This window comes from Kitasatospora sp. NPDC101183 (assembly GCF_044767945.1).
Lineage (GTDB): Bacteria > Actinomycetota > Actinomycetes > Streptomycetales > Streptomycetaceae > Kitasatospora.
In genome coordinates, this window is record NZ_JBIWOW010000015.1 from 165,842 (window position 1) to 217,768 (window position 51,927).

Here is a 51,927-nt window from a genome sequence, read left to right on the forward strand (position 1 = left end):
CACAAGCCTTGGGAGGGTGAAACACCTCAGGCGCCGTCGGGATCAACTCCCAACGGCGCCCATCTAGTTAGCCGTCCCGCCGCACCTCGAACACGTGGCCCGGATCGGTGTATATCTCTCCGCCGTTCGTCGCGAAGACGGTGCAGCCTGCGCCGATCCACCACACGGAAGCTACCGTCCAGGCCCGTCCGTGGTGTTCGATCCGGTCCCCCTCCTCCAGGTCCCGCGCCTCCGCGAAGCGGTGGACGGGAAGCGTCGCCCCCGGGGCGCCGTCCCGCCATGCCCACTGCCGGCCGGGGTCGCCGACGGGGGCGGTCTCGTGGGTCGGGTCGTGCGGGTGCGGGGGCAGGACGCAGGGCATGGCGTCCGTGTTCGGCGGCGCGAAGGTGGCCGTGCAGTGCGGGAGGGCCTCCACCTCGTCGAGGCTCATGTCCACGGCTAGGCGGTAAACGGAGTCGTCCAGCATCACCCCGTAACGGGTAACTCGGGTCGGGTCGTTGTGGGCGTAGTCGACGCTGTCCACCGTGCCGAGCGAGCCGGCGGGGATGTCGGGCTGCTCGGGCGCCCAGTCGGCGGAGTCGAGGTCGATGAGGGTACGAACGCGGGTGCCGACTTCCAAGGCGGCTGCCTCTACGGCGGCACCGGAGGCGGTTTCGGACGGCGGGTTGTGCTTCATCTCTCTGCCTCTTCTCTGTGAAGGGCCGGACCCGCGTCCTCTACTCGCGGGTCCGGCAGATACTCAGGCGTTGGGGAGCGTCGCAACGTAGGCGGCCTTCGTGCGCCACACGTGACCGCACTGGGTGCACTGGATCTCGGAGTAGGCGCTCGCGGTGAGCCGGTAGCCGTTGAAGGCTGAGCGGTGGGCGTTCCGGAGCAGAACTCGCCAGTGCGGGCGGTGCTCCTTGTTGCGGCACGCGTTGCCCCCGCTCATGCGACTACCACCCAGTACTTGGAGCCGGTGCCGCCGAGGAACCGGGCGCGGTCGCTGCCGGGGCTGGTGACGTACCAGCCGCCGCGGATCTCGGCGATGGTGACGGTGGTCGGGGTGCCGGTGGGGCCCTTCTTGCCGCCGCGCTCCCAGAGGGTGAGGGTGTCGCCGATCTTGGCACCCTTAAGGGTGCGGTACTCCGTGGCCAGGGCGGTGGGCTGTGCTTTCGCACTCAGGGCCTCGATCTCCTCCGGCGTGGCCGGGCAGATGCTGACCTTGCGGCCGTCGAAGTACTCCAAACTGGCACTGGCACCCCTGGCGGACATCTGCCGGACGAGCTTCTTCGTCGGCCTCATCATTCCGGCGTTGATCTCATCCAGAGCGGCACGGGTGGTGACGAGGGCGGTGACGCCGTTCTCCGTGCGGATGTGGGTGAGAGCCGCAGCGTCCCGCCCTTCGCCGTCGGCGACGCAGGCGTGGTCGTCCGGCTGTGCCGCCGCTCGCAGCTCGGCGAGCACCTCCCGGCCCTTCTCGGTGAGGAGGTGGCGGCCGCCGGTCTCGCTGGTCGCCGCCGTGATCATCTGGCGGTCAATCAGGGCTACAAGCGTTCCGGTCCGGCCGTGGGCCCCATCAGCGCTCTCGCCAGACAGCAGGACGTCCACCATGCGCATGCTGAACCGGTACTTCTTCATGATGGGCGTCGCGGTCACGGGTTTCTCCTCTGCGTGAGTTCCTTGTGTAACTCCAGTAGAGCAGACTTGCGCCGTACGGCACAAGTCCCTAGCTCAACTCCGGCTGCGCCCACCCGTCACCCTTCACCGGCACCTGCCTCTCGACGTCTCGCGCGGCGTCGACCAGCCGGTGGGCGATCGACCGGGCCTGTGCGGGGGTCAGCTCGTCGCGCTCCGGGCCGGCCAGGACGATGGTGCCGAGGGCGCGGATGATGCGGTGGGGCATTGGGTCCTCCAAGCACAAAAGGGCCAGCCCCGCGTCCTCTACTCGCGGGGCCCCTTGGGGGTTGGCGCTACGCGGCTTTGCGCTGCACCTTCTCGCGGTGGCACACCGGGTGGTGGCATTCCTCCCCGGTGATGGAATCGAATCCGCGACAGGCTGTCAGCACCCTGTATGTCCGGTCACGGACGGCGCGCTCCTCGGGGTTGAGCTTGCCGTCTCGGGCTATCGCAGCCTCAGGCGTCCAGGCCATCCCAGACGCGGTGCAGCGCACCCCGTTCTCCGTCAAGTGGGGGGCCCAGATAGCCCGCCCTCCACCCTTCGACCGTCACGAACGCCGTCCGACGACATGAGCCGGGGCACTGTACGGGAAGCCCAAGCTCGGGCATGTGACGGCTGCCATTGATCACCGCTCTTCCCTCCAGATCGGAGCAGGCGACGAAACGTCGTCGCGCGTCAGCACCTGAATGACCACCCGCTCCGCGTTGACGATCTCTGCTGACGTGGCGCCGCACACCGTCATCAGCCGAATGCGTGCAGCCGCCTGGACCTGCGCCACGGACGGCCACCAGGAGGTGTAGGTGACGACGTCCGGCATGCCGGGCCAGTCCCTGCGGAGGACGAACGTGAACATCGCAGCCCCTCACATGGACATGCAGTTCAAGGCAAGGCGAAGGCCTCCCGCGTCCTCTACTCGCAGGAGGCCTTCGCCTTATTCGCTAGCTGACGCGAAACACCGTGTCGTCCTTGCCGATCCAGGCGGCGTGGCCGTCCTCGTAGCGGAGGAAGAACCGCGTCCGACCTCGCCAGCCGCCACGCTGGCTGTCGTAGACGCCGTCAGCCTCCACGGAGGTGACAACTCGCGTGGTGAGGACGTTGTCGACCGGGTTCCCCTGCCCGAACGGTGCGCGCGGGGGCCCGTAGAAGAACGCCAGCCGGGTGCCCTGCTCGACGTCCTGCGGGCGAATCTCGGTCAGATTCATCGGACATCCTCTCAGTTAGTGAAGGTCGCTCCGTGCGTCCCTCGCGTAGCTCAAGGATGACATACTTGTGCCGTACGGCACAAGTCCTAGTTCTCGCCGAGCAACCAGCCGGCCAGCCTCATGATGGCGTCCGGCGAGGCGCCGTACGAACCGGGCTCCACGCGCCCGGAGAGCAGCCCCTTCGCGGTGACGGCCGCGTGACGGCGGAGGAGGAAGGCCGCGTTGACGGCCGCTGAGGCGCCGTCCCCCTCGCCGGTCGACGGGTCCGCCTTCGCCTCCTCCGTCTCGACGAGGCGGACGGCGTGACACCACACCGCCTTGCCGTCGTCGAGGTCCACCAGGTACGGGTACCTGGTGTCGCCCGGGTCCGTTGAGTTGATCCGTCCCGCCTTGCCGTCGTCGGCACTGCTTCCGCCCGGGTCACCGGCCAGGATCACCACGCGGGCGCCGACGACGAGGCCGGCGGACGTCTCTCCGAGGATGCCGTTCAGCTCGTTGCGGAGCTGCCGGGCCTCCTCCGGCGTCAGGTGCGCATTGCCCGCGCCGATGCGGAGGTAGGCCCCGCCGTCCACGTGGTGTGACCCTTCCACCTCCATCCCCGGCGCGCTGCCGAACGCTCGGTACGACAGGCTGATGTCAGTCAAGGTCTCTCCTCTGGTCATGAGTCTTCGAGTACCGTGGGTCGACCCACGGTGCTACTGGAGCAGCTGCTCCACGGTGGTCCGGTGGTCGGCGTCGGTCAGCTCGTCCCACGCCTCCCGATCCTCGTCAGGCCAGGTGGCGGCCTCGTTGGCGCGGATGCCGGTCATGTCGTAGGCGTCCAGGCTGGGCAGTCGCATCGGGATCGTCTCCTCGGTTCGTTGGTAACTCACGCAGCTGCGGACAGGGCCGCGCGCGCCTGCTGGATTCCGTCCCACCGGATACGCCGGACACGCGCCGGCGCGACGCCGCCGAGATGTCCGCCGATCTCCGCGTCTTCCATCGGCGGCATGCCGACGCCGTACGAGGCACGCAGCACGAGTTCCCTGCGCGGTGTGACTGACGCGAGGGCCCTGACCGCCAGGTCCCGGCGTGCTGCCTGCTCGGCGAGGTCCTCGCCGTGGGTGTCGGGCAGGACTTCGGCGAGGGTGAGCGTCCTACCGTTGCCGCTGTTGACCTGCGCCTCTAGATCGATCGCGGGAGTGAGCGCCTCCAGCGCGGCCATGAAGCGCGAGCGGCTCACGCGACGATCGGCCGGCAGTTCGCTCAGGCGACGGGCCGCCACCTCCACGTCCCCCTCGGCCTCGCCCAGTGCCCGACGGACGCGAAGCGCGACCTCCGGTTCCGGGGTGACGGTCGAGCGGGCCGAGACCCACGCACGGGCCACGGCGCCGTGCACTTCCCGGTACGCCCTCGTCTGGAGGCTCGCCGGGCCCGTGGTGTCGTAGGCGTGCACCCGGGTGATCATCGCCGCGCGGGCCTCCTGGAGGAGGTCGTCCCGGTCGTTGGCGGACGCCTGACCACTGGTCACGGTGGCGATGATACGGAGCATCATCGGTTCCACGCCCGTGAGAATCTCCCACATCGCGTCGCTGTCGCCGGCCTGAGCGGACTGGATGGTCTCGGTGGTAATCATTGCGGCTCCCCTCGGTGTGCGGGAGTTACTGGGCGGACGGGGATCGCCGTTTGCCCTTGGAAATGTGACCTGCGCCACATAGCTAGGCGGACTGAGCCACCGTCACCGACACGTAGTGCACGTGGACAGCGCTGCACTCGGCCAGCACCACGTCACAGCGGGCTTCCGGGCACTCGTCGCTCCCCGGAAGCACAATCAGCGTGTCTGCGTCCCACACCCACTCGCACTCGCGATCCGCGACCGGCACGTGCATCTGTGCCGCGCACCGCGCGAGATCACGCCGCTGCGCCAGGGTCGCCATCGGTCCCGTCAGATAGGCACGCCGGATCGCCAGGATCTCCCGCGTCGTGACCGTCTGCACTCGCTGCCCCCTCGGTGTACGGCTCCCCCTCCCACCCGGAGAGGGCCCGGTCCAGCGCCGCCCGTACTCCCGCGACGTACGCGGCGGCATTGATCATGTGGTGCACGGCGGTGCGCAGCTCGTCAGTGATGAGGAGGCGAGCGTCATCCAACGCCGTGTCTTCGGTGGGGCGTCCGGGGCCGGCGGAAGCCCGCCGACCAGTTCCGTCGGGGTCGGCTGGAGGGCGCCGGCCTCTCATGTCGCTTACGGCAGCACACAGTTCAGCGAGGCGAGGGATTTCGGCCAGGTCGCGCGTCAGTGTCGCCGCCAGACCCTCCACCCTCTGAGCTGGAGTGACGTGACAGGGACTGTAGGTCATGGTCGCCTTTCGGACAACGAGGTAGTTCGAGATTGAAGCGTCCGACTTGCGCGCTTTGTCTGGTAAACGATCGACCAAGGAGACACCAAGCTTGTGCCGTACGGCACATGACCAGGGAGTTTGGCGCGCACACGACGTAATACGATCGTGACCAAATATGCCATCCGGACTGGGCAGCTCCGGCGTGTCACGCTCTCAAACCCCCTGGTCACGCGCAGAAACGCGGCGCACTCGACGCCCCTCAGTGCCACACGTGTGTCCACGGCGTGAAGAGCACGGCGGCACCGTCACCCTTAGCCCCGTTGCAGCCGGGGCATGCCGGGACGAGGTTCGCCGGGCCGTCCAGCCCGCCCATGGACATCGGGACGACGTGGTCCACCTCCACCGGCCCGTGCCCGTCGCAGTAGAAGCAGCCGTACCACCCCAACTCCTCCCAGCGCGCAAGAAGTTGGGACCACGGAACAGCGGGGAGTCGGCGTGGTCGACGGTTGGCTACGGAAACGACGACCGGCCGGCGTCGGGCAACACGTTCGAACGTGCGTTCCCTTTGTCGGTGCGTAGCGGTACCGTCGATGCATGGACGACGACGAACCGTGCTCATGCCCGCGCCAGCTCCGCCGCCCGCGCGGCTTCGGGGTTCGCGGCGTACCACGCGTCGTTCTCGGTCATGGTCGCGGCCTTCTTCATGTAGAGGGAGCCCCAGCTCCGGCCGCCCACCTCGGGGTCGGTGTCCAGCGGAACACCGATGAAGTCCATGGCCATCACCTTGCCGATCTCCCGCGCCACCTCTTCGGCCTCCGACTCAGGCGCCTGCGCTACGACTTCGTCGTGCACGGGGAGGAGGAGGTGGTCCGCCCACCCTGCGTCCTGAAGATCCAGGAGTGCCTGACAGAGGACGTCACGCGCAGTGCTCTGCACCACGTAGTTCGTGGCGCTGTAGACCCGATCGCGGTCCAGGGGAAGCCGTCGGCCCGACGGGGTCCAGACGGCGTAGCCGTCGGCTCGTGCCTCCCGCTGGAGCTGCCGAGAGTACCGCTTGATTCCGGGGTACACCCGGTCGTAGGCGGCAATCGCGTTCTTAACCTCTGCAAGCGGCGCGCCTGTCTGACGGCTCAGCGTCAGTGCCCCACCCCCGTAGACCTTGCCGAAACCCACGCCTTTGCCCACCTTCCGGTGGTGCTTCGTGAAGTCGGGGCCCCAGATCAGTTCGGCGGTGAAGTCGTGGAGGTCCCTTCCTTCGGAGATGGCGCGCTTCATGGTGGTCTCGTCCGCCAGCGCGGCCAGGACGCGCATCTCCACTGCGGAGTAGTCCACGGAGACGATGCGGTGGCCCGCGTCGGCCATGAGCGCTCGACGGATCGCCCAGTCCCCCGACGGCAGTTGCTGAAGCGGCGGGCTGGAGATGGACATCCGGGCTGTCCTGGCCTGGAGGCTGTTCACCTTGCAGTGGATTCGGCCGTTGACGTCCAGGCCGTCGCGGAGGGCGACCCCGTAGGAGGTGCCCCACTTCCCCGCCCGCTTGCTGCGGATCACCGCGTCCGCCAAGGGGTTGGGCGTGCGGGTCTCGCGCGGCTGCCACTGGCCGTCAAGGTCGGCCAGGTCGAGCAGGATGGCCTTGTCCACCTTCCAGGCCCCCGACGGCGTCCGCTCCGTCAGCTGCTCACCCATCCCGAGGAGGGCGGCCGAGACCTGAGCCGTTGCGTTGACGGACGTCACGCCGTACTTGCTCGCGCGCTTCGCGTGGAGCGACGCCTCCTCCTCCAGCCGGCCCACGAGTCTGCGGACGTAGTCGACATCCACCCGCATGCCGCGCCGCTCCATTCGAGCGCAGAGCAGCATGACGCGGTGTTCGAAGTCGGCCAGGCGCCGCGAGACGCCCAGCTTCGCCACTTCGTGCCGCAGCACCGGAAGTAGCCGGCTGCCGAGAATGACGTCCAGGCCTGCGTAGAGGAGGTAGACGTCCGTCCAGAGGTTGATCCTTCCCCAGCCCGTCGCCTTCGTCAGCCCTTGCGCGTGGAACTCCGCTGTCAGGCCCTCCTGTGTGTCCGGCGAGTTGCAGTCGACGAAGGCGGCGGATAGCGGCTTCAGGCCGAGCCCGATACCACCTTCCTGCTGCTGACGGGGGTCCCGGAGATGGGCGTAGATGCGGGAGTCCGTCACCTTGGGGCCCAGTTCTTCGAGCGGGACACCAGCGTGGCGGTCGATCACGAGGAGGTCGAACGGGGCGTTGTGGATCGTGAGCGACGGCAGCAGTCGTAGCGCCCAGCGAGCCGCCTCCAGCATCTCCCTGCTGATCTCCACCGGCAGCACCCACGCCGCCACGGCGTTGCCGAACTGCACGGTGCGCAGGCGGTACGTCGGGGAGAACGTGTCGAGCCCGGAGGTCTCGGTGTCGACGGCGACGATGCCGCCCCGGGCTACCTGGTCGTGGACCCAGAGACGAAATGCGTCCAGGTCCCGGGAGTCCTCCGGAACCTGGACACTGACCTCGTCTCCCGCCACTCTGTGACGGAAGTTCCTCACGCAGCTTCCTCCCGTGTCTGTCCGAAGATGTCCGTACCCCCGTTACTGGGCGGGGCGGAGAGATCGTTTGCCCCGTCCTGGCGCCGCTCGGTGTCGGTGGCGAGCCGGATGCCGTCGAACCCCCATTTCCCGCTGGACTTCCGCTTCCGGAACCCGCGCGACTCCATCTCCACGCCGAGTGCCCACCCGCTGAGGACTTCCTTCCGACTCAGACCGGCGTCCTCTGCCCAGTCGGCGTACGCGCGACGGAGCTGCATCGGTGCGACGCGGGCTCCCTGCTCCACGACGAGGCTCGCCGCGATGAACTCAGCGAGGCGATCCTCCGACTCCCGATAGTCCGTTGTGGCGGCCTGGACGGTGGACGGTTCCTCCAGGCCGTGCGCGTACCACTCGGCCGCACCGTCGACCGCCCACGCGAGGATGCCCTCCGCCTCCGCCTTCAGCTTGACGGGAAGCGCCGTGTCCGCCTTCGAGCCGCGGAACTCGGCCTCCCACGGGATCAACTTCACCCGACGCCAAATGCCGTAGTCCTGGCTCAGGATGGCCGGCTTGTAGTTGCCGGCCACCTGGAGGAGGAAGGACGGCACGTAGGTGAAGGGGTTCTGATGCAGGAAGCGCACCGTGACCGCGTCTCCGCCCGTCAGCTGCTTGATCAACGCTTCGGCGAGACGGCTGTACTTCTCCGTCTCCGACGCTGTCACCAGCCGAGCACCACGTAGACGAGCCAGCTCCGGGTTCGCCTGCCCGACGGCCGTCCGCTGCTCGAACGTCGTGAACTCGGTCGCTTGGACGATCCCCCGGAAGGTGTGCGAGAGGACGTCCAGGTAGACGCTCTTGCCGTTCTTCCCGCCCCCGTGGTGGAACGCGAAGCACTGCTCTGACACAGACCCTGTGATGCCGTAGCCGACGAGTCGGCGCAGGTAAGAGGGCATCTCCGGGTGGTTGGGGAAGACCTCCCCGAGGAACAGCGTCCAACGCGGCGCCGAAGCGGCCGGGACGTACCGGACAGCGAGCCGCCGCGTGATCATGTCGGCCGGGTCGTGCGGACGCAGCGTCTTCGTCGGCAGATGGACCGTACCGTTGGCCACGCAGAGCAGTTCCGGGTCCGCGTCGAAATCCGCCGCGTCCGCCGGTACGCCGGGCACGCTCGGTAGCTCCGCGAGGATGCCGGTGATGTGCCGGTTGGTCAGCGCCTTCAGAGCAAGCCGGCGCTCCGCGTCGCCGCCTTCCGCGATCATCTCGGCGCCCATGCGGTGCAGCGCGCGGCGGACGGCGTCGTGGCCCTGAACCCACACGGTCCCGTCCCAGACGAGGTACCCCAGCCCGGAGGCATAGCGCACACCTCCACCCGTCGCGCGCATGTAGTCGCGGAGGCGGACGGCCAGGCCTACGTCCGTCGCATCGAACGCCTCCCGTGCGCTTCCGCGAAGGATGGGAAGGTCTGCCTCGTCCTCCACCTCGACGGGTGCTGTCGGGGGCGCCGGCTCGTCCAGGTCGACGGGCTTCGCCAGCCGAACGGCGCGGTGGAGCTCGGCGGGGAACGCTTCCGGGTCGCGCTCGCGCCAGTCGGTCAGATCGTCGCCGTCGTGGGGCACTTCCAGCCGTCGACCGTGCACGCCTTCGGCTGCCAGGGCGCGCGCCAGGGAGGAGTTGAACCCCCGGCCGGCCCGGTCCGCGTCTCCGGCGAAGACGACGTCACGGCCGCGCAGGACAGCTGCCAACTCCCGGACGACCTCCGGGGATTGGGCAAGTCCGGCGCCCCGGATCACCACGGCGTCGTAGCCGCACGCGACCGACGTCAGGCCGTCCCCCGGCCCCTCCGTGACGAGCACGGTGTCATAGCCGGCGCCAGCGCTGAGCAGCCCCCACTTCGCCCACACCTTGCCGTCCACGTTGGCCAGCGACACCCACCGGGCCGGGCACTGCCCGGAGAGGTCCCGGCCCTGGAGTCCGCGCACGACGCCGTCAGCGCCGGCCAGCGGGACCGTGATCCGCGGATAGCGGTTGAGCGCGCGGGACAGCCACTTCTGCGGGCGGTCGACGGACGCGGCGTAGCCAAGCCCCAGGTCCTCCGCGAGGTCCAAGCTGACGCCAAACCGCTTCTCCAGGTAAGCAACGGCCTCCGGCGACGACGCCAGCGCGGCAGCCGTCTCGTCCACGAAGAGGCGCAGCCCGGCTATCTCACCGGGGCCGATCGACTCGGGCGGCGCGGCGGAGACGGTGCGGGTCGCCGTGCCCGGGACGACGTCGAAGAGATCCGTCACCTGAAGCCGAAGCGCCTCCAGGATCTCGTCCTTCGGGCAGCCGGCACGGCAGACGATCAGCAGCCGGCCGTCATCCTTCAGGGTCAGTTTCAGGCTCGGCGTCCGCCTGTCCGCGTGGGCGGGGCAGAGCGCCAGGTAGCCGTCATGGTCATCCGTCACACCAGTCAGCCGGTCCAGCAGATCCGACAGCCGCACGAGGTTTCCTCTCCTCCGAAATGCAGTAAAGGGGCGCCCTCCGAAGAGGACGCCCCGTGAGCAACTTGCGTGGCTAGTCGGAGAACTCCGTGTCCCAAGCCTCGCGCGGGATCTCCACGTAGACGCGGCCCGCCGGCGTGTGCTCCAGGCCGAAGATCGTCAGGTGGTTCCGGCCCTGGTCCCATTCGATTGCCCGGCGGACGCCCTTGATCGACGGGTGTGCCCTCCACGTGTCCCGTCGGTGTGCCGAGTGGCTGATGTAGTTGTCCATGCCGCTCACTCCTCCTCTTCGACGTCCGCGTACTCCACCGACGTCACGACGGCGCCATACGCGGAATAGCCGCTCGCGTGCTTGTCACCCCGAGCGAGAGCGTGAGAGATCCAGCCCCGGAGATCGTCGGGCGACATGTCTTCGCCGTCCCACTCATCGCCATCCGCCCAGACGTCGAGCGTGGCCGTGAACGTGATCCGTGCTTCCCGCATCAGTGCCCCTCTCCGTGCCGCTGGATGTGGTCCGCGTAGACCGTCGGCGCGACGGCCTGGAGGGTCTCCTCCGCGTCCCTGAGCCGGTTGATCAGCCGGACGTCCGTCGCCAGGTCCCGCACGACGTAGCCGGCCGCCACGCTCGCCCGGCGCCGCTTCACGACGGCGCAGCCGTAGGGCTGGCCGGCGTTGACCGCTTCCCGGTTGGCCTGCGCGATGTAGTCGGCGAGCGTGATGCGCTGCTCGTCCTTGCACTCCGCCGCGTGGAGGTAGTAACCGTCCAGGTCCCCGACGTCCTTCGCGCCCATCTGGACGTTGCGGCGCGCGTCGGGGTTGTGGTGCTCCTGGAGGTAGGCGCGGACAGCGGACTCCCAGTCGGTGCCGCGCTTCTTCGATGGGTTAGCCATCGACGCCCCCCCGAGCGATTCGCGACGCGTCGTCGTAGCAGTCGCGCTCCTCGCGGCTGAGCGGCCACTCCTCGTGGTCGCGGAGCCGCTGGCCCTCGGCCGCGATCTCGTCCGCGATGTGTCGGCGGAGGGCCGCCTCCAGTTCCTCTACGAAGTCGGCTTTCCGGTACGCCTTGTCGCCGTACCACTCAGCGAAGGCCTCCCACACGTCCGGCGTGATGGCGCGCTCTTCGCCGTCGCCGTCGATGACGATCACTCGGCCACCTTCCTCGGCCTGATCTCTCCGCTTAGGACACCGTTCGCAACACGGATCGCGGCGTCGTGGAGACCGTCGTACGCAGCCTCCTCTGCCGGGTAGCGCGCAGCCCTGTGTGCCGTGTATGCGGCCTCCGCCAGGTCTTCGAACGCGGCAGCCACAAGGGCTCGGACGACGTCCTGGAGCGGCTCCGGAGTCAGCGGGGAGCCGTCCTCCGTGCAGGGGACGAGGGGGCCCCACCGTCGCGTCACTTCGTCGCGGTGCTCGGGTTCGGAGTACCCAACAACATCGCCGGCGTACCTGTGGTTTGTCAGCCACACTCCGTCCACCCGCCAGACGTCGCCGTCCTTGTCCTTCTGGTACTCGCTCACTCCACGTCCTCCCACGTCGTCCGGGCGCGCTGGATGGTGACCGAGAGAACGTCCTCCCGAAGGACGGACTGTCGCGCCTTGTGGTCGAACCGGTAGGCAAGCGCCTTCGCCTGTCCAGCGGCTCCACCACGGGACTTGTAGGGGCCTGCGTACGTCGTCACCGTGTCGCCGGAGTAGAGCCGGCGCGGAACGTCGGGGTTCCGGAAGCAGTGGTACTCCGGGTTGTTCCGCCACTCTCGGCTGACGATCTTGACTCGGAAGACGTCGCTGTCTTCCGGCATGGTGCGCCCCATCAGCCGCCCCATCCCTTCTCCGGGCACCGCTGGTCGACCACTTCCCACGCCAGCGGTGCCCGCTCGATCTCGACCGAGACAACTTGCCGCGTCAGGATGGTGTCCCCCGGCCGGAGCGTCTGCCGTGCTGACTCCGCAGCCAGGGCGAGCGCCGTGCGGCCGGCCATGCGTCGCGCCGTGCCGGGGTCGTTGTAGGGCCCGCAGACATCGGCCCGGACTTCGTCCTCCCACTCCTCCAGGTAGCTGGGGAGGACGGGGTCCAGCCTGTACCGACCGACCGTCTCCGGGTTCCGCATGCGGTGCCGGTACCGAACGACGGAGCGCCAGACCTCCGGGGTTTCGAGGAGCACGTTCACCGCCATCAGCGACCCTCCCCGCGCTCGACGAGCCAGCCGACGAACCGCACGAGGCCGACGGCCAGGAGCGCCACGAGGGCCAGGCAACCGGCAGCCCACAGGCCGCCGATGATGTAGATGAGCAGGGTGTTCATGAAGCCTCCTCGTCCGCGTGGATCAGCCGTGCGCCCCGGGTGACCGCGACGCCGACGGCGTCCATGTAGCGCGGCCAGTCAGGGCGTTCACGGGAGCCGGTCGCGATGATGATCAGGTCCCGCTCCCCCAGAGCCCGGACGTCGCCCAGAGCGGGGGCGGCGTCCGGGTAGATGATGGAGACGGCCATCAGTCGGTGACCCGCGTCAGGGGGCCGTACTGGTTGACCACGCCAGCGAGCGACGACCCGTGCGGGTGGAACCCGCTGACCCTCAGTGCTGCCAGCGGGCTGCCGTTGGGGTGCCGCTCGTCGACGCTCAGGCGCCACACATCGCCGTCCTGGTCGCGGTAGGCGGCCGTGAGGTCGTAGACGACGCCCCGGTAGGTGTAGGTCTCCGGGGCGTCGCCGACGCGCTCCACACGGCGGGCGAGGATGAAGCCCCCTCCGTCCAGCGCAACGCGGTAGGGGTGTACCTCACCGTTGTGGGGCGTCCACGCCGCGTCGGTGTCGGTGATGCGTCCGAGCTTCCCGTGCTGCTCTTCCGCGTGCATCGCCTCCAGCACCCGCACCCTGTCGCCGACCTTCACGGACGTGTCCACCGTCGGCGCGAGCGTCATGTGCCGCGCCGCCGACGTCTCGTGGCTGCCGTCCGGGTTCTCCACGACGTACCACGGGCGGTCGGCCTCGTAGCGGTCCCGGAACGGGCCGGCCGTCACCGTACAGCGCTCCCCGTCGACCAAGACGGTCGCGCCATGCTCGAAGTCGGGGCGGAGGGTGAGGTCCGCAGCACGGCAGTGGCCCACGCGACCCGCCAGCGAGCCGGTCGTGATCTCCACCGTGTATCCGGGGTCTGTCCCGGCGAACACCGACGAGTACGGACCGAGCCGCACCTCCCCGTCGCCGAAGATCCGGTGCGTCACCTTGTCGCCGACCTTGAACTCCTGCGTCATCTCTCCTCTTTCAAGTACGAAGAAGCCCCCGCGTCGTCGTTGCGCGGGGGCTGGGGCGGTGACGGTCAGCACGTGTCGTCTACGTGGCCCGTCACGGCGAAGTGCTCGGCGGCGACGCTGACGACCGTCAGCGTCTTGCGCTGGATGTGTCCGGAGTCGCGGCCGGTCGGCTGGACGAGCAACTCCGGGTGGCTGCGTCCCTTGGTGTCGCGGACGCTGCGGATCTGCTTGACGACCGCCTCCGAGTTCCGCACCGTGTTGCCCTGGCGAGACGGGTAGACCCCGATGCTGCCCTCGGTGATGTCGGCGCCGGTGAAGTCAGTGAGCTTGCGGGCCATGGTCCCTCTCCTCTTCGTTCTGCTGCATCAGCCACCGGAAGGCCTCGTAGGCCTGCGCCGGCACGACGCCGTTTCCGATCTTGTGAAGCTGCTGCGTGCGGGTCAGGCCGGGGACATCGGTCACGTGACCGTCGGGCAGCCACATGAGCCACTCCGCGAAGTCGGCTGTCAGCCGGCGACCCCCCTTCGGGCCGACCTCCGTGGGAAGCGGTGCGGGCCGACCGGAGAAGGCCTCCTGCCGACGGATGGCGGGCTCGTACTCCGCCCAGTCCTGCACGCCGTCCTCGTCTGCCGGTAGCTCGTGCACGGCCGTGCGGAGGTTCAGGCCCCCGGTACGCCGGGGACTACTGCCGGGCCCGCCCGTTCCGTCGGAGGCGGTCGGGGTCGGCAGCGTCCTCACGACGGCATCCAGGGACATCCCGGACTGCCTGCCGTTCCCAGGCTGCCCACCTCGTCGGCCGTGGCCGTTGGGGCTCATGCCGGTATCAGGCGTCGGCAGGTACCGCGAGACAGAAAAAGCGGTCCCGGTGGTGGGCGGCGCCCACGGCGGACGCGCGAAGGCAGACCCACCGCGCGTCGTACCCGATCGCGGCCAGGTCGGCGAGCACTCGGCCGAGTCCCCTCGACCGGATGGCGCTGACGTTCTCCACGAAGAGCATTCGCGGTCGAAGTACGCGAACGGCGTCCGCGACATTCCGCCAGATCCCCGACCGCTCGCCATCAATTCCAGCCCCTTGCCCCGCAGTTGAGATGTCCTGGCAGGGGAACCCCGCCGTGATGATGTCCACGTGGCCGATGAGCTTCCGCCAGTCGTACGCGGTGATGTCCCCGACGTTCGACACCCCGGGGAAACGCTCGGCCAGAACGGCGGAGGCGGCCGGGTCGGACTCCGCGACGAACGCGACGTGGTCCCCGGTCAGCTGCTCTACCGCCATCCCCAGTCCGCCGTAGCCGGCGCACAGTTCCAGAATCGGCATGCTCTCCTCTTCTGCTTCTTCGCTACGATGGACAGCGCCCGGCCCTGCGGTCCTCTACTCCGCAGGACCGGGCGCAGCTGTGTGTCAGGCGGCCTTCGCCAGGTCCGCCGATGCGGCAGCCGAGACGGCGCCGAGGATCTTGACGACTGGCTTGTTGTAGGAGACGTTGGTCCCCTTCTTCGGGCCGTTCTTGATCGTGAAGTTGACCTCTTCGATGCTGAGCCGCGCGCGGGCCGGACCGCCCACCTCGTCCAGGGCCTCCAGCACCTCGTGAAGGACCTTGGCCAGGTCCCAGGAGCCCGTCCTGAACCTGAAGTGGCCCAGCTCCGGCGCCTCCTCCAGCTTGAAGACGAGGCTGATGTTCGGCTTCGGACCCCGTCCGCTCTTCGCGAGTGCCTTGCGGTCAACGAGCAACTCAGGGCACCCGCACGGCTGCCCCTTGTTGTCGTCGTCCAGGAACTCGACGCCGTCACACCAGTGGATCGGCTCGCCGCCGAACTGCCCGTACAGGCGCATGTCCGACTGCACCGACGAGGCGCCGTCGATGACAATGTCGACGCTCGGAGTGGAGGTCAGGATCTCGGTGTTATCCTCAGCCTCCGTCTCCCACGCGGCCGGCTCACCGCCGAGCATCTCGGCGATTCGGTCGGCCACCGTGGGGTCACCGGTCGTGACGCGCCACTCGCTCAGGCTCTCCGGCTGACGGCCGGTCATGCGCCCGGCGCGGAAGCGACCCACGATGTCGTCGGCGAAGGACCGCGGACGCGGCTTGGCGTCGGGGTCGGTCTCGTAGATTCGCAGTCCTGCCATGTTGTTGCTGCCTCTCGTCGGCTACAGGTTCGTTGTCGCCGGGCTCTCCCCCGGCGACGTAGTTACTGGGCGTCGGAGCGGGTCTGTTTGCCCGCACCGTGGGTCGACCCACGGTGCTTAGCTGCGCTCGTTCAGGCCCCGATACGGCCGGCCCGCGTGCTCGGAGTCCCACAGCTCGTACAGCGCCGACCAGACACGCCCGAGCCGTTCGCGATGCTGGTCAGGCTCGCCCGTGAACGCCCAGCCGTTGAGCTCCCTCACCTCGTCGACGAAGGCGCGGAGGCGGGCTAGCTCAGGTGACTTGTAGGCGGCACAGAACTCCGCGTCGGACGCCGCTGCGTCACGCTGGCCGCGCATCAAGCTCAGCCCCCGGCGGAGCGCGCGAACCTTCTCCCGCTCCTGACTCATCTCCCAGCGCCGACGGTCCACGAGCCACAGATACCGATCAGTCCCCTCGCAGGACCGGCACGCGGCCGCCCGGCCATGCCACGGCATCTCACGGAAGTCAGTTCGCGTGCGGCGTCGCCGACAACTCATGCACTTCAGTGCGGTCAGGTCGTCCCGCGCGTGCCGCTCCAGGTACTCAGCGAAGGTGACCATCAGTTCTCTCGCTCCTCGAAGAAGTCGCCGACACTGGCGGTCGACAGTTCCACGTACGAGCCGACGGCCCGAAACGCACGGGCTTGGAGTCGCGCCTCCTGCTCGTCGGTGTAGTAGTGGCATTGCACGCGCTGATCCGATGCCCAGACCTTCACGCGGTACAGCCAGTCGGGGCCGTTCACTCTCCGGGCTCCAGGTCCTCCCGTAGTCGCTCAGCGGGCTCCCAGTCGTCCGGGTCACCGAAGTTGTGGACGAGGCCCAACGCCCGGCGAACGAGCGCCAGTTCTGCCGGTGTCAGCTCCACGTTCACCGTCGCTGGCGGCATCAGCTTGGCCATCAGTTCCCTCCCCTGCTGTTGTAGTCCCCCGCGCAGTCGGCAGTGCGAGCGAACATGCTGCGCCGGTTCAGCGCAGCTATCCGACGGTCGTTTGCGGTCGTGCAGCCCTGCAACAGAACGTCGGCCACGGTTCGATGCGTTGACGGATCAACGTGAACTTCTGAGCCCTGGACGAGTCGTGAGCCGAATCGGCGGCGCTCCCGGATCTCGAACTCAACCCACCCGAGTTCGTGCGCACGGATGCGGTAGAACAGGCCCTCAGGCAGCGCGGGCGCGCCAAGAGCAGAGAGGTCGAGCTTCATCCGCTGCCTCCCATCAACATGGCTGTCCCCTAACTCTCTTCGCCCGCCAGGAAGCGGGCCACGGCCATGACGTCTCCGGGCTCGTAGCCGTCCGGCCACGGGTGTTCCGCGACGAACCGGCGCGCTGTTCGGAGGACGAACAGCCGGTCCGCCACGAGGTCGGCAATCAGGTCGTCCGGGTCCCAGTCGGTGGGGCCCACGTCGGACGCCGTCACGGCTGCTCCGGGTCGATGATCTTGGCGTAGTATGCCGCGCGCAGTCGACGGACGGCCCCCCAGATCAGGCCGGGGTACCGACGGGCTTCCGTCTCGCGCACCCGACAAGCGGCGTCCCGGAGAACTTCGCGACGGAAGTCTTCGATCAGGTCGATCTGTTCCCTGTGCTCCAGGTGCCCGTGAGCCGCAACAGCAGCCGCGAGCCATGCCTCCGCCGCCTCCAGCGGAGACAGAGGCCCGATGAAGTAGCCGCTCATCCCGCTGCCTCCGGGTCGATGAAGTCGGCAGCGACATTGGCGTACAGGCAGGGGTCGACGGTGTCCGCGTACCCCCGGATCTTCTCCGCCAACTCGTGCGCGTGGGCGTGGAGGAGGTCGTCCAGCATCTCCTTCAGCCGGTCGTACTCCTCACCCCACCAGCGATCCAGATCCTCGTGGATCTCGGCGCGGACGGCTTCGACGGATCGCTTCACCGAGCACCCCTCTCCCACAGCGCCCGCGCCTCCGCCTGGCAGCTCACACCGAGCCGACGCAGCGTCGCCTGTGCGCGAGGAACCCACGTGGACGGCCAGTCGCCGATGTCGGCGTAGGCCTGGACTTCGCCCACGCCGACACCGACGAGCCAGGCCACGAAGGCGTAGCTCGTCGGTGGGCGCTGACGTCGGACGGTGGGCGGCCTCACGCCTTCACCTCCATCAGTGCCGCGTTCAGGTCGTCCACGGACGCCGTACGCTTCCCGTCCAGGGCAGAACGGAGCCGCCCGAACAGTGCCCGGATGCGCGCCTGTTCCGTATCCAGTGCGGAGCGCCACCCGCGTTCGCGGGACTCCGCGGCCTCCCGGTTGAACCTCTGGAGCCTGATCTCCGCAACGAGTTCGCCGTGCGTCCATGAGGCGTAGGTGCCTGCGAACGCCTCCTCCGCCTTGCGCTCACGCTCCAACGACTCCTGACGCCTGCGCTCCAGGGCCTCCCAGACGTCGGCACCACTGCCTGTGGCGCCTACTGGTGTCGCCGCTCCTTGGCCCGGGCGCGGAGCGCCGTCCACAAAACCCGCCCACCCATCGGCGATCCACTTGCTCAACGTCCCGTGGAGTTCCTCCACCTCGTCGCGGGTCAGGAGGAACGATCGGCCGCCTCCCGTTGTCGGGTGGAAGACGCGCACCAGCACGGTGTCACTGATCGGTTGCTTGTGGGACGCGCCCACGGTGATGGCGCTCCGTCCCGACGCCGCCATGTTCTCGTTCAGGGTGTGCGTTCGGCTGAACAGGTAAACCACAGCCGCTCCTCTCTGTGCTCCTACGCCGAAAGCCCCCGGCGCCGAAGCGGCCGGGGGCTTTGGGGCTCGCAGATCAGACGGACGGGGGCGGGACGTCGACCGAGATCCACGTCTCGTACGTCCCGTTGCCGACCTCGTTCAGCTCCAGCCGGCGGATCGGGTTGCTGCTCCCGTCGTCCAGCTCGAAGCCGTCAGCGTGGGCGGCCCTGATCGCAGCCTCGATCGCGCGGGCATGCTCCACCAGCGTCACTTCGCGCTCACCTTCACGCCGCGCAGCATCGCCCACCCGAGCAGCACGAGCAGCGTCGTCCCGAAGCCAGGTGCCGGGACGGCCGGGACGGTGCCGTGGAGGGCGCCGACCCCGACCATCACGAGCCACGCCCGCAGCGGGAGGAACGCCAGGCCGAAGACGAACAGCCCGGCAACCAACCCGAACGTCTCAGCGCCGGCCGAGGGCGCCGCCGGCGGCGTCTGCATCGGCGGCGTCTGCATCGACGTACGACGCAGTTCCGTGACCAGCCTCTCGAAGTCGCTCACGCGGTCGCCTCCCACTTTCCATGGTCGTTGTTGTCCAGAGTGACCTTGTAGACGGTCCGGCTCTGCGAGTGGTACACGCAGATACCCTCGGGGTTCATGAAGCCGGGGACGGCGAACGAGCCAGCACGCCGCAGCTCTGCCATCGCGAAGACGATCATCTCCTCGCAGAACCGGCCCCGGTAGAGCACCGGGACGACGTCCAGCACGCCGCACAGAGACGACTGCTTGGTCCGGGAGGCCATCGACTCGCCGTCGACTTCCGACGTCCAACGGTCGACGTTGAACAGCGAGAAGCGGCGCTCGTCCAGCCCGTACCGGCGCTGGATGCCTTGCCCCCACCACTCGCCGAAGTGCAGCCCGGGTCCGAGGACCCTCGCCAGCTCGGCGGCGTTGGCCTCCACCCACCGGGCGAAACCGTAGTTGTCCTCGTCCGGGGTCAGCAGCCGCTTCCGCGACTGCGCGACCACCTGACCGTCGTCGGAGATGTGGATGCCGGCGTTGGTGCCGTCGATCTTCTCCGTGTAGATGGCATCGCGGAACAGCCGGGCCGTCTTCGGCCAGGCGGTGAACTCCGGTGCGAACGTGGTCACTTGCTCTCCCCCAGTTCCTTGACGCTGATGTCGAACCCGTAGGCGTAGTAGAACGGGTTCCCGCTGCTCCACCCCACCGACAGTTCGAGTACGTCACCCATGTCCGCGTAGATGTGCCACGTGGTGTACCCGTCCGTCGTGCCCACTCCGGTGATGATGTGATCGACCAGTTCCGGGCGGAGCAGGAAACTCTTCAGTTCCGTGTACGCGCAGCAGTCACCGGTGTCGCGGAGTTCGACGCGCTTCCCGTTGTCCAGGGTGATGATCAACTGGGCGGAACCGCTCCCGCCCCACTTGTCCCGGTCACCCTCGCCGGGCGCGGCCTTGACGATGCGGTGACCGACCACGGCGTCCCGAAGCTCCTCGACGTTCCCCGGCATCGTGCCGTCGTCCTCGTCTTCGCCCAACTCCTCAGCGAGGTACAGGCTCACTGGGCGCTCCCCTTCTCCAGCTCAGTGATCCTGAGCGCCTGACGGACGATGGTCTCCCGGAGCGGGCCCTCCGCGGAGAGCGCCTTCGCTGCTTCCACCACGCGCAGCATGTGGTCCATGTCCCAGCAGCTCCCGGGGCCGGCGTCGATGTCCACCCCGAGCGCACGAGCGACCTGCGCGACGACCTCCCGGGCCTCCCCGCCCTTGCGGTTCTCCGCCTCCACCGCTTCCCAGTTGGCCTCTGCCGCCTCGTCACGGATGTGCTGCGTGAGGCTGGTCCACGCCTCTCGGGTCAGCCTGAGACCCACCCTCGTGCGTACTTCGGGAGCGGAGAAGACCCCCCGTCCGGGGTGGTCACGGTACTCCACGACCATCCCAGCGTTGGCGATGATCCGGACGTCGCCGTCCACGTAGTCGACCAGCTTTGCCGACGTACCCGCCACGCTGCTAGGACCGCGACCGCTCATGCCGCCCGCCTCTCCGTGCCGGTCTCCGCCGCGCCCGTCGACCAGACGGGCCGGCCGACCACGTTCTTCTTCCGGACGGTGTCCCACTGGAAGACGGTGAGCAGCGCCGTGAAGACGTCGAAGAGGTCGTCCGAGCAGTCCACCGGGACGAGCTTCGCGCCCTCAGGACGGACATGGAGGACGGCAGCAGCGTCCACGGCCGGCACCGGGATGGACTCGCCGGTGGCCGCGAGGATCATGCGGTCCGCTCGGGCGTAGGCCTTCAACTGGAGCGCTACGTCCTCGTGGACGCCGCTCCGGGTGGTCTTCCAGTCCAGGATGACCGTCTCGTCGCCAAGCTTGGCGATCGCGTCGAAGCTGCCGGCGTACCCGTGCTGGTCGCTCCAGATCGTTTCCTCCAGGTGGAGGAACTCCGGCTGCTGCTCGTCCAGGAAGGCCGCGAAGTGCCGCGCGTACTGCGCCATGTCCGGGTGCACGCGCCCGACCCGCTCTCCTCGGGCCAGCCGCTCGAAGAGGTCGTGCGCCGCGCTGCCCGTGTCGGCAGCCTTCGCCGTCGTCCGGGTCGGCGACCGCTTCAGGTAGTCGACAGCTGCCGCCGGATCGCGGAGCGCGATGTTCACCACGGCGCCCAGATCGTTGACGGCCGTCTCCGCGACTTCCTTCGCGGCCCAGAAGGTCAGAAACCCCTTGGGGAGCATCGACAGCACCGATGTCACCCCGGGGACCTTCTTCTCCCCGTCCGCCGGGTCCACGTAGAAGCGCGCGCCGGAGCGCTTGATCGTCTGTATCGTCATCCCCTGCCCTCTCTCTCGGGTGCAGGGGAGTTACTGGGCGGCCCGGCGGGTCTGTTTGCCTCGTCGACCAACGAGTTTGTTCAGGGTCCAAAGGGTCCGAACAACCGCCCTTTTCCTATCTCTCTTAACACGTGTTAGAGAGAATAGAAATAAGGGGTTAGAACGGCACTTTGGACCCTGCGGAGGAGGACGCGAGCGACGTCAGCCCGCCGACGACGCATCCTCGGCGGTCAGGATCAGATCCTCAGCCAGGTCGACCACCTCACGGAGGCGCTGGATGAGCACCTCGCGTTGACCGTTGGTCATCTGCTCCACGATGACGTGTGGCTGCATCCGCGTCAGAATCTGGCCCACCGACTCAGCGAGCCGCAGATGGTCGGCCGTGGCGCGGCCGGCAGGCACTGCGGGTGTCTCTGGTTCGGCAGTGGTCTTCCGACGTGCGGTGCGCTTCTTCGGTGCCGTCTTCACGCCCGGCGGCGTCAGCGCGCTCAGCGTCTCTCCTGCGCGCTGTGCCGCCACGAGTGCCGTGGTCATGGATCGCGTCTGGGCCTTACGTCCGGCTGGGCCTTCTTCCAGGAGCCCCAGATCACGGACCTCCTCAGGCGTGAAGACGGTGCGCACCAAGTTTCCGATATGCCATCTGACGTTGCTCTGGATGTTGCTCTGATTCGCCTTCGGAATTCCCGCGTCGAGGTAGATCTGTGCCGCCCGGACCCGATAATCGTGCGACCGGCCCATCGGGTCGTCCATCTGAATTCGGAGTGCGATTAGCACGGCAGCAAGCGATTTCAGCACGGTCGTGCTGGCTTTCTCGACGTGCTGGTACGCCTTGGCGAGCTGCACCCCGCGCACATGCAGTTCGTCGACGCTGAGGTTGCGCACGTCGGCATAAAGGAGCGGCTCGGGGATGGCTGCGCGCTTCACAGGCAGCGGCGCGCGGCGCGCGGGGAGTCGGGCCTCCGTCATGGGGCCTCCTGACTATGTGAGGGGGCAGCGTACCAAGGGCATGCTAAGTAACCCGTGGCGGGGTGCACTACAGATCCGTAGAAGACACGAAAGGCATGTGGCAAACACCACAGGTGATCGGGCCGAGCGCGAGCACACTTCCAGCGACGCGAATCTTCCGGGCTGGCACACAGCTGCACTCCGCGAGCACACGATCTGCTGTCGGGGCTCGTCGGGCCACGGGCGGCGGGGCGAGCAGGCGCAGTGCGTCGTTGACAGCCTTCTGCATGGCCTCCAGGTCGACGGCCTCCGCGCTCTGCGCCGTCAGCATCATGTCGCCGAAGCCGCTACGCGGGTCGTAGCCATCGCGCGGCCATTCCAGCCCGACGAGTTCGCCAGCGGCGCGGAACTTCTTATTGTGGTAGACGCCCTTTCGCGAGCAGTCGTCCACACCCGCCGACCAGTTCAGTGCATGGGCGGCCTCGTGGCGAACGGCCGTGATGACCGCGATCGCCCCCGTGCGGTTGGGCAGAAGCGCCTGGCGGAGCAGGGCGGGGTCGATTGTGATGCCGTCCCACTGGCCAGTCAGCACGGCCCGGCTGAGTTCTACCGAAACGGCTGACTTGCCGTTCCAACGGGCAGGGCTGTGGTCCGGCGTGGGTGGTGCGGAGCTGAGCACGAAGTACGCAGGGGGCAGGGTCGGATGCGCAGACCGTAGCGCCTCCCACTCCGCCTCCAGCAGCGTCGTCAGCGCTGTAGCCGAGACAGGACGTGGCGGTGTCATGAGGCAGACCGTACAGGCGTTGTGACGTACAGACCAACAAAAGCTGGCAGCGATGGGTGGTGTTGGCTTAAAGCAACCTTTTGGGAAAACAAAAAAGCCCCGCCTTCCGTTAAGGAAGACGGGGCTTTTTAGCTGCTCAGTCCTTGTCTACCGGCGTCACCCGGGCTCGGATCTGCTCGCCCACGACGAGCTGAAGGACGAAGATCACGACGCCGGTCACCTGGCCCGCGACGTTGGCGTCTGCCAGCGCCGGCACGAAGACCGCGAGGGCGACGACGCCGGCCAGCACGCCCGCCCGTACGCGGGCGGGCTCGGTGACGAGCATCGTGCGCAGCATCGCGACGGCGTTCAGGACGACGGTCTGGGCGAGGATCTTGAGTCGCGCGAGGAACTTGCGCATGGGGCTCCTACTCGTGGGCCCGGCCGTAGTGCCGGGCGGACTCCGCGTCGTGGACGCGCTTGTGGAAGAGCTGGACGGCGGACTCCAGGTCGACGACGGACCCGGCGTTCATGATCGTGTAGTCCGCGTCCTCCGGTCCGAGAGCACCCTCCGACTCGTGGACGAGGTGGGGGACGCCGGGGCGGTCGACGTAGAGGAGGTGCCAGCCCCGGGCGCGGAGGGCAGCGGCCTCGTTGGCGTACCGGACGTCGGTGATCACGACGGGGCGGGCGGACTTCTCGTTCACTTCGTCGGCGAGGCACAGGGCGGCGCGGAGCCAGAACTCGGGGTCGATGGCACGGACGGCAGCACCGAGTTCCTGAAGGATGCGACGAACTTCCACCCAGTTGTTCTTCGCCTGCTCCCAGCCGTACCGATCGACCGAGTCAGCGAGACGGATCTCCGAACTGGAGCAGGGGTCCTCCCAGAGCAGCGGGTTCAGTTGCAGCGCTGCATCCTTCAGCGGGTCCGCGAAGGCCACCCGTTCGTAGCCGCGTTCCCGCACGAGCCAGGCGCCGGCGGTGTCCTTACCTACCCGCGCCCGGCCGATGATGCCGATGTTCATGTGCCGCCCTCCGTCGTGGTTGACGAGGGGGTTACTGGGCGCCGGAGAGGGCTCGTTTGCGTTAGGTCGCTCGAACTCCGCTGAACTCACAGCGGCGCCCCCGCCCGGCCGAAGCCGAACGGGGGCGCGGGCCGACGGTCCGAAGGTGGGCCATCGTTGAGCAATCCCCGCTACCGCGGGGCAACTGTAAGGACGCGGGGCATCACAGTCTCATACTCCAGGTCCATCCCTGCCAAGGCGGGGCGCGTCCAACCGGGTCACCCGGTTGGACGTCTGCGACTCTGCCACGGGCCACTGACAAGCCGCAAGCCTCCAGGTCGCCCGTCACCCCTCCGGGTGACGGCGTATCAGCAAGTGCTCCGCGTCGTGGGCTGCCTGCCACGCGCGGACGTCGGTCACGTGGTCGCGCAACTCCGCAACGTCGGAACGGAGCTCGTCGCGGACGCCGTCGATCCGCTCTGCCAGGGCAGCGCCCAGTACGGCGACGGACTCGCGGGTGGCCGCGCCCTCGTCCTCCGCCGCTCCACGGGCTCGGCGCAGCCCGAGAAGCGCCGGCACTGTGGCAGCGACGACTACGCCGCCGGCGGTGATGGTGGCGATGATGATCTCTGGGCTCATCGCATCAGCCTCCGCCAGGTCTCCGGGCCCGGGTAGCCGTTCGCGTCAGCGCCCCGCCAGCCCTGCGCCCGCTGAAACGCGGCCGTTGCCTGCCGGTCAGCCTCCGTCCACTGCGGGCCGGGGCCCTGCCGGTAGGCCGTCCCGTAGCCGTGACGGACGAGGGCCTGGCCCAGCTTGGTCACGTACGCGTTGCTGGCGCCGGCGTGGAAGTAGCGGTCACCCGGGAACGGCACGGCCGCTGGGGCGGACGTCGGCGTGGAGGCGGCTGGGATGTTGCGGCCCTGGCCCGACACGAGGTAGGTCCAGGTCGTCGGCCCCGGGATGCCGTCCGCGTCTCCCCCGCTCCACCCCTGCGCCTGCTGGAAGGCGGCGACGGCCTGGCGGTCGGCGTCGCTCCACCGTGGCCCGGCGCCGACGGAGTAGAAGCGTCCACCACCGCGCTTGATCAGCATCTCGCCGAGTCGGGTGACGTTCGCGTTGTTGGCGCCGGGGCCGAACTTGTCCGCCCCGGGGAAGGCGCTGGAGGAGTTGCCCGGGGTCGTCGGCTGCGGGGTCGTCGTCGGCGCGGGGACCGTCGGGGTTGGCGGCACCTGACCCGGGACGGCCGGCACGGTGATGGTGTCGCCGGGGTGGATGGTGTTCGGGTCCTTCACCTGCGGGTTGAGCCCGAGGATTACGGACAGGGCGACGCCGGCGGCAGCCGCGATGGCCCCGAGGGTCTGCCCTGCCCGGACGGTGACGCTCTTCGTCGCAGGCGCCGGAGTGGCGAAGCCGTCGATCACCCACTTCGCCTCCGCCGCCCGGCGCGGACCCTGCGCGAAGGCGGGGTGCCCGTAGCCGTAGACGTAGGCGTCCCGACGCCGCCACACCTTGCGGTAGACGCCGTCTCCCTCCGCGCTGCCGGTGTTGTTGGTGTTGCCCTCGACCGTGGTGATCGTGGTGTCGTCGAAGTCGATCACCAGGCCTGTGTGGGAGCCGCCACCCGATCCGAAGAAGACCTGCGCGCCGACGCTCGGAAGCGCCGAGAACCGGCCCTTCGCCCGGAACCAAGCAACGCCGACGGAGCACGACGCGGTGCGCGGATAGACGTCGGCGTTGCCGGACTTCAGCGCGAGCCAGGAAACGAAGGTTGCGCACCACGGCTCACCGTCGTCCGACACCCACGCCTGGCCTGGCACTTCGGCCGCGTACTTCTCCTTGTTGTTCCACCGGCCGTTGGCGTCTCGGCCTTCGTGGTAGCCGACTTCCGGCAGCGCGACCGCGATGATTGCAGCGGGCGACGTGGCCATGTGTTCCCCCTCCAGGGCATAAAGAAAGCCCCGGCCGATTGGCTCGGGGCTTGATTTCAGGTGTTCGTCAGGAGGCGCTTTCGTACTCAATCGACCACGAGAGTTCGACGCTGCTGGAGGCGTTAACCGGTAGGGTACCGCTGACGTTCGCTGTGTAATCCGAGCCGAGCTGCGACGTCACGAACCCCACGGCCGTGTCGTTAACTCCGAGGAGGGTAGATCCGAGGAAGTTGTTTGAACCGAGCATCACGTAACTGGCAATGCCGATGATGACCATGCCGGTAGACGCCGCAGGAACGGGCAGGCTCATATACCAGTAGCCGTCCCCGGAGGTCGACAGTGAGCCGTACTTCAGCTTCCCCCGCCACGTGACCCTGCGGTCCTGCTTGATCCAACGGCTGGTCAGGATGCCGTTGCCTAGCGTCGGCTGGACGCCGTTCCCGCCGCGTGACGTCCAGGTCGGGACGTAGGTCGTCCACGTTCCTGCCGGGCTGTACGTCCGCCAGGCAGTGCCGTCGTGGATATCCAGGCGCAACTCTGAGATGAGCCAGGACGTCATCCCCGCCACGGGGGACGGAACAGCAGCACTGCGGGCAGCGACATTGGCAAACCGCATTACGCCGCGTGGCACGATCTGGTCAACCATGGTCGACATGGCCGTTTCGATATTCGGCCCGTCGGAAAGCTTTGGGTACGGCACACTCTGGCCGTACGAATCAGATCCGGGCAATTTTCCCTCCGGTCAGAATTAGGCGAGAGCACCGACGACGAGCCATGAGCCCGCCGCATTGCGGGTCACCATGACCGTGTCGCCGACGGTGGGGGTGTAGCTCCGGAGACGGCGGACGTTCGGCACGGTGCCGGTCGCCGTGGAGATCGTTACTACGCCGGTCCCGGTGGCGGTCACGGTGGCGAGCAGCCACGAGGCTCCCTGCTCCCGGACCGCCCGCTCCGCAGCCGCCTGGACTGCGTCGGCGAGTACCGTCACGCCGGCACCTCCTTGCTCCCGCGCAGGGTGACTGCGAAGTCCGCGCTGATGGACAACGGCACGGTCAGCGCCTGGACGAGGACGTCCTCCACGCGACCGCCGGCGTACGACAACCGCAGGCAGTCGCCGGCCTCCAGCGCGGGGTTCGGGAGGCAGGAGATCGACGTCTCCACCGACGGCGCCAGGGCGTCGCGGAGCATGCTCGTCGCGACGGCAGCACACTGCGCGCTGGAGGTCAGAAGGCCCGAGGAGTAGAAGCGCGGCACTCTGCCGTACGGCCCGCCCCATCGTGTCGGGCTCGCCGGGTCGGTGTCGGTGACCGTCGCGGAGACGGGCGGGACCCCGGAGTAGGCGCTCTCGCCGCTGGCCACCACGGCGTTGTACACCCCTGCACGGGTAATCTTCCGTCCGGCGGTGATGAGCGTCCCGGTCGGCCCCTCCCCCACCGTCCATACCGGGGAGGACGTCGTCAGGTCGGGCACGTCAACGAGGACGAAGCGATCCAGAACGTCAACGAAAATCTCTGCGCGCATGCTGGTCGCCAGCTGCGTCACTGCCTCCCACCGGTCAGCCTGCGTGTCCCAGACCACGGTGGAGCACGCCTGATCCCGGGCGCCGGACGTCAGGTTGACGATCGTGGCCCCGGGGATCGTCTCCGTGATCAGGGCGGTGATCATGGAGACGGTGCTCGTCGCGCCGGACGTGGAGCGCGGCGCCGTGAACCGGTCGTCCTGGATGGCGACTTCCCGGCTCTTTCCGGTGACCGTGATCGGTCCGGAGTAGACGTCACCGCTGGGCTCGTCCACCCTGAACGTGCCCAGCGGACACATCTCCCGCGTGCCGTCCGGGAATTGGATGCCCCGGGAGACCACGAGCGTCTGTCCATAGACCGCCAGCGGGTCGGCAGGACGCCACGGCAGGAACGACGGGTCGGCCAACTCCAGGGTGAGCTGACGGCGGATTTTACTTCCGCGGTCGACCTTGACGGCCCCGCCCGTGATGGGCAGATCCGCCAGGGTCAGCGTGCCGTTGAAGTACGCGTCCACACGGTGCACCACTTGATGCGGAGTGGCGAGGGCGCGCAGGAACGAGGCGCTCACCGGGTACATCAGGTGCCCTCCACTCCGGTCAGGACTCCGAGCCACGTCGAGTACTTCGTGAGCAGGTTCGCCCACGTGGCGTTGCCGTCGCGGACGGTCTGCCAGGTGCGGCCGGCCGACCCGACGAGGCCGCCGATCGGGCGGTCCACTTCGGTGAGTTCCAGCGTCCAGCCACGATCGGGCTGGGGCGCGTACTCGCTCAGACGGTCCTCGCCCACGCTGCCCACCTGGAGGTAGGTGTCGTCCTCGCCCCACCCGGGCGGCCACTGGGCGAGCAGCGTGTGCCCGGACTCCAGGAGCCAGGTCAGCGCCTGGCGCTCCGTGTGGGTCGCGGTGCTCAGGACGACCGACCCGGTACGGGCAGACCGGACGTCGGTCAGCACCACCGGGCGTGGCCGGCCCCGGACTTGATGCACGGCCTGGCGTGCGGCCCGCTGCCACGACGGCATCGTGGTCACAACGACCGTCGTTGTCCGCGACGGGATTGACGGGTCCTTCAGCACCACGGACAGCGCGTCCGGGTGTGCCAGCGTGAGCCACGACGCCGTCGCGTCGATCCACGATCCCGGCGTCGCGGACGTCCAGACGCGCACGTAGTAGGCGACCGGCCGACCGAGCGGCGCTTCGTAGTCGTCGGTCACCGTCACGTCGCCCGTGGCCGTGACCCCGATCAGGTCTCCGCCGTAGCCCCGGACGGGCGTCTGGACGCCGTCCGGGGTCGTACGCCAGAGGCTCCACCGGTCCCGGCTGCCGGTGGTGAGCCCGGTCAGCGTGACCGTGGCCCCGTAGCCGCCCGTTGACGGGGCGGACGTGATCGTGAGTGCCATCAGCGCCTCCCCATCATCAGTGCGGTAGCGGTAGCGGACTCCGAGCGGGCGACCTCCACACGGACGATGTCCGTGATCTCGCGATCGCCGACGTACACCCGGGCTTCCAAGTGGACGTCTCCGACGCCACTGAGGCCGCCGGCCCGGATCGCATCCCACTGCCCCGTGGTGAACACCGGCTCGGGGCGGCCGGTGTGGTTGTAGACGAGGCTTGTCCCCACTGGCAGATATCCGCCATTGTCGTAGCCGCCGGGGCGGTTCAGTGCGGACAGCGACCCGTAGCGGTGGATCGCGTAATTCAGGCCGGCGAATGTGTTCGCCAGGGGGTCAGTCGACGTTCCTGCCACGAATGGGCCCGTGTTCGCGAATTGACCAGCGTATGCGCGGAATGTCGGGCCGATGACCTGCATCAGACCTACACTCGGAGTTCCAGCAAGCGCATTGGAGTCCCAGTTGTTGACGACGGTCGGATTGCCGCCGGACTCCTGGTTCATCCGTCGCAGGACGGTGTCCAGCCACGAAGCCGGCTGGCCCAGCATCGCGAGTGCCTGGAGGACAACCGGCGCCCACTGCTGGACACCCGAGCCGCCATTGCCGCTTCCGGATGGCGGCGGCTGCTTTCCTCCGCCGCCACTCACGAAATTAACGATCTTGTCCTTTAGGCCCGTGATGGCCTTCTCGGGAATTCCGACGAGCACCTTTCCGAAGGGCGAACTGTCGACCTTCGAGAACAGGTCGCGCACGGGCTTCGCAAGCTTGTCCCATATCTTGGATGGGTGGGCGAGGAGTTCCGCCCCGTCCTTTGTGGCGTCCCAGGCATCGGACGCCCACCCCTTGACCGTGCCTACCACAGACCCGAGAATTCCGCCGTTGGCCATGAGTTGCGTCCCCGCAGCCGCGTGCAGCGCAATGGCACGCTGCCGGTATCGCGGATCTGTCGGGATGACGTACTCCGGGTACGCCGGATTGCCCTCCCCGACAATCGCTGTGGGGCGGTTCACCACCATCGGGGCCGCCTCGCCCCAACCCGGCCCGACAGTTCCACCAGCCGCCAGCAGCTTCGGCGCGTCGGGCAGTTTGCCCAGCCCGACGAAGTCAGCGACCTTGTCCCAGACGGCCTTGATTCCGTCGGTGTAGACATTCTTAATGATGAAGTTGACGGGCGTCTTCGCTGTTTCTGCTATCGAATTCCAGGCTGCCGAAATGGCATCCTTGGCCTTGCTGAAGGCCGTCCCGACGGGTCCAAGCGCACTCTTGATCTTCTCAAACGCCGGACTCAGGTAATTGTCCCAGAGCGCGTTAGTGTTAGACCCGATCCAGTCGAGCACGGGCTTTACGGCGTTACGCCAGAGCCAGGTGAACCCTGCGCCGATGCCGTCGAGCGCCGGTGAAATTGCCGAGCGCCACAGCCAGGACGCCCCGTCGCCAACCTTCTGGAGCCCCACGGAAATGTATCCGCAAACGGGCTCCAGTACTTCCCGCCAGAGCCAGGAGGCGATAGCCGCGATGCCGTCGATGGACGGCTTGAAGGCGTCCTCCCACAGCCACATCGCAACGGCGCCAAGAATCTTCAGCGCGAACAGGATGGGCACGACAACCGCTGTGACGACAATCGCGAAGAGAATCCGTGCGGCGTCCCAGATAAAGCTGAATGCCGGGCCGATCGCGTTTTCCCACAGCCACATCGCGGCAACGCCGACGACCTGAAGCGCGTAGACTATTCCGTCGAATGTCGGCTTGAGAATGTAATTCCAGGTGAAAAGCGCTGCCACCTTGATTGCATTCCACGTCGCCAGGACGGCATCGCGAAACCAATCCCAGTGGTTGTACGCATAGATCACGCCGGCGACTAGCGCAGCCACCGCAAGGACGATCAGCTCGATCAGCGGCACGATGCCCGTCAACTGCATTGCCGTCGCAAGAGCGCCGGTCTCCGCTGTGGCAATAGCGGTGACGACGTTGTAGGCCGCCATTCCGGCTGCCGCACCGAAGGCAACTAGGCGAGCCACCTTGAAGGCGGCAATTCCGAGCCAGAGCGCTTGAACCAGCCACGGGTAGTCCCGCGCCAGCGTCGACACGAGGCCAGCGAACCACGCCAGTCCCTGGAGTACAGGGCCGGAGAGCGGTGCCAGCGCCTCGCTGATCGACAGCACCGCGCGCGCGACACCGCGCAGCACCTCCGCCAACTTCGGTCCGGAGGCCGACGCATAGGCGATGAACCGTTCGAACTCGGAGCTGCCCTTGAGCCCGGTGCCCCAGTTCGCGAACTTCCCACTTGCGTGAGTCATCCGCGCAGTAATGCCGTCGATGTGGGGCAGGAAGGCATCAACTATCCCCGCCATGCCCTTGAAGACGTTGCCGACGGTGACGCCGAGTCCGAGGATCGCGGGCTCGGCGGAAGCCTGGATGTCCGTCTTGAAGCCACGCCAGAACGGCGTCTTCAACTCCGCAGAGGCCCGGTCCTCCAACTGCCCGATCGCCCGCGCGGCTCCGAGCACCAACGGAGTCAGGCCGGGCAGCGCCCCCTTAGCTCCGTTGACGCCTCGCGTGAAGAGCGGCAGCACGTCGGGCGCGACGCTGTCCGCCCACGCCTTGAACGCCGCACTCAGCCCGCCCGGGCCCGCAACGGCGTCGAAGAGCTGCCGTGCCGACGGGCTCAACTTCTTGAGCACGGCCTCGTACTTGTCGGCAGCCGTCGTCGCCCCGCCGGCCGCCTTCGCAGAGGCCAACATCGCCTGCTGAACTCCACGCTGCGCGCTCGCAACCGAGTCCGCCGCCGACATCGCGGCCTGCGCAGCGGCACGCTGAGCGTCGGCCACCCGCTCCTGCGCATCCGCGACCGCGCGAGCAGACGAGACGGCCGTCTTTGCAGCAGCGGCTTGCGCATCTGCAACGGCCTGCGACGCGTCTGCCGTCGTCCGCTGCGCCCTGGCCAGGCGCTCCTGCGCGGAGACGACGACCTGAGCTCCGTCCACGCCGGCCACGGACGCAGCCTTGGCGTCCACTTGCAGCCGCGAATATGCGGTGTGCTGGTCTGTCGACGCCTGGAGCGCACGGTCATAGCCAAGCTGCGCCGCCGCGAGACGCTCGGGCGTGACCAGGTCCCCGGCCTCCTGCACCGCTTGCAACTCACGCTGCGCAGCCGTCAGCCGAGCGGTCGCCTCCCGCTCGTCCAGCGCCCCGTTGGCCAGGCGGGACTGATAGTCCTCCAGCTGCTGCGCAGCCGTCTTTCGCGCGCCGGTCAGATCCTCTTGCGCCTGCTGCTCGGAGTGCTGCGCGTCCGCGAGAGAGCGTTCCGCGTCCTGCACTCGACGAGCGGCTGACGCCTGCTCATCGGCAGCGCGAGCGACGGCGTCCGCGAGAGCCTGCTCCGCCCGCCCGATCTGGCGAGTCGCGCTCTCCGTCTGCTGCGCCGCGTTGCGACGTGCCGACGCAAGCGACTGCTGCGTCCCCGCGAGAGACAGCGCACGCTGCTGTGCGGAGGAGTCCGCGCCCGCACCGGAGTTGGTGGCGTTGGTGGCCTCGTCCTGCGCGGCCTTGCGCGCCTGGAGGGCCTCCGCTACGCCCTTGATCGCGGGGACGGCAGCGAGGCCTAGCGCGCCGGCGCCGGCGCCAGCCGCGACGAAGGCGGCTGCGAGGCCGCCAACACCGGCAGCCAGAACCGGGATTGCAGGAATCGCGGCAAGCGCGGCGATCTGGATGCCGAGCACCACGACGGCGGAGACTGCCCCCGAGGTGTCGACGTGGATCTCTGCCCGCTGAGCGTCCAGCGCCGCCACGGTGGCCGCCACGACCGCCAGTTGCGCTTCGGCCTGCGCGGCGTCCGCACGGATGTCGATCCGGGCAGAACTCGCGCTCAGCTCTGCCAGCTGGACGCGGAGTCGCGCGATGGTGGCCACCGCTTCGGCGTCAGTGAACCGGACGTCCGTCGCCAAGCGGTCTGGGATCGAAGCCATCTCGGCACGGAGCCGGGCAAGCTGCGACTCCGCGTCATCGGCGGACACGTCGACGACCACGGGCGGCAGGGCGGCCGTGGCGGCACGAACCTGCGTGAGTAGCCTCTCTCGGAACGCGCCCTGCGGACGGAGTTCGACCTCGTGAGGTGCGTCGGTGATCGCAGCGATCTCGGCGCGGACGTCCGCAAGCGCCGCACGGGCGGTGGCGGTGTCGATCCGGACCACCGGGTTCGGGTGCTGGCTGCCCAGCTGCCGGAGCTGCGCCTCCAGGTCGGCGACGCGCGCGGACGCTGTGGCGGCGTCGATGTCGATGCCGATGCGCTTGCCGGACAGCTCCCGCAGACGCTCGCGAACGCGGGCCAACTCGGCGTCCACCCCGGTAGCGTCGGCTGCGATGTCCAGCTCCGGCATCGCCCGGTAGGCGGCCGTCAGCTTGGCCTTCAGCGACCGGGCGAACGCGCCGCCGGTCTGCTCGCCCTCCCGGGCTGCCGATGCCGTCGCCCGCCGCCCGCCTGCCTGAACGGCGTCGGGCAGAGCGTCGGCTACGCGACGCTGCATCGCGGCGGCAATCTCGTCGCCGAGCACCCGCCCGACGCCCTGGCCCGCGCCGGCCAGGCCCGCGCGAAGGGAGTCCCCCATCCGCTCGCCGAGCACCCGCCCGGCCTCCAGGCCGACCCGGTCAGCGATCGGGAGGACGGCGTCTTGCAGCTTCCGGTGGAACGTCGGCACGATGGGGACGATGTCAACACCGGCACTGCCGACGATGTCCAGCTCTGCCATCACGCCTCCCGGGGCGGTTCGTGTCTCAGTCGCGGGTCAAGCGCGCGGCGTTGCTCGTCCGACAGGCGTCGGGAGGTGGTGGTCTTCGGCGGGATGCCGGGGCGCGGGGTCGGGTCCGGCATGGTGGGCGTCCCGCCGGCTGCCGCGATGGCGACGGCCGTCTGTGCGCGGATCGCGTCCAGGACGCTGGCGAGCAGTAGCTCCGCGCCGCTCCACGCGGCCAGATCCGGGCGGGCGCCATGCGACAGCCGCTCACGGTCCTCAGCCGTGAGCGCGTTGCGCATCGCCGTCTTCGTCGCCGAGTCGGGCGGCAGATGCTCGACCAGCACGCGCAGCCGGCGCAGCGAGAGCGTGCCCCGGTAGACGTCCAGGAGGTCAATGCCGTGCCAGGCGAGATCCGCCTCTAGCGCTTCCGCGTGGTCCTGGAGGACCGCGAGCGTGCCCCAGACTTTCCCGGGGCCTCCCCGGCGGCCTCCATCGCGCGGCTGGTGAAGGCGCCCAACTCATCCATCGTCGCGTCCAGCTCCAGGAACGTCGCGACGTCGTCCGGGTGCAGCGCGAGAGCCGCCCACGTGTCGAAGTCGGCGACGCGCAGGGCGCGGAGGAACGAGGGCCGCCACCGGCCGACGGGCAGAACGCGCAGGCTCTCGCCGGTCAGCTCCACGGCGACGTAGTCAGCCGTCGCCTCGATCTCCTGCGCGACGGCGGGGGTGGTCTCGGTCATGGTTCTCCTCAGGTGCTCAGGGGTTGGGTGACCACCGTGGGTCGACCCACGGTGGTCAGTTGACTGTGCGTCAGGCGAAAAAGCCCGAGACGTCCACGCCGCCGTAGTCGATCGTGCGGTGTACGGCCGGCGTCAGCGCGGCGCCCTTGTAGAAGGTGAACGTCATCTCCACCGGCCAGACGTCGTCCGTCTGTGCCTGCTCGTCGCCGCGCTCGGTCACCATGCCGTTCGGCATGTAGAAGCGGTTTCGCTTCAGCCCGTCCATGGTGTCGAAGACGAAGGCGTAGTGGAGATCGGCGGGCTTGTCCGGCAGGTTGTACGAGACGATGCCGGACGTCGGGTTCAGGGCGGAGAGCGGGACGTTGTCGTAGAGGGACCTGACGACCGGGTTCAAGGCCTCCTGGTAGACCGCCTTCATGGTCTTGGTGGAGCGGGTCATCAGGGTCCGGATCGGCTCCAGGCTGCCGGCGGCCTGGACGTCCTTCTTCTCGTCCGCGATTGCGAACGTGCCGCCAGCCGTGGTCACCCACCCCGCGCACTTCCAGGCGCCGGCCGGGTCGGCGAACCCGACGGGCGCGGCGGTGTCGCGTGGAGCGACGTAGGCGATGAAGTCGACTGCGCCGAACGTCAGATCGGCATTTCGGGTGTCACTCACGAGCCCTCCCCGGGCATGAGAACGGCCCCCAGCGGTGAACTGTGGGCCTATGTAGGTCAGTTGGTCAGTGGACTGCCGGGTGGAGGGCGACGGTCACCGTCAGCCCGACGCGCCGGAGCGCGGGGTTTGCGTACGGGCGCGGCGAAGGTCCGGCGTCTATCCGGGTGTCGCTCACGATGGCGCCGGGGGCTGCGGGCCCGCGCCAGGTCGTCAGTGCCCTCGTGATGCGCAGCGCGAGGCTTCGGGCGGCGGCGTAGTCTGCCGCGTACACGTCGATGTCGATCCGGGGCCAGCCGGCGAAGCGGGAGGCCGCTCCTCCGACGGTCGCGATCTGGACGACGGGTAGCACCGTCTCCACGGCCGGCGGCAGCTCAGTGCACGTCCGGACGGCGAAGGTCTCGCGAAGCCACCGCGCGAGCACCGCCTCCGCGTCCACCGGATCAGCCATCGTTCACCCTCGCGGCGTCGATGGCGGTCCTCAGGACGGCGTACCTCTGGACCTTGCCGTTGCCGTACTCCACTGCGCGGGCGTGGCCGGCGGTGTTCACGAGTCGGCTCCCTGCTCGCATCCTCGACTTGCCCCGGAACGGCACGTTCTTGATGATCGGCCGTACCTCGAACGACTCGCGGTACTGGCCCGGGTGCGGGTCCGCCGCCGGGTCGCCAACTGGGCTCAGGAAGCGCGCGATTCGCAGCATCCGCTGTGCCGCTTCGGCGGTCGCCTGCTGCACGCCCGGGCGCTGGAGCAGCTTGCCGATGCCGATGTAGCGGCCGGTGTAGGTGCTGCGGTACGTCGACATCAGCCACTCACCGCCTTCAAGTTGGCCGTCACGTGAGCGAGGGGGCCGGGGTACGGCGACGGCTCGCCGTGGACCTCGTACACGGTGCCGTCGTGGCGGATACGGTCCGTCGCCCGGAGGTCGGTGCCGGCGGGTGCGAAGAGCACCCGCAGCACGGTCACCTGATCTCGGGCCTGGAGCAGTTCCGCCGACGCCGCTGTCTGTCCGCCGGGAGGCAGGACGGCGCAGCCGGCGATGTCGACCTCCATCGTCGGGCCCGGGACGTCGTTGCCATACGGGTCCTGTGTGGGCGGGGCGGGCCGCAGCCGGGTGACGGTCTCGGTTGCGTAGAGCATGATCGTCCCCCCTAGCTGTAGACGTACCGTCGGGGTGGGTCGTCCGGCCCGATGTCCAGCGAGGACGCGCCACCCGCCAGGCCTACCGCCCGGCGTACCCGACGGACCTCCTGCGCGGTGAGTACGGCGCCCGTCAACGCGTCCGTGTAGGACTCGGACACACCGCCCGCCGCCGCCGACCTGAGCCCGCCCGGGTTCGTCAGGGATCGGGCCGCGACCGCCAGTGCCACGGACTTGACGCCGGGCTGGGGCGGGTCGGTGAGTCTGCCTGCCGTCTCCCCCGTGATCGCGTCCAGGGTGAGCATGTGGGCGGTGTCGTACTGCGCGGCGGGCACCGGCCGCTGAAGGTAGGCCGTCAGCTCACTCGGGCTGAACAGGACTGGCATTGGCGCCGGCCTTCCGTCGGGTCGCCCGGCGCGGCTTCGTCTCCGGCTCGGCAGGGGGCGCCGGCTCCGGCTCAGACTCCGGCTCAGACTCCGGTTCGGCCAGTGCCGGGGGCTCGTCCCACGCCGCCGGGTTGGTGATGAGCTGCGCGGCCCACTCCGGTACCTCGTCGTCGGGCCCGAAGAGGTGCACGACGCCGCGCGCGTCCCGCAGGTGGACGTTCGTTGCGAGCCGCGCCACGTCAGGACGCCGTCACGGTGGCGGTCATGGTCACGTCGGGGTTGCCGATGATCGGCAGCACGATGGCGGTCGCTCGGGTCCACAGGGTCTGTGGGTCCTCCGAGTAGTACGCGCCGACCGCCACCCCGGCCTCGTCCCCGGCCAGGCCGTACCGAGGGTCGGCAGACTCGATCGGGGCCCCCCACAGGGTCTCGCCGAACTTCACGTTCGACGGCGGGAGAAGCGCGATCTTGTTTGCGGGAGTGACTCGCGTGGAGACGCCGGCGACGCTCACCTGAGCGTCGTAGAGGATCGGGGTCGGGAGACCGGCCGCGCTCATGGCGTCCATGAGCTGCTGCGGCGTCAGCGTCGGCAGCTGCGCGGACGTCTTCCCGCTTTCAGGCCAGATCAGGTTCCGCATCTGATCGTTGCGCCGCAGGAAGTTGAAGATTCTGCGCGGCATGAGCATGGACTCCGGCATGAACCCGTTCAGCGCGAGGTAGGCCTCCTGCCACGCGTCGATGTCGTCGCTGACAGTCGCGGTTGGCTCGTCCCAAGTCTTGGACGGAGCAACGGAGTTGCCCGGACGTCGACCGAAGTCGACGCTACCCTGAACACCGTTCTCGGCCAGGGTTATCGAGGCGTTGAAAATCGCCTCGCCGCGCGCGAGTTCCACGCGGGCCGCGATGCCCTGCGCCAGGCGCTCCGCGTCGGTCTCCAGCGCCGAGCGGAGCTCCTCGCTCTCCGACGCCAGGTTGCGGCGCTTGATCCGCTCGTACTCCCCCAGCGGGAGCTTTCGCGAGATCGGGGGCAGTTCGCCGTAGACCCGCGCACCGCCCTCGCGGATGCCGATGTCGGACTCCGCGTCGTAGCTGCGGTAGACGGCCGCGTCGACCAAGTTGCCGCCGCCCCGGGTGAAGCGGTAGCTCAAGTCGTTGACCGTGTTGTCCGGAAGGTAGTTGTGCAGGGTGAACTGGTTCACCTGGTAGTCGCGCAGGGCGGCGCGGGCGTAGCCCGTCAGCTCTGCGGGAGTCGCAAACTCTTCAGTGAGCTGCATGCGTCACGTCCTCTCAGACGGTGTAGATGCGGGCCGCGATGTCCGTCTGGCCGGCGGCGTCCAGGGGCACGGGCAGCTTGTTCAGGCGGATGAAGCCGTGCAGGAGCATGGAGCCGCTCACGGTCGAGGAGACTCGGCCTCGCTGGTCGACTACGCCGACGCCCGTGAAGAGCAGTCCGACGCAGGTCTGACGGCCGTCGGTGGCGGCGTCGTCGTACGGGCCGTAGAGCCCGCTCGCGGTGATCTTGCCGAGCGGGATGCCCGACTTCAGGTAGCCGTCCGGGTAGTGGGTGCCGGCCGTGAACTTCGAGACGTCCAGGCTGACGGAGCGCGGGGCGTCGGTGCCGTGCTCGCTGCCCAGCCAGTCGCGCCGGTCCTGGCTGAAGCTGATGGACTTCAGGGACAGATCCATGGGGATTCCTCCGTGGGGTGGTTAGCTCTTGCCGTGCCGGGCTGCGTAGCGGGCTGCGCCGGCGGCCGTGGTCTTCGCGTCCGTGCCTGCGTCGGAGCCAGCGCCGAGAGGCGGTCGACGCCCCTGGTCGCCGGTGCCGCCGAAGGCGGTCCTCAGCGCGTCCGCGTCGGCCTCCAGCGCCTCCCGGGTGCTGCCCTGGAGGCGCTCGGCCTGCGTAGGCGTCAGGCCCTTCGTGCTGGCCACTTCCAGGAGCAGCGCACGCCGGGTGGCGGTCGCTGCGTCGGCGCGGGCCTGCGCGGCAGCCTGCTCGGCGGCTTCCTTCTCCGCCTTCAGCCGGTCCGTCTCGGACAGCTCAGCCGCCTTGCGGGTGGCCAACTCGGCGGCGTCGGCCCGAAGTTGCGTCAGCTCGTCGGCAGTGGGAGCCGCGCTCGCACGCTGCTCGTGCTTGCGCGCGTGGTGCCGCCAGTAGGCCGCCTGATGCTCGTGGGTCATCTCCGCGACGGGGGTTGCGTCCGGGTACCCGTGGTCGTTGACGGTCGGCTGGTCGGCAGGCTCAGACATGCCGGTAACTCCTCTGGCAGGATTGGTGGTTGGCACCCTTGGCGGGCTCAGGAAGCGGGGCGGAGATCGTCCGGGCCGGTGAAGGTTTGACCTCGAATCCCGAGGACGGGACCGATCTCGCCGTGGTTGTTCTGGACGATGATCTGGCGGTAGTCGACGGCGCGGGCGTCCCGCGCGGACTGCCCCACGGCCGCCTCCACTGCCTTGTGAATGGCCTCTAGCCGGGCCTCGTCGACCACCTGGCCCGGGTCGTAGTCAGCTCGGACGGGTCGGACTCCGCAGTCGCAGCCGGGGTGAATCGGGAGCAGGTTTTCCTTCGCGTACCGCTGCGTGCTCGCGATCATGCAGAGTGCGCAGTCGTACTCGCCGCGCAGCTCACGAACGAAGTACGTGACCTTCGGCTGCTGGTCCAGGACGAGCCGGGTTGCGTGGGTGCGCGCCAGCTGGAGGTCCGTCTTCGCCAGGATCTCCAGTCGGTCGGCTCCGCGTTGCTGGGCAACGTCGAGCGGGTCGCCGTCGGCCAAGGTCTTCCACACGACCTTGAACGGCCGGCGGTAGACGTCGGCCGGGTCGGTCCCGTTGCGGACGGCCGCCCCCGAGACCTCATCCGGGTCGAGCCGAATCCGCGGAGACGCCGTGCCGAGCACTTCCCGGTGCATCTGCTCCAGGTAGCTGGCCGTCAGGGAGGCAATCGTCCGCTGACCAGCATGGACGACGGGGAGCGTCGACCGCTGGAAGCGGGCAACGTCGGCGTCCCGCCAGGACCCGAGCCCCTGCCAGGACCGACTGAGCCGGCCCAGCACGCTCGTCCAGGTCGCGGAGACTTGCGCGTTGTACCGCGCTGCCGGGTCAGGCCGCCTGCGGGACGCCGGTGTCACGCCCGATCACCACCCGCTGGTCCTGCGGCGGAGTCAGACTGACCACCGTGGGTCGACCCACGGTGGATGTCCCGTTCGACGGCTCGGGTGCCATCATTGCGTCCTGTGCCCGGTCGACCTCCATGCGGTCGATCTGCGCGGGGGTGTAACCGAGGTCCTCCATCCGCTGGCGCCACGGGACGCCAGCGGATTGCTTTTTGACCGCCGCGTCGGCCAGTTCGGAGACGGTCCGGGACTCGCAATCCATCCAGATGGTCTCTGCGGACACCTCGTCGGCGCGCGGGTCACCGAGGATGCGGAAGCACAGCCGCATGGCGGATTCCCACGACTCCCCGTACTCACGCTGCCTCGATCGGATCTTCGACACGAGGCCGGTTTCCGCTGCCTTCAACGCGTCGCCGGAGACGTTGACCACCTGGCCGAGCAGGTAGTGGGGTGGCGTCTTACTGATCGCTGCCAAGTCCTGCACGGCGGCACCCACAGCAGCCACATACGGTCGTAGGTCCGTGGAATTGAACTCCCCGAACTTCACGTCAGGGGACTCGGTGGTCCACAGGGTCTTGATGTCCAGCTTGAAGGGACTGATCTTGGCGCCCGTCACCGGGTCTTCGTCGACCTCCAGGCCGGCCGCGTATCGCTGGCGGAACGCCCCGTACCGGCCGGCTGCCATGAGCTGGATGATGCCGGTCGTGATTCGGTTCTGGACGCTCAGCACATCCTCGTGCTCCGCGTAGCCCGTCGGTCGCCGGTTCCGGCGGTTGACGAACGGCACGACGGGCACCGTGCCTAGTCCGTTCCGCTCTACGCTGGCGTCTCCGCTGGGCAGGGTGACGAAGTCCCACCCGTCCAACCGGCTGACGCCGGCGGGGAACGTCACGTCGGCGCCTTGCGACACCATGTCGACAACGTCTTCGCGCGTCCACAGCGTCGCCCGGGTCCGGCCCGTCCAGTCGTCGCGGTACAGGTAGAGGGCAGCGCGGATAACTCGCGGATCGTGCGGATCGTACGCGACGGCTACCTGACGCGCGCTCTTGTGGAGCATCCGGGGCCGTCCATCCGGCCCCTTCTCCACGATGACGAAACTCCGTCGTTGCGACAGTGCTCCGTAGTGGACTAGCTCCGACTCGGCGTCCATGCCGCACTCTTGCCAGATCCGGTTAGCGTCCGCGTCCGCAGCGCTGGACTCACCGAATCGAAATCCCGCCACGCCCAGACGCTCGGCGGGCGAATCGATTACCAGCGACATCCAATTCGTGCGTGCGTCCCGCATCCACTCCTGAGCCTCCGTCGGGGCCACACCGGGAACCTCCGGAAGAGGCGCGAATCCCTCCGCATAGGCGCGCAGCGTGTCGAGTCCGGGAATCCGCTCCAAGTTCCCGGAGCCACGGGCCTCCGTGTGGTCCTGCCGCTCACTGAGCAGTCGTGCCCCGAGCCTCGCCAGCCACCATCCGGGAGATTCTGGCTTCGTGATATCGAGTGCCATTTGGCCCCCTTCCTAGAAAGCGACGAGACGGGACGACCGCTTAGGCCGTTTCGTGATTCCGAGCGCGACGGCGTCAGCACGGCATTCGTACGCAAGAATGGCCGCCATCGCGGCATCGATCTTCTTCGGGCTCTTCGCGTGTTCCTTGCCGATGCCCACCGCATTTCGACCCATCAGCCGGCGGCGTGCGTTCAGGACATGACGGGTCAGCGTCGCTCCAAGGCGCAGCGCTTCGCTGCCCTCCGCGTCGTCGGTGTTCAGCGCTGCCACGAACGAGAGTCCGCGGTCTTCCGCCGCCTCCCGGAAGCGGTTCAGCGCCTGCTCCATGGCCGTCGGGCGGTTGGTCCACCATTCCATCGGGCGGGCCTGCGTGGACCGCACACGCAGCTTGTCACCGTGGTCACGGGTCCAGGCGTCCACGTAGTCCTGCCAGTGCGGCGGGTCGGCGTACATCCCGCACACCTCGTAGCGCTCGAACGCCCGGTGCACTGCCGCGTCAACCTCGTCTCGCGGCACCTGCCAGCCCTCGCCTTCCGGCCCTTCGGGCCGTTCCCAGACGCCAAGCACCTGGAGGTGGCCGTCCCAGACGCGGGCAGCACACAGTGAAGTGGCGTCGTCCCGGATACTCCCGTCGAATCCGAGCGTGACGAGGTCCCCGGGCGCCAGCTCTTCCGCTTTCCGGCAGGCTGCCCAAGCGTCGGGGTCCATCCACGCATCGCTGGCGACGGTGCGGGAGTTGAGGAAGTAGCGCCGGCCATCCGCGCTGTCGTTTCTCGTGTCGTAGAAATCGTCAACGAGGGAATCCAGGTCGATCCACTCCATTGCGTCGCCATAGGCGTCGATAAGAGCGGTCCGAAGAGCGTCCTCGTCCTTCAAGTTCTTGCACTCGCCGTACCGGTGGTCGTAGAGCAACCGCGATCGGCCGCGCTTCTTCCGACCCTCGCGGATAGCCTCCGCTTCCTCATACGTGCGCTCAGCTACCGAGTCTTGCCCGGGGGCGAACATTGTCGTGGTTTCGAGATACCACGTCTGGGCGCCCTTTTTGCGCTTGCGCAGATTTCGAGTGACGGTCGCGTACATCCGCCGGAGTTCCGGCGTGTTGTAGAGATGGGTCTCATCGAAACAGACCCACGTCTCTTTCCCGCCATCCTTGGAACTAGACGACGCGGTGGAAGGCATGATCTCCCCGCCGTCGGGGAGAAATATTCTGGTGATCCCGACGTCAACGCCGGGAATCTGACTGAGTGGCGACGCCTCGTCGGTCAAATTGAAGTAGATCGTGTCGTAGACGTTGCCCGTCTGCCCTTCCTCCGTCGCCATGATGCGGAGGTAAGGGACTCTGACCGGCTGCCCCATCGGCTCGCCGGCCTCGTAGACGTAGCGGAAGCCGAGACTCCACGGGTCTTCGTAGACTTCACCGCCCTCCGCCCAGTCCAGAAACCGGGCAGGGCCGAACGCTTCGAAGAGGCCTATTCGCGCGCCAAGGCCGGACTTGTCACAGCCCTTCGGACGCGAGAAGAACGCGGAGTCGTAGAGAAGCCTGCCGGCTCCATCCACGGCGTAGCAGTCGGCAACGAAGCCGCTGTACTCGTCGCCGTGGCGAACGGGCTCGCCCTGGACGTCGCCAGGGCCGTGACGAACGAAGTACTCCATCCACGCGAGCGCCATCCATCCGAGGGAGGCGCTGCGATCGTGACCGGGGGCGCGCACGACTGCGCGCGGCACGGGTCTCCTAGGCTGTCAGGCGGGATCGGCGGGACGAGATGTCAGTCACGTCGGCGGGGGTCGCCGTCGCGGCGGGCCGGGCTGACTCGGGCGTCTCGACTTGGATCTTCAGCCTCATCCGGTCCTCAGGGGTTGCCCCGAACTTGGCTGCGCGCAAACGGACTTCGCTCGCGAACTCCCACCGGCCCTTCGCCCACATCGTGTGGTGCATCAGGGCTGTGTCGACAAGGAACCGCCAGTCCGTCGCGGTGAACGTCTGCGCCTGCGCCGACGTCCTCCAGGACTCCCACCACAGCTTCGTCATCGGGTGCCAGTCGATCGGCTGCCCGTCGTCCTCGCCGAGCACGCCCACCGGCAGCTCCGGGCCACGCAGCTCCTCGTCCGGCTCCAGGGTCAGGAGCGGAGCGGCTCCGGTGTTCCGCCGGCGACGCGTCGCCGGGTCCTTCGGGGCGGGTCCACGACCGGCCATGTGCACCTCTTCTCACCCTCTGAGCTGGGCAGTTGACGACATGAGTGCTGGTGTCTTAGCTTCGGTGAAGGCCTCCGAGGGTTCTTCCTGACGGAGCGATTTACGGCTGACAAGCCAAGACCAACACCTTGTCGTCAGTCGACTTACCGAGAGCGCGCCCGATGGGGCCGCAGATTGGATCTCGCTGTACCGGCGCTACGCGTCGGCGAGACCTGCGTGTTGGGCAGGGATCGGATGAAGACCGCGAATGCGGTAGTCAGTCCGAGCCCTGCTGTGCCTGGACTGGCTACTCAGATCAGAACTGAGAAGGAAGTCAGTCCGTGGAGATCATTGGCTACGCCGCAACGGCGCTGGCAGCTATCGGGTTCGTCCTCGACAAGGTTCCCGTCGTGTCCAGCAAGTTGCGCCGGGCTCTGCTGTCCTTCAACGACGTGCGCGACGCACTGGAGACCCTGCGCCGGAGAGACGAGCCCGCTACCGCGTCAGCAGCAACACCAGCGGCGACAGATCCGCGAGAGTCGACGGGCACTCGCCATGTCGGCGGCCCGTCACGGTGATGTAGCGGCCGGTGCCGTAGACCTCCACGGCCGCGCCGTCAGGGCGGCGAATGCGGCGTCCCTGGCGGACGTCCGCACGGCCCCAGATGTGCAACCCGGTGCCGGACGGGGACACCTCTACGTAGGTGGTGCCCACGTCCGCCACGATGGACGCCGCCCACGGCTCCAGCGAGCCGTCCGGGCGGATGCAGTGGTCTAGGTCGATGCACACGATGTCGTCGGCGTCGCTCAGCACGAAGCCGAGCCCGACGCCGGTCGTCGAAGCGGTGGCTTCCTCGTGCGCGCTCCACGTCGCGGGGTCGGTGCTGGACGCTGCTCTGCCAGCGGGCGTCAACGGGACCTTCGCGGAGCTGTAGCGGACCCACCTGGCGCGGGTCGTCAGCTCGTCGGGAAGCGCGGGAGAAGCGACGGCGCTCGTCTTCCGCGCACGGTAAGCCGCTTGCTTGCACGCCGCGGAACAGTACCGAGCGTGCCGACGCGCCATCACCGAGAGCGGCTGTTCGCAGCGCTCGCACAGTGAGGTGGTGGGCGTCGTCATGGAGTCCATTCTAGTGGGCGCGCGTTACGGTTTCAAGGCTCTGACCTGCGCTTTAGCAGATCCAGGCCCCATGGCACTGAAGGCCGGAGCCCCGTGCGCCCGCCTGCCGGCCGGGGGTCCCCAGCAGACCAGCGGCCCGCCGCTCGTCCGCCTGCCGGGCGGCTATACCCCCTCCTGGCCCACTTCCCCCAGACCCGTACAGACTGGCAGGCCCAGCACTCTTACGGTTCTCAAGGCCCCTCCAAAGGGGATACCCCCCTGGGGTATACCTTCGGAGGGCCCCTCCGGAACCGGTACCCCCGGGGGGTACTCACTCTCAGACCCACCTACCCCCGGGGGGTATCCTCCGGAGGGGGCCTCCGAAAGCCGAAGGGCAGCCTCGTCGGAGCCGTTCCGGGCCCCTCCGGCTCACCCTTGATCACGACCTCCCGGGGCAGCAGGGTCAGCGTCACCGTGGCCGGCTCGGCATCCCTGCCCACCCTCACCCGGGGCGGCCTGGCCAGCGTGCCGACGTCAACACCGTTCACACGGACCAGAGTTGGCAGCAGCGCGCCGCCCTCGTGGTCGGGCTCCACGATCTCCACCCGCGCACCCTGGCTCACGCCAGCCACCCGGGCGCAGGCCTGGCCGGCCACGCCTTCAGGGTCTTGGCCTCGTCGCTCCAGTAGAGCGGGACGCCCGACCACGGGTTGCCCGAAGCGAACGTCTTGTCTGTGCAGAAGATGTTGTGGACGCCCCTCTGCCTGGCCAGCCCGATGGCTTCCTTGCTTTCCGCCTGGCTGGCCTCGTAGACGAGGTGGGCCAGGCGCTCCGGCTCGTGCTCCAGGACCCACGAGGGCACGCTCAGCGTGCGGTACGTCGCCATGTCGCCCTCGAACACCACGGCGATGTCGCCAATGTCCAGGTGGCCCGGTGCTGGCAACACGCCGTAGTTCATCGCGACGAACTTCATGCCGGCCTTGCGCAGGCCGAGCACGGAAACCGCCGTCGGCTGCACGCTGCCGGCCGTGCTGGGCACGCGGTCCAGGAACACACAGTCGATGCCCCTGGACACCCACTTCGCCGCGTCCTGGTTGATCGTGTAGTCCCCGCCAGCGCGGTTCCCGTACGCGTAGTCGATGTACCCGCAGACCTTCGTCACGCCACCGGCCTTCACGGCGCGGGCGGCGTCGTACAGGACACCGTCCTCTATCTCACCCGGGCCGCTGTCCTGGTTCAGCACGATGTACCGGACCGGCTGATCCACGGTCGCCAGGGTCGCCCAACTACGGCCGTCGATCCCCGGATGCACGTACATCGGGATGCCGGCCGCCATGGTGCTAATCGCCATCGCTCAGTCCTCCAGCGCGGGATGTGGCGCCTTCGGGCGCGTGGTCCGGGCAGCACGGTGGCCGGCTGCCGTGCCGCCCTCGTGAGCGGACTTCTTCGCGTGACACCAGCCGCACAGGGCGCGGAGGTTGTCGTCCGAGTGGTCGTCCCCCGGGATGATGTGGTCGACGTCGGTTGCGGGGGCTGAACACCGTCGACCGTCGCCGAACACCGCCGTGCAGCGTCCGCCATCCCGGCGCAGGATGCGCGGGCGAATCCGCGACGCCCAGTCCTTGGGCAGCCGCTCCCGCCGGTCGCTCGTCGTCCAGGCCAATGCCCTGACCTCCGGTCTCCGAGTCGAGTACTCTCCGCCCATGGGGTTGTTCAAGAGGAAGCAAAGAGTGCCGTCCAGCGTGGACGCGAACGCCGTCAAAGCCTACAAGTCAGGCCAGACGATCTACATCCGCAAGATCCACATCGTCCCCGGTGACGACGGCCGGCGGCTGTCCGCAGCCCTGTCCCGAATCGAGGCGGCCGGCTACAGGCTGGAGAGCCAGAACCACGGCGGGCAGGGCCTCCAGCGGTGGGTGGAGGCGACGTTCCGCCTCGTCCCGCTGGAGATCAGCCAGCCCCGCTAGGACAGGTCCCACAGCACGGTGTGCCGGGTGCGCGTCGGCTCCGGGGTGTGGCCCTTCGTCAGGGCCTCGCCTCCATCCGGCGCACGCTGCCCCAGAAGCGTCGGCGCGCCTGCCGGATGGTGTTCCGGCCGTACGCGGACGAGATGTGCCAGCGCCATTCCCGCCGGGTGTAGTCGGCTTCGTCTCGCACCATGCGCCACGGGCGGTGTGCGGTGGTCCGGCTCATGTCTGCGTCTCTCCTCTGCACAGCAACAAGCCCCGCGCCGGCTCACCGGGCGGGACACAAGCATGTGGGCGTCAGGAACTGCGGATCGCTCGGATCTTCAGCTCCGCGTTGTCGACGTCGACCAGGAGCGCGGGACCGTAGTCCGCAGTCGGGTACGGGCCGAGCAGCCGGGTCGCGCCAGCGGCCACGGACACAGTCCGGGTCGCGACGGCGCTGAAGCCGTCGACAGGCTTGCTGATCTGGATGGAGACGGTACGGGCGACGGTGCTGCCCGCGTTCTCCACGATCAGCATGACCCGGCCGTCGTTGACGATCGTGTGACCGTTCGCCGAGTCTCCAGCCGTCGCAGCGGGCAGCACGGTGCCGGCGCGGTCGGATGAGGTGACGTTGATGGTGCCGCGTGGCATAGGTGCCTCCAGGGGCGTCGTTGTGGGTCTGGTCGGAGGGCATCGAACCCCCGCCCTCCCGCTCCCAAAGCGGGCGCTCTGCCGCTGAGCTACGACCAGTAGCCACCCGCAGGCCGGGCCGACCGACCGTTCCGCGGGTGCGCGCCGATTCCGCCTGGACGTCGCACCGGCCCACCTCGTGAAAAGCGCCACGGTGGTTGCGGTGAGGCATACCCCGGTCGGTCCGGTGGGGCAGAGGCCGCAGCCGCTCTGTACGGGCGGGAGGACTCGAACCTCCGCGCGCGGGCCGTGGTGGGCGCTCTACCGCTGAGCTACACCCTGGAGCGGGAGGATTCGAACCTCCGCCCTCCCAACCTGGCCCGCAGCTCTGCCGCTGAGCTACGCCCGCAGAGACGCCAGGGACGTGCCCTGGCGTCAACAACCGGCCGCAAGCCGGCGTGGTACCTGTGACGGGATTCGAACCCGCACCAACGTAGGTGGGCTTGGAAAACGCGCTTCCCTGCCGGGGGCTGAGGTTCCCCAACCCGAAGATTTTCGCCTCCAGGCCCGGTCCCGGTGCATCCGCAACCGTCCCACCATGACGCCCGTCCGTTTTCGGGCCGCTCTCTCCTCTTGAGCTACACAGGTTCGTCAGCCGAAGCCGACTCGTGCCGCACGAGGGATTCGAACCCCCAACCTCCCGGACCTGAACCGGGCGCCTCTACCAGTTGGGCTACTGCGGCATGCGAAAGCCCCGACCACGCGGGCCGGGGCTTCGAGGTTGATCAGGCGCCTCGCCCGAAGATCAGCCAAAGGAGTTCGCGCGCACGAGCGCCGCGTTCGCCGGGGCAGAGCGCCCTGATCGTGAGGGCCGTGAAGAGGCAGGCCAGCACTGTGTCTGCACCGGGCAGTAAAGGTGTCATGGCGGCACGCTAGCAGCGTGCAACGCTCTGACGCAAAGTCAGAGTGATCTATGGCAGCATATCCCGAGACTTGCAAAAGGTCAATCTCTGTTCAACCGATGCGGACGAGCATCCTCCGTCTCCGTGCGCCGCCCCTCAGGGGCTCGCCTCCGTCTCCGTGCGCGCTCGTCCAGCCCCTCCGCCCGGCCTCGAACCGGTGCCGTCGCTGTACGACGTCGGCCAGGTCCGAACGCCACCTGGCAGAGGGAAGGCCGGCACGCTCAACCGGGCTCGACCCGGAGGAGAGAGCGGGGAGCGCCAGGGAGCGCAGCCGGCCGCGCGAAGGGGAGAGCGGACACCGCGCCAGTCGCCGGCGTCGCGGTCCTCTTCCCTCCGCACCATAGTTACTGGGTGGCCGTTTGCCCCGGCTCGTCGACAAGGCCTCGTCGGCCGCCGGGGTCCAAAGTGCCGAAAATAGCGCCCTTTTCCTATCTCTCTTAACACGTGTTAGAGAGAATAGAAATAAGGGGTTAGTACGGCACTTTGGACCCTGTTCGGCCCCGGGGAGGGTGCTCGCTCGACGGCTACGCCACTACCGCCCACGTGATCTTCACGCGATGGTGCCCGTCGAACGGCCCCCGACTCGCTGCCTTCGAAATCTCCACCCGGTCGATGGCGAGCCGGAGGAGGTCACGCCGGAGTGAGAGGTCTGCGGCGTCCCACGCCTCACGTGCCGTCTCCTCGTCCATCAGGAAACTGATGTCGATACTCGGGCCTGCGTGCGCACGTAGCGCCTTCTGGGCCTCTTCGACGTCGCGGACAGCGTCCTTCCACGCCGGTTCGAAGAAGCGTGCTGCCGGCCCCTCGTAGAGTCCCGCCCGACGGTCACGAAGCATCCGTTCCATGACGGCTTCCGCAGCTGCCAGGACACCTCTTGCCTCCTCGGCCTCCGCCGTCTCGACCGGCCGCGTCAGAGACGCCCAGCGCTCCGCGACGGTGAGCAGCAGCGGGTCATCCGGCTCCGCTGACGTGAGCCGATCTAGCCACGCCTGGAGGACGAACCGCTCCGCCGGAGGAGCGAAGGCAGTCGCCGGCGCGGGGCACGGAGTGCCGCCTCCGAGACGCGCTCCGCAGGCGTACGAGCGCGATTCACGTGGCATGGCGCGCCCGCAGCCCGCGCACCGCGTGAGGCCGGTCAGAAGGTGTCGTGCGCGTCCCCGTGCCTCGACGTTGACGGGCTTTTTGTGGCCGGCGACCGCGCGGCCTGCCGCTAGACGAAGAGCGTCGCTGACCAGCACGACGCCGACGCGGACGCGCCGTCCCTTCTCGTCGGTGTGGATGATGCCGGGGCCGTTCCCCAGCTTCCGAATCTGCCATCCGCTGTATGCCGGGTTCTGAATCATCCGGTACACCGTGTTCTGGTTCCAGCGGCCTCCCATGGCGGACGGGAAGTCGTCCTGGTCCAGTCCGGCGACGATCTTCCGCAGGCTGTACTTGCCTGACGCCGCCTCCCTGAAGACACGCTGCACGACGCTTGCCTTGGACCCTTTACTGGGGTCATCGGGACAGGCAAGGGAGTCGTCGGCGACAAGCTTGCGTTCCTTGTCTGCTACGAGGCCGTACGGCACCCGGCCGGAGACCCACTGCCCACTGTCCCGCTGGAAGCTCTTGGTGTCCGTGACGCGCTTGGATATGCGCTCCGACTCCTCGCGTGCGTCCTCCGCCCGCCACATGATCATTCGGCGGTGGTCTGGATTCGCGGAGTCCAGCCCGTCTTCCCCGAAGATGATCCGCCCGCCGTTGACCGCCTCCAGGGCTGTCAGTACCGCCAGGGCTCCCATCCTGCTGAAGCGGTCCAGCTTGTAGCACCAGAGCGTGCCGACCTCTCCCGCCGCCAGCGCTGCCAGGGCCCGATCATAGTCCGGTCGCTTGAGCCCCTTGGACGCGCTGATCCGCTCCGTCCAGACCCGGCGGACGATCAGCTCGTTCCAGTCACCCCACTGCCGCCCGCGCGCCTCCTGAGCGTCCGTGGACAGTTCGCCTCGTCGACCGGCCATCTTGACCGACTTCCGCGCAAGGATGTCCATCAAGCGGGACGGGTCCGTTTCGTCGGCTTCCATCTGCGTCATTCTCTGCGTTCTCCCAGGTCATGTCTAGATGCCTAGGTGTTCCACTATCCAAGCAGTGGTAGAAGGGCACGGGGATGCAGATGCGGTCCTGCTCGGTGTAGTCGAGGAGTTCGCCGACGAAGTAGCCGTTGTTGAGGATGTTGTGGTGGGAGAGGGTCGCGCCCTTGGGGAATCCGGTGGTGCCGGAGGTGTACTGGATGTTGATCGGGTCGTCGGGGGCCAACTCCCCCTCCCGCTCGGCGAGTCGGGCCGGATCGGCGGCGCGCCCGGCGGCGCTCACGGCCTCCCACTCCGGGCGCCCGATCAGGAGCACCCGCTCCAACTCGGGGCAGCGGGGCCGGACTTCCTCGATCATCGCGGCGTAGTCGGAGGTCTTGAAGCGCTCGGCGGCGACCAGCAGCCGAATGCCGGACTGCTTCAGCACGTACTCCAACTCGTGCGAGCGGTAGGAGGGGTTGACGTTGACGAGGACGGCGCCGATCTTGGCGGTGGCGTACTGGGTGAGCGTCCACTCGGCGCAGTTGGGCGCCCAGATGCCGACGCGCTCGCCCTTGGCGATGCCCAGCTCCAGCAGCCCGAGCGCCAGCGCGTCCACGTCGGCGCCGAGTTCGGCGTACGTCCAGCGGCGGGCGGTGGGGCGGTCGATCAGCGCGTCGCGCCCGGGGAAGGCGCGCACCGCGCGGTCGAGGTTCTCCCCGATGGTGTCGCCGAGCAGGGGGACGTCCGAGACTCCGGAGGAGTAGCTGCGCGTGGTCGGCACGGTGGTGGGGCTCCTTCGGCGGCGCGGTGTGGAGGGACCATGGTCGCGTTCCGGGCCGTCGGCCGCCACCCCCGAACGGGGGTGCGGACAGGGTGCGGACACGGCTCCGGGGCCGCCCGCCTGGTTCGACGGACGGCCCCGGCGCGCGCGGACTACTCGTTGATGCAGACGTTCCCGAAGGCCGGGTTGGCGATGCCGACCAGGTTCACGCTGTTCCCGCAGATGTTGACCGGGATGTGGATCGGGATCTGGATCTGGTTGCCGGACAGGACCCCGGGCGAACCGAAGGCGACACCGTTCGCGGTCGCGTCGGCGGCGGCGGTGCCGGCTCCGGCGAGGACGGCCACCGCGGCGAGCGCGGTGGCGGCGAGGGTGGTGCGAATACGCATTGCGTCACTCCTTGTAAGGGTGGCGAGAATCCGTGTGACGATCACACTCGCGACCGATCAGACGGGACGGCCTCCGCGCCACGCCGGGATTGGGCGAACGGCGGGCGTGTCGCACCGCCCGCCGCCCCTCCCCCGTCACCCTTCCAGCGCGGCCAACAGCGAGGACGCGGGTACGAGCCCGGGCTCGGCCGCCAGGGCCCGGCGCAGCAGCACCCTGGCCTCGGCCGCCCGCCCGGCCCGCAGCGCCTCCAACGCGGCGTTGTAGTCCATCCGGCCGGAGTAACGCAGACGCACCAGCGCCGTCAGGTCCTCCCCGCAGGAGGGGCAGCGCGGCGACGGCAGGGCGGCCGGCACCCGGCAGGCGGGGCAGGCCACCTCCACGGGTTCGACAGGCTCCACGGGCTCGACGGACAGCGGCTGCGCGCTCATCGCGGCCCCGCCTCCTCCGGACGGACCGGCCCCAGCGACTCGGCCGTCGGCTCGGCACCCAGCTCCCGCTGCGCCTGCGCGTACAGCTCCAGCAGCGCCGACATGTGCCGGTTGACCTCCTCCATGTTCGGCGCCTCCACCGCGTCGTCCAGACCGCGCAGGTGCGCCATGATCCGCTGGGCCAGGGCCGGGGAGACCATGTTCTGCGTCACGTAGACGTTGCACATGGTCAGCATCCGGAAGGTGTGCCCCAGCGAGTCGCACAGCTCGTCCGCCCGCTGGGCCGCGCGCATCGCGCCCTCCCAGTCGGCGGCCTCCCGGCGCAGCCGCAGCTCGGCGGCCACCGAGCGCAGCCGGTCCAGGTCGCTCGGATCGAGGTGCTTCTCGCAGTAGTGGATGAACAGGCTCAGGTACGCCTCCGAACCGCGCACCCAGCGCTGGGCCCGCAGCTGGCGCTGCGCCCGCTCCAGCGCCTCGTCCACCGAGCCTCCGCGTGACTGGCCGGCCGCCAGGTCGTCCAGGGTCTCCATCAGCCGCTGCGCCTCGCGCTTCTCGGCCTCGGTCAGCTCGCTG

At 68.7% G+C, this 51,927-nt stretch carries 76 protein-coding genes, 3 tRNA genes and 1 pseudogene (1 of these 80 running past the window's edge); 1 reads left to right on the forward strand and 79 read right to left on the reverse strand.

Annotated elements, in window-relative coordinates; all coding sequences use genetic code 11:
- Positions 1–67: 67 nt before the first annotated feature.
- From ACIRRS_RS22445 to ACIRRS_RS22785, 69 genes are all read right to left on the reverse strand, one after another.
- Positions 68–676, reverse strand: coding sequence for a hypothetical protein (locus tag ACIRRS_RS22445; protein ID WP_402973358.1), 609 nt, complete (start codon positions 674–676; stop codon positions 68–70).
- 63 nt (positions 677–739) lie between these two features.
- Entirely contained in the window at positions 740–931 is a 192-nt protein-coding gene (locus tag ACIRRS_RS22450) for a hypothetical protein (protein ID WP_402973361.1), read from the reverse strand.
- On the reverse strand, positions 928–1,638 hold the full coding sequence (locus ACIRRS_RS22455) for a hypothetical protein (RefSeq protein ID WP_402973364.1): 711 nt from the start codon (positions 1,636–1,638) through the stop codon (positions 928–930). Before ACIRRS_RS22455 ends, ACIRRS_RS22450 begins: the two co-directional genes overlap by 4 nt.
- A 70-nt stretch (positions 1,639–1,708) precedes the next feature.
- Positions 1,709–1,885 (reverse strand): hypothetical protein, encoded by a 177-nt coding sequence (locus ACIRRS_RS22460; protein WP_402973367.1) that lies wholly within the window; start codon positions 1,883–1,885, stop codon positions 1,709–1,711.
- Between the two features lie 400 nt (positions 1,886–2,285).
- Positions 2,286–2,513, reverse strand: coding sequence for a hypothetical protein (locus tag ACIRRS_RS22465; protein ID WP_402973370.1), 228 nt, complete (start codon positions 2,511–2,513; stop codon positions 2,286–2,288).
- Positions 2,514–2,598: 85 nt separating this feature from the next.
- Complete coding sequence (locus tag ACIRRS_RS22470; protein WP_402973372.1) at positions 2,599–2,862, reverse strand: hypothetical protein; 264 nt, start codon at positions 2,860–2,862, stop codon at positions 2,599–2,601.
- Between the two features lie 86 nt (positions 2,863–2,948).
- Complete coding sequence (locus tag ACIRRS_RS22475; RefSeq protein WP_402973374.1) at positions 2,949–3,506, reverse strand: hypothetical protein; 558 nt, start codon at positions 3,504–3,506, stop codon at positions 2,949–2,951.
- Between the two features lie 51 nt (positions 3,507–3,557).
- Entirely contained in the window at positions 3,558–3,701 is a 144-nt protein-coding gene (locus ACIRRS_RS22480; protein WP_402973377.1) for a hypothetical protein, read from the reverse strand.
- Between the two features lie 29 nt (positions 3,702–3,730).
- The gene (locus ACIRRS_RS22485; protein WP_402973379.1) at positions 3,731–4,477 is read right to left on the reverse strand and encodes a helix-turn-helix domain-containing protein; all 747 of its coding nucleotides are present in this window, start codon (positions 4,475–4,477) and stop codon (positions 3,731–3,733) included.
- Positions 4,478–4,559: 82 nt separating this feature from the next.
- The gene (locus ACIRRS_RS22490; protein ID WP_402973381.1) at positions 4,560–4,838 is read right to left on the reverse strand and encodes a hypothetical protein; all 279 of its coding nucleotides are present in this window, start codon (positions 4,836–4,838) and stop codon (positions 4,560–4,562) included.
- A gap of 599 nt (positions 4,839–5,437) precedes the next feature.
- Complete coding sequence (locus ACIRRS_RS22495; protein WP_402973384.1) at positions 5,438–5,797, reverse strand: HNH endonuclease; 360 nt, start codon at positions 5,795–5,797, stop codon at positions 5,438–5,440.
- Positions 5,794–7,719, reverse strand: coding sequence for a DNA polymerase (locus tag ACIRRS_RS22500; protein ID WP_402973387.1), 1,926 nt, complete (start codon positions 7,717–7,719; stop codon positions 5,794–5,796). The genes ACIRRS_RS22495 and ACIRRS_RS22500 overlap by 4 nt, the downstream gene beginning before the upstream one ends.
- On the reverse strand, positions 7,716–10,178 hold the full coding sequence (locus ACIRRS_RS22505; RefSeq protein ID WP_402973390.1) for a phage/plasmid primase, P4 family: 2,463 nt from the start codon (positions 10,176–10,178) through the stop codon (positions 7,716–7,718). The genes ACIRRS_RS22500 and ACIRRS_RS22505 overlap by 4 nt, the downstream gene beginning before the upstream one ends.
- A gap of 73 nt (positions 10,179–10,251) precedes the next feature.
- Entirely contained in the window at positions 10,252–10,449 is a 198-nt protein-coding gene (locus tag ACIRRS_RS22510) for a hypothetical protein (protein WP_402973393.1), read from the reverse strand.
- Between the two features lie 5 nt (positions 10,450–10,454).
- The gene (locus ACIRRS_RS22515) at positions 10,455–10,661 is read right to left on the reverse strand and encodes a hypothetical protein (RefSeq protein ID WP_402973396.1); all 207 of its coding nucleotides are present in this window, start codon (positions 10,659–10,661) and stop codon (positions 10,455–10,457) included.
- Positions 10,661–11,068: a hypothetical protein gene (locus ACIRRS_RS22520; RefSeq protein ID WP_402973399.1), complete on the reverse strand. Its 408-nt coding sequence runs from the start codon at positions 11,066–11,068 to the stop codon at positions 10,661–10,663. Before ACIRRS_RS22520 ends, ACIRRS_RS22515 begins: the two co-directional genes overlap by 1 nt.
- Complete coding sequence (locus ACIRRS_RS22525; protein WP_402973401.1) at positions 11,061–11,324, reverse strand: hypothetical protein; 264 nt, start codon at positions 11,322–11,324, stop codon at positions 11,061–11,063. The genes ACIRRS_RS22520 and ACIRRS_RS22525 overlap by 8 nt, the downstream gene beginning before the upstream one ends.
- Positions 11,321–11,695 carry a hypothetical protein gene (locus tag ACIRRS_RS22530; protein WP_402973404.1) on the reverse strand — a complete coding sequence of 125 codons (375 nt, stop codon included), beginning with the start codon at positions 11,693–11,695 and terminating at the stop codon, positions 11,321–11,323. Before ACIRRS_RS22530 ends, ACIRRS_RS22525 begins: the two co-directional genes overlap by 4 nt.
- Positions 11,692–11,976: a hypothetical protein gene (locus ACIRRS_RS22535; protein ID WP_402973406.1), complete on the reverse strand. Its 285-nt coding sequence runs from the start codon at positions 11,974–11,976 to the stop codon at positions 11,692–11,694. The genes ACIRRS_RS22530 and ACIRRS_RS22535 overlap by 4 nt, the downstream gene beginning before the upstream one ends.
- A gap of 11 nt (positions 11,977–11,987) precedes the next feature.
- On the reverse strand, positions 11,988–12,350 hold the full coding sequence (locus tag ACIRRS_RS22540; RefSeq protein ID WP_402973409.1) for a hypothetical protein: 363 nt from the start codon (positions 12,348–12,350) through the stop codon (positions 11,988–11,990).
- A complete protein-coding gene (locus ACIRRS_RS22545) occupies positions 12,350–12,478 on the reverse strand; it encodes a hypothetical protein (protein ID WP_402973412.1) in 129 nt (42 codons plus the stop codon). The genes ACIRRS_RS22540 and ACIRRS_RS22545 overlap by 1 nt, the downstream gene beginning before the upstream one ends.
- Entirely contained in the window at positions 12,475–12,666 is a 192-nt protein-coding gene (locus tag ACIRRS_RS22550; RefSeq protein ID WP_402973415.1) for a hypothetical protein, read from the reverse strand. Before ACIRRS_RS22550 ends, ACIRRS_RS22545 begins: the two co-directional genes overlap by 4 nt.
- A complete protein-coding gene (locus ACIRRS_RS22555; RefSeq protein WP_402973418.1) occupies positions 12,666–13,427 on the reverse strand; it encodes a phiSA1p31-related protein in 762 nt (253 codons plus the stop codon). The genes ACIRRS_RS22550 and ACIRRS_RS22555 overlap by 1 nt, the downstream gene beginning before the upstream one ends.
- Before the next feature lie 65 nt (positions 13,428–13,492).
- Positions 13,493–13,765: a hypothetical protein gene (locus tag ACIRRS_RS22560; protein ID WP_402973421.1), complete on the reverse strand. Its 273-nt coding sequence runs from the start codon at positions 13,763–13,765 to the stop codon at positions 13,493–13,495.
- Entirely contained in the window at positions 13,746–14,072 is a 327-nt protein-coding gene (locus ACIRRS_RS22565) for a hypothetical protein (protein ID WP_402973424.1), read from the reverse strand. Before ACIRRS_RS22565 ends, ACIRRS_RS22560 begins: the two co-directional genes overlap by 20 nt.
- A 178-nt stretch (positions 14,073–14,250) precedes the next feature.
- A complete protein-coding gene (locus ACIRRS_RS22570; protein WP_402973427.1) occupies positions 14,251–14,742 on the reverse strand; it encodes a DNA cytosine methyltransferase in 492 nt (163 codons plus the stop codon).
- 84 nt (positions 14,743–14,826) lie between these two features.
- Positions 14,827–15,552 (reverse strand): hypothetical protein, encoded by a 726-nt coding sequence (locus ACIRRS_RS22575; RefSeq protein WP_402973429.1) that lies wholly within the window; start codon positions 15,550–15,552, stop codon positions 14,827–14,829.
- 117 nt (positions 15,553–15,669) lie between these two features.
- A complete protein-coding gene (locus tag ACIRRS_RS22580) occupies positions 15,670–16,152 on the reverse strand; it encodes a hypothetical protein (RefSeq protein WP_402973431.1) in 483 nt (160 codons plus the stop codon).
- Complete coding sequence (locus tag ACIRRS_RS22585) at positions 16,152–16,334, reverse strand: hypothetical protein (protein WP_402973434.1); 183 nt, start codon at positions 16,332–16,334, stop codon at positions 16,152–16,154. Before ACIRRS_RS22585 ends, ACIRRS_RS22580 begins: the two co-directional genes overlap by 1 nt.
- Positions 16,331–16,489 (reverse strand): hypothetical protein, encoded by a 159-nt coding sequence (locus ACIRRS_RS22590; protein ID WP_402973436.1) that lies wholly within the window; start codon positions 16,487–16,489, stop codon positions 16,331–16,333. The genes ACIRRS_RS22585 and ACIRRS_RS22590 overlap by 4 nt, the downstream gene beginning before the upstream one ends.
- Entirely contained in the window at positions 16,489–16,791 is a 303-nt protein-coding gene (locus ACIRRS_RS22595; protein WP_402973439.1) for a hypothetical protein, read from the reverse strand. The genes ACIRRS_RS22590 and ACIRRS_RS22595 overlap by 1 nt, the downstream gene beginning before the upstream one ends.
- Before the next feature lie 29 nt (positions 16,792–16,820).
- Positions 16,821–17,006, reverse strand: coding sequence for a hypothetical protein (locus tag ACIRRS_RS22600; protein WP_402973441.1), 186 nt, complete (start codon positions 17,004–17,006; stop codon positions 16,821–16,823).
- On the reverse strand, positions 17,003–17,263 hold the full coding sequence (locus ACIRRS_RS22605) for a hypothetical protein (protein WP_402973444.1): 261 nt from the start codon (positions 17,261–17,263) through the stop codon (positions 17,003–17,005). The genes ACIRRS_RS22600 and ACIRRS_RS22605 overlap by 4 nt, the downstream gene beginning before the upstream one ends.
- Positions 17,260–17,478: a hypothetical protein gene (locus tag ACIRRS_RS22610; protein WP_402973446.1), complete on the reverse strand. Its 219-nt coding sequence runs from the start codon at positions 17,476–17,478 to the stop codon at positions 17,260–17,262. The genes ACIRRS_RS22605 and ACIRRS_RS22610 overlap by 4 nt, the downstream gene beginning before the upstream one ends.
- Before the next feature lie 205 nt (positions 17,479–17,683).
- The gene (locus tag ACIRRS_RS22615; protein WP_402973448.1) at positions 17,684–18,280 is read right to left on the reverse strand and encodes a hypothetical protein; all 597 of its coding nucleotides are present in this window, start codon (positions 18,278–18,280) and stop codon (positions 17,684–17,686) included.
- Between the two features lie 73 nt (positions 18,281–18,353).
- Positions 18,354–18,530, reverse strand: a complete 177-nt coding sequence (locus ACIRRS_RS22620; RefSeq protein ID WP_402973450.1) for a hypothetical protein — start codon at positions 18,528–18,530, stop codon at positions 18,354–18,356.
- Positions 18,527–18,817, reverse strand: a complete 291-nt coding sequence (locus ACIRRS_RS22625) for a hypothetical protein (RefSeq protein WP_402973452.1) — start codon at positions 18,815–18,817, stop codon at positions 18,527–18,529. Before ACIRRS_RS22625 ends, ACIRRS_RS22620 begins: the two co-directional genes overlap by 4 nt.
- Positions 18,814–19,407, reverse strand: coding sequence for an RNA ligase family protein (locus ACIRRS_RS22630; protein WP_402973455.1), 594 nt, complete (start codon positions 19,405–19,407; stop codon positions 18,814–18,816). Before ACIRRS_RS22630 ends, ACIRRS_RS22625 begins: the two co-directional genes overlap by 4 nt.
- Positions 19,404–19,838, reverse strand: coding sequence for a hypothetical protein (locus tag ACIRRS_RS22635; protein WP_402973458.1), 435 nt, complete (start codon positions 19,836–19,838; stop codon positions 19,404–19,406). The genes ACIRRS_RS22630 and ACIRRS_RS22635 overlap by 4 nt, the downstream gene beginning before the upstream one ends.
- A complete protein-coding gene (locus ACIRRS_RS22640; RefSeq protein ID WP_402973461.1) occupies positions 19,835–20,305 on the reverse strand; it encodes a hypothetical protein in 471 nt (156 codons plus the stop codon). Before ACIRRS_RS22640 ends, ACIRRS_RS22635 begins: the two co-directional genes overlap by 4 nt.
- Entirely contained in the window at positions 20,302–21,099 is a 798-nt protein-coding gene (locus tag ACIRRS_RS22645) for a hypothetical protein (RefSeq protein WP_402973464.1), read from the reverse strand. The genes ACIRRS_RS22640 and ACIRRS_RS22645 overlap by 4 nt, the downstream gene beginning before the upstream one ends.
- Positions 21,100–21,300: 201 nt before the next feature.
- Positions 21,301–22,065, reverse strand: coding sequence for a hypothetical protein (locus tag ACIRRS_RS22650; protein ID WP_402973467.1), 765 nt, complete (start codon positions 22,063–22,065; stop codon positions 21,301–21,303).
- 67 nt (positions 22,066–22,132) lie between these two features.
- Entirely contained in the window at positions 22,133–22,828 is a 696-nt protein-coding gene (locus ACIRRS_RS22655; protein ID WP_402973470.1) for a hypothetical protein, read from the reverse strand.
- A gap of 136 nt (positions 22,829–22,964) precedes the next feature.
- Positions 22,965–23,228 carry a hypothetical protein gene (locus ACIRRS_RS22660; protein ID WP_402973472.1) on the reverse strand — a complete coding sequence of 88 codons (264 nt, stop codon included), beginning with the start codon at positions 23,226–23,228 and terminating at the stop codon, positions 22,965–22,967.
- Positions 23,229–23,235: 7 nt separating this feature from the next.
- On the reverse strand, positions 23,236–23,832 hold the full coding sequence (locus tag ACIRRS_RS22665; RefSeq protein ID WP_402973475.1) for a hypothetical protein: 597 nt from the start codon (positions 23,830–23,832) through the stop codon (positions 23,236–23,238).
- Positions 23,833–24,156: 324 nt separating this feature from the next.
- Positions 24,157–24,450, reverse strand: coding sequence for a hypothetical protein (locus tag ACIRRS_RS22670; RefSeq protein WP_402973478.1), 294 nt, complete (start codon positions 24,448–24,450; stop codon positions 24,157–24,159).
- The gene (locus tag ACIRRS_RS22675) at positions 24,447–25,739 is read right to left on the reverse strand and encodes a peptidoglycan-binding protein (protein WP_402973481.1); all 1,293 of its coding nucleotides are present in this window, start codon (positions 25,737–25,739) and stop codon (positions 24,447–24,449) included. Before ACIRRS_RS22675 ends, ACIRRS_RS22670 begins: the two co-directional genes overlap by 4 nt.
- Before the next feature lie 67 nt (positions 25,740–25,806).
- Positions 25,807–26,394, reverse strand: coding sequence for a hypothetical protein (locus ACIRRS_RS22680; RefSeq protein WP_402973484.1), 588 nt, complete (start codon positions 26,392–26,394; stop codon positions 25,807–25,809).
- A 93-nt stretch (positions 26,395–26,487) separates the two neighbouring features.
- Positions 26,488–26,727 carry a hypothetical protein gene (locus tag ACIRRS_RS22685; protein ID WP_402973486.1) on the reverse strand — a complete coding sequence of 80 codons (240 nt, stop codon included), beginning with the start codon at positions 26,725–26,727 and terminating at the stop codon, positions 26,488–26,490.
- Positions 26,724–27,836: a DUF5047 domain-containing protein gene (locus tag ACIRRS_RS22690; RefSeq protein ID WP_402973489.1), complete on the reverse strand. Its 1,113-nt coding sequence runs from the start codon at positions 27,834–27,836 to the stop codon at positions 26,724–26,726. The genes ACIRRS_RS22685 and ACIRRS_RS22690 overlap by 4 nt, the downstream gene beginning before the upstream one ends.
- The gene (locus tag ACIRRS_RS22695) at positions 27,836–28,654 is read right to left on the reverse strand and encodes a hypothetical protein (RefSeq protein ID WP_402973492.1); all 819 of its coding nucleotides are present in this window, start codon (positions 28,652–28,654) and stop codon (positions 27,836–27,838) included. The genes ACIRRS_RS22690 and ACIRRS_RS22695 overlap by 1 nt, the downstream gene beginning before the upstream one ends.
- Positions 28,654–33,390, reverse strand: coding sequence for a transglycosylase SLT domain-containing protein (locus tag ACIRRS_RS22700; RefSeq protein ID WP_402973495.1), 4,737 nt, complete (start codon positions 33,388–33,390; stop codon positions 28,654–28,656). Before ACIRRS_RS22700 ends, ACIRRS_RS22695 begins: the two co-directional genes overlap by 1 nt.
- Positions 33,390–33,719, reverse strand: a complete 330-nt coding sequence (locus tag ACIRRS_RS22705) for a hypothetical protein (protein ID WP_402973498.1) — start codon at positions 33,717–33,719, stop codon at positions 33,390–33,392. The genes ACIRRS_RS22700 and ACIRRS_RS22705 overlap by 1 nt, the downstream gene beginning before the upstream one ends.
- Positions 33,720–33,793: 74 nt before the next feature.
- Positions 33,794–34,114 (reverse strand): hypothetical protein, encoded by a 321-nt coding sequence (locus ACIRRS_RS22710; RefSeq protein WP_402973501.1) that lies wholly within the window; start codon positions 34,112–34,114, stop codon positions 33,794–33,796.
- Positions 34,115–34,184: 70 nt separating this feature from the next.
- A complete protein-coding gene (locus tag ACIRRS_RS22715) occupies positions 34,185–34,769 on the reverse strand; it encodes a phage tail protein (RefSeq protein ID WP_402973504.1) in 585 nt (194 codons plus the stop codon).
- Positions 34,770–34,833: 64 nt separating this feature from the next.
- Entirely contained in the window at positions 34,834–35,217 is a 384-nt protein-coding gene (locus ACIRRS_RS22720) for a hypothetical protein (RefSeq protein ID WP_402973507.1), read from the reverse strand.
- Positions 35,210–35,569 carry a hypothetical protein gene (locus tag ACIRRS_RS22725; protein WP_402973510.1) on the reverse strand — a complete coding sequence of 120 codons (360 nt, stop codon included), beginning with the start codon at positions 35,567–35,569 and terminating at the stop codon, positions 35,210–35,212. Before ACIRRS_RS22725 ends, ACIRRS_RS22720 begins: the two co-directional genes overlap by 8 nt.
- Positions 35,569–35,904, reverse strand: coding sequence for a head-tail adaptor protein (locus tag ACIRRS_RS22730; RefSeq protein WP_402973513.1), 336 nt, complete (start codon positions 35,902–35,904; stop codon positions 35,569–35,571). Before ACIRRS_RS22730 ends, ACIRRS_RS22725 begins: the two co-directional genes overlap by 1 nt.
- 11 nt (positions 35,905–35,915) lie before the next feature.
- Positions 35,916–36,290 carry a hypothetical protein gene (locus ACIRRS_RS22735; protein WP_402973515.1) on the reverse strand — a complete coding sequence of 125 codons (375 nt, stop codon included), beginning with the start codon at positions 36,288–36,290 and terminating at the stop codon, positions 35,916–35,918.
- A 239-nt stretch (positions 36,291–36,529) separates the two neighbouring features.
- Positions 36,530–37,564: a major capsid protein gene (locus ACIRRS_RS22740; RefSeq protein ID WP_402973518.1), complete on the reverse strand. Its 1,035-nt coding sequence runs from the start codon at positions 37,562–37,564 to the stop codon at positions 36,530–36,532.
- Between the two features lie 13 nt (positions 37,565–37,577).
- Positions 37,578–37,976 (reverse strand): head decoration protein, encoded by a 399-nt coding sequence (locus ACIRRS_RS22745; protein ID WP_402973521.1) that lies wholly within the window; start codon positions 37,974–37,976, stop codon positions 37,578–37,580.
- Between the two features lie 21 nt (positions 37,977–37,997).
- Complete coding sequence (locus ACIRRS_RS22750; protein ID WP_402973524.1) at positions 37,998–38,537, reverse strand: hypothetical protein; 540 nt, start codon at positions 38,535–38,537, stop codon at positions 37,998–38,000.
- Between the two features lie 47 nt (positions 38,538–38,584).
- Complete coding sequence (locus ACIRRS_RS22755; protein WP_402973527.1) at positions 38,585–39,340, reverse strand: hypothetical protein; 756 nt, start codon at positions 39,338–39,340, stop codon at positions 38,585–38,587.
- A gap of 46 nt (positions 39,341–39,386) precedes the next feature.
- Positions 39,387–40,898: a phage portal protein gene (locus ACIRRS_RS22760; RefSeq protein WP_402973530.1), complete on the reverse strand. Its 1,512-nt coding sequence runs from the start codon at positions 40,896–40,898 to the stop codon at positions 39,387–39,389.
- A 12-nt stretch (positions 40,899–40,910) separates the two neighbouring features.
- Positions 40,911–42,623, reverse strand: coding sequence for a terminase (locus tag ACIRRS_RS22765; protein WP_402973533.1), 1,713 nt, complete (start codon positions 42,621–42,623; stop codon positions 40,911–40,913).
- Between the two features lie 7 nt (positions 42,624–42,630).
- Positions 42,631–43,092 (reverse strand): hypothetical protein, encoded by a 462-nt coding sequence (locus ACIRRS_RS22770; RefSeq protein ID WP_402973536.1) that lies wholly within the window; start codon positions 43,090–43,092, stop codon positions 42,631–42,633.
- 474 nt (positions 43,093–43,566) lie between these two features.
- The gene (locus tag ACIRRS_RS22775) at positions 43,567–44,187 is read right to left on the reverse strand and encodes a bifunctional DNA primase/polymerase (RefSeq protein WP_402973539.1); all 621 of its coding nucleotides are present in this window, start codon (positions 44,185–44,187) and stop codon (positions 43,567–43,569) included.
- A 598-nt stretch (positions 44,188–44,785) separates the two neighbouring features.
- Entirely contained in the window at positions 44,786–45,517 is a 732-nt protein-coding gene (locus tag ACIRRS_RS22780; RefSeq protein WP_402973542.1) for a spherulation-specific family 4 protein, read from the reverse strand.
- A gap of 3 nt (positions 45,518–45,520) precedes the next feature.
- The gene (locus ACIRRS_RS22785; RefSeq protein WP_402973609.1) at positions 45,521–45,871 is read right to left on the reverse strand and encodes an HNH endonuclease; all 351 of its coding nucleotides are present in this window, start codon (positions 45,869–45,871) and stop codon (positions 45,521–45,523) included.
- 25 nt (positions 45,872–45,896) lie between these two features.
- On the opposite strand from ACIRRS_RS22785, the gene ACIRRS_RS22790 reads away from it, so the two are divergent.
- A complete protein-coding gene (locus tag ACIRRS_RS22790; protein WP_402973544.1) occupies positions 45,897–46,133 on the forward strand; it encodes a hypothetical protein in 237 nt (78 codons plus the stop codon).
- Positions 46,134–46,191: 58 nt separating this feature from the next.
- Here the strand turns inward: ACIRRS_RS22790 and ACIRRS_RS22795 are convergent, their stop codons facing one another.
- From ACIRRS_RS22795 to ACIRRS_RS22840, 10 genes and pseudogenes are all read right to left on the reverse strand, one after another.
- Complete coding sequence (locus tag ACIRRS_RS22795; protein ID WP_402973547.1) at positions 46,192–46,359, reverse strand: hypothetical protein; 168 nt, start codon at positions 46,357–46,359, stop codon at positions 46,192–46,194.
- A 71-nt stretch (positions 46,360–46,430) separates the two neighbouring features.
- Positions 46,431–46,766 carry a hypothetical protein gene (locus ACIRRS_RS22800; protein WP_402973550.1) on the reverse strand — a complete coding sequence of 112 codons (336 nt, stop codon included), beginning with the start codon at positions 46,764–46,766 and terminating at the stop codon, positions 46,431–46,433.
- 27 nt (positions 46,767–46,793) lie between these two features.
- A tRNA-Pro gene (locus ACIRRS_RS22805) sits at positions 46,794–46,865 on the reverse strand.
- A gap of 153 nt (positions 46,866–47,018) precedes the next feature.
- A tRNA-OTHER gene (locus tag ACIRRS_RS22810) sits at positions 47,019–47,088 on the reverse strand.
- Positions 47,089–47,414: 326 nt separating this feature from the next.
- Positions 47,415–47,488: transfer RNA gene (locus ACIRRS_RS22815), tRNA-Leu, on the reverse strand.
- Between the two features lie 743 nt (positions 47,489–48,231).
- Positions 48,232–49,767 carry a recombinase family protein gene (locus tag ACIRRS_RS22820; protein WP_402973553.1) on the reverse strand — a complete coding sequence of 512 codons (1,536 nt, stop codon included), beginning with the start codon at positions 49,765–49,767 and terminating at the stop codon, positions 48,232–48,234.
- Between the two features lie 61 nt (positions 49,768–49,828).
- Positions 49,829–50,536 (reverse strand): annotated as a pseudogene (locus ACIRRS_RS22825) (AMP-binding protein); the annotation flags it as partial.
- A gap of 152 nt (positions 50,537–50,688) precedes the next feature.
- The gene (locus ACIRRS_RS22830) at positions 50,689–50,925 is read right to left on the reverse strand and encodes a chaplin (protein ID WP_402973555.1); all 237 of its coding nucleotides are present in this window, start codon (positions 50,923–50,925) and stop codon (positions 50,689–50,691) included.
- 135 nt (positions 50,926–51,060) lie between these two features.
- The gene (locus ACIRRS_RS22835) at positions 51,061–51,354 is read right to left on the reverse strand and encodes a hypothetical protein (protein WP_402973558.1); all 294 of its coding nucleotides are present in this window, start codon (positions 51,352–51,354) and stop codon (positions 51,061–51,063) included.
- On the reverse strand, positions 51,351–51,927 hold the final stretch of the coding sequence (locus ACIRRS_RS22840) for an Hsp70 family protein (protein WP_402973561.1). 1,985 nt of this gene lie beyond the right edge of the window; 577 of the gene's 2,562 nt are visible here — the last part of the coding sequence; the start codon falls outside the window, past its right edge; it ends in the stop codon at positions 51,351–51,353. Before ACIRRS_RS22840 ends, ACIRRS_RS22835 begins: the two co-directional genes overlap by 4 nt.

Bases quoted from the DNA above. Each gene is read 5' to 3' on its own strand.
- ACIRRS_RS22445 (WP_402973358.1), bottom strand. From the start codon at position 676: ATGAAGCACAACCCGCCGTCCGAAACCGCCTCCGGTGCCGCCGTAGAG.
- ACIRRS_RS22450 (WP_402973361.1), bottom strand. From the start codon at position 931: ATGAGCGGGGGCAACGCGTGCCGCAACAAGGAGCACCGCCCGCACTGG.
- ACIRRS_RS22460 (WP_402973367.1), bottom strand. From the start codon at position 1,885: ATGCCCCACCGCATCATCCGCGCCCTCGGCACCATCGTCCTGGCCGGC.
- ACIRRS_RS22465 (WP_402973370.1), bottom strand. From the start codon at position 2,513: ATGTTCACGTTCGTCCTCCGCAGGGACTGGCCCGGCATGCCGGACGTC.
- ACIRRS_RS22470 (WP_402973372.1), bottom strand. From the start codon at position 2,862: ATGAATCTGACCGAGATTCGCCCGCAGGACGTCGAGCAGGGCACCCGG.
- ACIRRS_RS22480 (WP_402973377.1), bottom strand. From the start codon at position 3,701: ATGCGACTGCCCAGCCTGGACGCCTACGACATGACCGGCATCCGCGCC.
- ACIRRS_RS22485 (WP_402973379.1), bottom strand. From the start codon at position 4,477: ATGATTACCACCGAGACCATCCAGTCCGCTCAGGCCGGCGACAGCGAC.
- ACIRRS_RS22495 (WP_402973384.1), bottom strand. From the start codon at position 5,797: ATGAGCACGGTTCGTCGTCGTCCATGCATCGACGGTACCGCTACGCAC.
- ACIRRS_RS22510 (WP_402973393.1), bottom strand. From the start codon at position 10,449: ATGGACAACTACATCAGCCACTCGGCACACCGACGGGACACGTGGAGG.
- ACIRRS_RS22515 (WP_402973396.1), bottom strand. From the start codon at position 10,661: ATGCGGGAAGCACGGATCACGTTCACGGCCACGCTCGACGTCTGGGCG.
- ACIRRS_RS22520 (WP_402973399.1), bottom strand. From the start codon at position 11,068: ATGGCTAACCCATCGAAGAAGCGCGGCACCGACTGGGAGTCCGCTGTC.
- ACIRRS_RS22535 (WP_402973406.1), bottom strand. From the start codon at position 11,976: ATGCCGGAAGACAGCGACGTCTTCCGAGTCAAGATCGTCAGCCGAGAG.
- ACIRRS_RS22540 (WP_402973409.1), bottom strand. From the start codon at position 12,350: ATGGCGGTGAACGTGCTCCTCGAAACCCCGGAGGTCTGGCGCTCCGTC.
- ACIRRS_RS22545 (WP_402973412.1), bottom strand. From the start codon at position 12,478: ATGAACACCCTGCTCATCTACATCATCGGCGGCCTGTGGGCTGCCGGT.
- ACIRRS_RS22550 (WP_402973415.1), bottom strand. From the start codon at position 12,666: ATGGCCGTCTCCATCATCTACCCGGACGCCGCCCCCGCTCTGGGCGAC.
- ACIRRS_RS22555 (WP_402973418.1), bottom strand. From the start codon at position 13,427: ATGACGCAGGAGTTCAAGGTCGGCGACAAGGTGACGCACCGGATCTTC.
- ACIRRS_RS22560 (WP_402973421.1), bottom strand. From the start codon at position 13,765: ATGGCCCGCAAGCTCACTGACTTCACCGGCGCCGACATCACCGAGGGC.
- ACIRRS_RS22570 (WP_402973427.1), bottom strand. From the start codon at position 14,742: ATGCCGATTCTGGAACTGTGCGCCGGCTACGGCGGACTGGGGATGGCG.
- ACIRRS_RS22575 (WP_402973429.1), bottom strand. From the start codon at position 15,552: ATGGCAGGACTGCGAATCTACGAGACCGACCCCGACGCCAAGCCGCGT.
- ACIRRS_RS22580 (WP_402973431.1), bottom strand. From the start codon at position 16,152: ATGGTCACCTTCGCTGAGTACCTGGAGCGGCACGCGCGGGACGACCTG.
- ACIRRS_RS22590 (WP_402973436.1), bottom strand. From the start codon at position 16,489: ATGGCCAAGCTGATGCCGCCAGCGACGGTGAACGTGGAGCTGACACCG.
- ACIRRS_RS22595 (WP_402973439.1), bottom strand. From the start codon at position 16,791: ATGAAGCTCGACCTCTCTGCTCTTGGCGCGCCCGCGCTGCCTGAGGGC.
- ACIRRS_RS22605 (WP_402973444.1), bottom strand. From the start codon at position 17,263: ATGAGCGGCTACTTCATCGGGCCTCTGTCTCCGCTGGAGGCGGCGGAG.
- ACIRRS_RS22640 (WP_402973461.1), bottom strand. From the start codon at position 20,305: ATGAGCGGTCGCGGTCCTAGCAGCGTGGCGGGTACGTCGGCAAAGCTG.
- ACIRRS_RS22645 (WP_402973464.1), bottom strand. From the start codon at position 21,099: ATGACGATACAGACGATCAAGCGCTCCGGCGCGCGCTTCTACGTGGAC.
- ACIRRS_RS22650 (WP_402973467.1), bottom strand. From the start codon at position 22,065: ATGACGGAGGCCCGACTCCCCGCGCGCCGCGCGCCGCTGCCTGTGAAG.
- ACIRRS_RS22655 (WP_402973470.1), bottom strand. From the start codon at position 22,828: ATGACACCGCCACGTCCTGTCTCGGCTACAGCGCTGACGACGCTGCTG.
- ACIRRS_RS22660 (WP_402973472.1), bottom strand. From the start codon at position 23,228: ATGCGCAAGTTCCTCGCGCGACTCAAGATCCTCGCCCAGACCGTCGTC.
- ACIRRS_RS22665 (WP_402973475.1), bottom strand. From the start codon at position 23,832: ATGAACATCGGCATCATCGGCCGGGCGCGGGTAGGTAAGGACACCGCC.
- ACIRRS_RS22670 (WP_402973478.1), bottom strand. From the start codon at position 24,450: ATGAGCCCAGAGATCATCATCGCCACCATCACCGCCGGCGGCGTAGTC.
- ACIRRS_RS22675 (WP_402973481.1), bottom strand. From the start codon at position 25,739: ATGGCCACGTCGCCCGCTGCAATCATCGCGGTCGCGCTGCCGGAAGTC.
- ACIRRS_RS22680 (WP_402973484.1), bottom strand. From the start codon at position 26,394: ATGTCGACCATGGTTGACCAGATCGTGCCACGCGGCGTAATGCGGTTT.
- ACIRRS_RS22690 (WP_402973489.1), bottom strand. From the start codon at position 27,836: ATGTACCCGGTGAGCGCCTCGTTCCTGCGCGCCCTCGCCACTCCGCAT.
- ACIRRS_RS22695 (WP_402973492.1), bottom strand. From the start codon at position 28,654: ATGGCACTCACGATCACGTCCGCCCCGTCAACGGGCGGCTACGGGGCC.
- ACIRRS_RS22700 (WP_402973495.1), bottom strand. From the start codon at position 33,390: ATGGCAGAGCTGGACATCGTCGGCAGTGCCGGTGTTGACATCGTCCCC.
- ACIRRS_RS22710 (WP_402973501.1), bottom strand. From the start codon at position 34,114: ATGACCGAGACCACCCCCGCCGTCGCGCAGGAGATCGAGGCGACGGCT.
- ACIRRS_RS22720 (WP_402973507.1), bottom strand. From the start codon at position 35,217: ATGGCTGATCCGGTGGACGCGGAGGCGGTGCTCGCGCGGTGGCTTCGC.
- ACIRRS_RS22725 (WP_402973510.1), bottom strand. From the start codon at position 35,569: ATGTCGACGTACCGCAGCACCTACACCGGCCGCTACATCGGCATCGGC.
- ACIRRS_RS22730 (WP_402973513.1), bottom strand. From the start codon at position 35,904: ATGCTCTACGCAACCGAGACCGTCACCCGGCTGCGGCCCGCCCCGCCC.
- ACIRRS_RS22735 (WP_402973515.1), bottom strand. From the start codon at position 36,290: ATGCCAGTCCTGTTCAGCCCGAGTGAGCTGACGGCCTACCTTCAGCGG.
- ACIRRS_RS22740 (WP_402973518.1), bottom strand. From the start codon at position 37,564: ATGCAGCTCACTGAAGAGTTTGCGACTCCCGCAGAGCTGACGGGCTAC.
- ACIRRS_RS22745 (WP_402973521.1), bottom strand. From the start codon at position 37,976: ATGGATCTGTCCCTGAAGTCCATCAGCTTCAGCCAGGACCGGCGCGAC.
- ACIRRS_RS22750 (WP_402973524.1), bottom strand. From the start codon at position 38,537: ATGTCTGAGCCTGCCGACCAGCCGACCGTCAACGACCACGGGTACCCG.
- ACIRRS_RS22760 (WP_402973530.1), bottom strand. From the start codon at position 40,898: ATGGCACTCGATATCACGAAGCCAGAATCTCCCGGATGGTGGCTGGCG.
- ACIRRS_RS22770 (WP_402973536.1), bottom strand. From the start codon at position 43,092: ATGGCCGGTCGTGGACCCGCCCCGAAGGACCCGGCGACGCGTCGCCGG.
- ACIRRS_RS22775 (WP_402973539.1), bottom strand. From the start codon at position 44,187: ATGACGACGCCCACCACCTCACTGTGCGAGCGCTGCGAACAGCCGCTC.
- ACIRRS_RS22780 (WP_402973542.1), bottom strand. From the start codon at position 45,517: ATGGCGATTAGCACCATGGCGGCCGGCATCCCGATGTACGTGCATCCG.
- ACIRRS_RS22785 (WP_402973609.1), bottom strand. From the start codon at position 45,871: ATGGGCGGAGAGTACTCGACTCGGAGACCGGAGGTCAGGGCATTGGCC.
- ACIRRS_RS22795 (WP_402973547.1), bottom strand. From the start codon at position 46,359: ATGAGCCGGACCACCGCACACCGCCCGTGGCGCATGGTGCGAGACGAA.
- ACIRRS_RS22800 (WP_402973550.1), bottom strand. From the start codon at position 46,766: ATGCCACGCGGCACCATCAACGTCACCTCATCCGACCGCGCCGGCACC.
- ACIRRS_RS22820 (WP_402973553.1), bottom strand. From the start codon at position 49,767: ATGGAAGCCGACGAAACGGACCCGTCCCGCTTGATGGACATCCTTGCG.
- ACIRRS_RS22830 (WP_402973555.1), bottom strand. From the start codon at position 50,925: ATGCGTATTCGCACCACCCTCGCCGCCACCGCGCTCGCCGCGGTGGCC.
- ACIRRS_RS22835 (WP_402973558.1), bottom strand. From the start codon at position 51,354: ATGAGCGCGCAGCCGCTGTCCGTCGAGCCCGTGGAGCCTGTCGAACCC.